This is a genomic window from Campylobacter sp. CFSAN093238 (genome assembly GCF_012898015.1).
Classification (GTDB): Bacteria; Campylobacterota; Campylobacteria; order Campylobacterales; family Campylobacteraceae; genus Campylobacter_D; species Campylobacter_D jejuni.
This window is the reverse complement of sequence record NZ_CP040611.1, coordinates 171,791-228,888: the sequence shown is the minus strand read 5'-3', so window position 1 is coordinate 228,888 and position 57,098 is coordinate 171,791. Positions and strand designations below refer to the sequence as shown.

The window sequence follows — 57,098 nt, the reverse complement described above, 5'->3', positions numbered from 1 at the left end:
GATTGCCGTGATGAGTTTAAGGGGTGGCGATATAGTAGGACGTCATACAGTAGGTTTTTATGAAGATGGAGAATTTTTAGAACTTAATCATACCGCTACTTCAAGGGCGACTTTTGCTAAAGGTGCGATTAAAATCGCTATTTGGCTTAGTAAGCAAGAAGCAAAAATGTATTCAATCAATGATTTTTTAGGAATTTAAAATGTGTGCAGTTGTAGGAGTTATTAATTCAAAAAATGCTAGTACTTATGCGTATTATGCGCTTTTTGCTATGCAACACCGTGGGCAAGAGGCAAGTGGTATTAGTGTGAGTAATGGTAAAAATATTAAGACTATTAAAGCTAAAGGTGAAGTGAGTCAAATTTTTAATCCCGATAATTTAAAAACTTTAGAAGGTGAAATCGCTATAGGGCATAATCGCTATTCTACAGCAGGAAATTCAAGTTTAAACGATGCCCAACCCATAGCAGCCACTTCGGTTTTAGGTGATATTGCTTTAGCGCATAATGGAAATTTAGTCAATAAAGAAGAAGTAAGATCAAGACTTATTCAAGATGGGGCTATTTTTCAAACCAATATGGACACAGAAAATGTTGTTCATCTTATCGCAAGAAGTAAGCAAGAAAGTCTAAAAGATAGATTTATTGAGAGTTTAAAAGAATGTATAGGAGCTTATTGTTTTGTTTTAGCAAGCAAAGATAAACTTTATATTGTAAGAGATCCTCATGGGGTGCGTCCTTTGTCTTTAGGGCGTTTAAAAGATGGAGGCTATATAGTTGCTAGTGAAACTTGTGCTTTTGATCTTATAGAGGCTGAATTTATTCGTGATGTTAAACCAGGGGAAATGCTTATTTTTACTCAGGGAAATGATAAATTTGAAAGCATAGAACTTTTTTCTCAAACTCCTAGAATTTGCGCTTTTGAATACATTTATTTTGCTAGACCTGATAGCATAGTAGAAGGTAAAAGCGTGTATGAAGTGCGTAAAAAAATGGGCGAAGCTTTAGCTAAAAAATTTGCTTATAAAGCAGACTTTGTCGTGCCTGTGCCAGATAGTGGAGTAAGTGCAGCTATAGGTTTTGCTCAATATTTACAAATCCCTCTTGAAATGGCAATAGTAAGAAATCATTATGTAGGAAGAACTTTTATAGAGCCAACTCAAGAGCTTAGAAATTTAAAAGTAAAATTAAAGCTTAATCCTATGCGTAAAGTTTTAGAAGGCAAAGAAATCGTAGTCATTGATGATAGCTTGGTGCGTGGCACTACTTCTAAAAAAATAATTTCCTTACTTCGTGCTGCAGGAGCGAGTAAAATCCATCTTGCCATAGCTTGTCCTGAGATCAAATTTCCTGATACTTATGGTATAGATACTCCAACTTTTGAAGAACTTATCAGCGCAAATAAAAATGCTGAAGAAGTGCGTGAATATGTAGAAGCTGATACGCTAAGTTTTTTAAGCATAGAAGAGCTAACTCAAAGCATAGGCGATGAAAGAAAATATTCTTTAATCAGTTTTGATGGAGATTATTTTATTAAATAATTTTATTTTAAATTAGGATTAGGCAAGGTTGCACTTGCACTTCCTACATTTATATTTTGAGTTGGTAGCAAAGGAGTATTTGGTGCATCAATTTGACTTAAAAGCTCTAAAGTTTGATTAAATTCGAAGCTTTCTTCAGGATTTTGTCCTAAGAATTTTTGCATAAATTCTTTTTTAGAAATAGCTTCATCAAGTTCTTTATCACTTCCTTTCTGATAAGCACCGATGCGAAGCAATACTTCATTTTCTTTTAAAAGCGAGTTTAAACGCTTAAATTTTCTTGCCCAAAGTTTATGTTCAGGACTTATAATGTCACTCATCACCCTTGAAGCAGAGTTTTGTATATTAACAGGAGGATAAATTCCAAAGTCTGTTAATTCACGACTTAAAACAATGTGTCCATCTAAGATAGAACGACTTTGATCGGCGATTGGATCGCTCATATCATCACCATCCACTAAAACGGTAAAAAAGGCTGTTATAGTGCCTTTACCTTCTTCTTTACCGGTTCTTTCCATGAGTTGAGGCAAAAGACTTAAAACACTTGGCGGATAACCTTTGGTTGTAGGAGGCTCTCCAAGAGCTAGTCCAATTTCTCTTTGTGCCATAGCAAAACGCGTTACACTATCCATGATAAAAAGTACATCTTTGCCCTGTTCTTTAAAGTATTCTGCCACACTCATTGCGCAAAAAGCACCGTATTTACGCATCAAAGCACTATCATCACTTGTAGCAACAATAATCACTGTATCATCGAGCTTTCCGCCTAAATTTTTTTGTATAAATTCAGGAATTTCACGCCCCCTTTCTCCTATGAGTGCCACTACTTTTATAGGAGCTTTGGAATTTTTAACTATCATTCCCATAAGAGTGGATTTTCCTACCCCACTTCCTGCAAAAATACCAAGTTTTTGTCCTACACCACAAGTTAAAAGCGCGTCTATGGTTTTAACACCCACGGGAAAAACTTCTTCTATAAGCCCTCTTTTCATGGCATCAATAGGTGCACGCATTATAGGCATATATTTGGTTACTTCTATAGCTCCTTTACCATCTTTTGGGCGCATAAAAGGATCTACTACTCTGCCTAAAAGTTCATCGCTAACGCCTATTTGCATACCTGCATCACTTATGAAAGCACGATCGCCTATTTTGAAACCTTCTATAAAAGAAAAAGGGCTTAAATAGCTAAATTGTTCCTTGATTTCTACGACCATAGCTAGAGTGTTTAAATTTTCATTTTCATTGGAAACTAGCTTCACTATATCTCCAACCCCTGTTTTAAGCCCACGAATTTCTATACTCGTAGCAGAAATTTTTGTAATCTCTCCAAAGATAGCACTTAAATTTTCTTTACCAAGTTTGGAGCGTAGTTTTTCAAGATTCATTAAAATCTTACCTGTTTAGCAGAGTTTATGAGAGAAAAAAATTCCTCTCTGGTTTTTTCATTTTTTAAGAAAATTCCACGTAAAGCTGAAGTTGTAGTGGTGGAATTAGCTTTTTGTATTCCACGCATTTCAACACACATATGTCTTGCTTCTATGACTACACCCACACCTTTTGCATCAACATTTTCCATTAAAGCTTGTGCGATTTGTTCAGTAAGTTGTTCTTGAATTTGAAGTCTTCTTGCAAACACTTCTACAAGGCGTGGAATTTTGCTTAAACCTACTACTTTTTTATTAGGGATATAGGCTACATGAGCACGCCCAAAAAAAGGTAAAAGATGATGTTCGCAAAGACTATAAAATTCTATATCACGCACCAAAACCATTTCATTATTAGAGCTTTCAAATAAAGCATCATTTAAAATGTCTTTGACATTTTGCGTATAACCACTAGTAAGAAATTCATAAGCTTTAAAAACACGATTTGGTGTTTTAATAAGCCCTTCACGATTTGGATTTTCTCCTATAATTTCAAGTATGGTTTTAACACAATCTTCAAATTTTTTTTGCAAATTTTTCTCCAAAAATATTTTTTATATTTTAATAATAATGTAATATTGCAATTTTATCATAAATTACTTTAAAATTTTATGCAAGTAATAAGGAAAAATTTGCTATCATTGAAGGCAAATTTTATTTTATAAGGAAAAAACTATGGAAGTAAAGGCAAAGCAACTAGATTCTGTTAATGCGACTGCTAGTGTAAAAATTCCTTCAGGAATGATCAAAAGTGAAGTAGAAAATTTAGCAAAAAAAGCTTCTAAAAGTGTAAAAATGGATGGGTTTAGACTAGGAAAAGTTCCTGTAAGTGCCGTACTTAAAAGATATGAAAGAGAGCTCACTCAAGATGCAGAACAAAATCTTTTTAAATCCGCTGTAAATAGCGCTTTACAAGAACTTAAAAAAGAAAATAAAGAGCTTGTAGGTGAGCCATATTTTGAAAAATTTGATCGTAAAGATGGAGAAATTATTGCTGAATTAATACTTTCTTTTAAACCTGAAATCAAACTTGAGGGTTATGAAAAACTCATCCCTGAATATCAAACTCCAAAAGTAAGTAAAAAAGAAATTGATGAGAAAAAAGATGAACTTTTAAAGCGTTTTGCTACTCCTGAAGCTATAAAAACAAAAAGAGCTTTAAAAGAAGGTGATTTTGCAAAATTTGATTTTGAAGGTTTTGTAGATGATAAAGCTTTTGAAGGTGGTAAAGCTGAAAATTATGTTTTAGAAATTGGTTCTAAGCAATTTATTCCAGGTTTTGAAGATGGTATGGTGGGAATGAAAATAGGTGAAGAAAAAGATATCAAAGTAACTTTCCCTAAAGAATACGGCGCAGCGCATTTAGCGGGTAAAGATGCAGTATTTAAAGTAAAACTACATGAAATTCAAGAGCTTAAAATTCCAGAACTTGATGATGAAATGCTTAAAAAACTTTTACCAGGAGAAGAAAAAGCTAGTGTTGAAGTTTTAGATGAAAAATTAAAAGAGCAAATCAAAAATGAAAAACTTTTCAAACTTGTAAATGATGAATTAAAAGGCAAATTTGCAGATGCTTTGATTGAAAAATATAATTTTGATTTACCTAAAGGCATAGTAGAACAAGAAACTGATATGCAGATGCGTGCGGCTTTTAATACTTTTAGCGAAAAAGAAATTGAAGAGCTTAAAGCAAGTAAAGAAAAATATCAAGAAAAACGTGATTCTTTTAAAGAAGAAGCACAAAAAAGTGTAAAACTTACTTTTATCATTGATGAACTTGCAAAATTGCGTAAGATTGAAGTAAATGATCAAGAATTGATTCAAGCGATTTATTTTGAAGCATATCGCTATGGTATGAATCCAAAAGAGCATTTAGAAAACTATAAAAAACAAGGAGCTTTGCCTGCTGTGAAAATGGCTTTAATTGAAGAAAAACTTTTTAATGATATTTTTATACCAAAAACAGAAAAATCGGAAAAAGTGAGCAAAAAAGAGAAAGAAGATAAATAATGTTTATTCCTTATGTTATTGAAAAATCTAGTCGTGGTGAAAGAAGTTATGACATTTATTCACGCCTTTTAAAAGATAGAATTATTATGCTAAGTGGTGAAATTCATGATGAACTTGCCGCTTCTATCGTAGCACAACTTCTTTTTTTAGAAGCTGAAGATCCTACAAAAGATATTTATCTTTATATCAATTCTCCAGGTGGTGTAATTACAAGTGGTTTTAGTATTTATGATACTATGAACTATATCAAACCTGATGTTTGTACGATTTGTATAGGACAAGCTGCTTCTATGGGAGCATTTTTGCTTAGTTGTGGCGCAGAAGGAAAACGTTTTGCTTTGCCTAATTCACGTATTATGATTCATCAACCTTTAGGTGGAGCTAGAGGTCAAGCCACAGATATTGAAATTCAAGCCAAAGAAATTTTAAGACTCAAAACTATACTTAATGATATTTTGGCAAAAAATACTAAGCAAAAAGTTGCAAAAATAGCAAAAGATACAGAAAGAGATTTTTTCATGTCAGCACAAGAAGCTAAAGAATATGGGCTGATTGATAAGGTTTTGGAAAAAAGTTTTAAATGATTTCTTTGGAGATCATTTAAAACAAAGGTTTTTTAATGGTTAGAAAAATTATCACCTATCCCAATCCTAGACTTTTTTTAAACTCTGAAATTGTAAATAAATTTGATACAGAACTTCACACCTTGCTTGATGATATGTATGAAACTATGATAGCAAGTAATGGAGTAGGTTTAGCAGCTATTCAAGTGGATATTCCTTTGCGTGTTTTACTTGTAAATATTTTTGATGAAAACGATGAACAAAAAAAAGAAGATTTGCTAGAGATTATCAATCCTGAAATTATTCCTTTAGATGAAGAAATGATCACTTGTACAGAAGGGTGTTTGAGTGTGCCAGATTTTTTTGAAGAAGTGAAACGCTATAATCATATCTTGCTTAAATATCAAGATCGCTTTGGAGAATTTAAAGAACTTGAAGCAAAAGGTTTTTTAGCTGTGGCTATTCAACACGAAAATGATCATTTAAATGGACATTTATTTATAGAAAAAATTTCCTTTACTAAGCGTCAAAAATTCGATAAAGAATTTAAGAAAAAGAAGAAAAATCATAAAAAAGAGAAATGAAAAAACTAAAGTGCATAAGCTTTCATGAAGGCTTAGACATTATAGAGGTAGAATCCACTTTTACAAGAGGTTTGCCAAATTTAAGCATAGTAGGGCTTGCAAGTACAGCGATTAAGGAAAGTGTCGAACGCATCAAAGCCACACTTTTAAGTTGTGATTTTGCTTTTCCTGCTAAAAAAATCACTATCAATCTTAGTCCTTCAGGCATCCCAAAAAAGGGGTCGCATTTTGATTTGGCTATCGCTTTATTAATCCTTTTGCAAAATGAAGAATTAGATGACTTTTTTGTAGTAGGAGAATTAGGACTTGATGGAAGTATTAAAAGCACAAATGAGCTTTTTTCTTTGCTTTTGTTTCTCTCTGCTAAAATTAAAAAAGCTAAGATCGTTGTTCCAAAAAGTATAGCACAAAAAGCTTCCATGATACCAAATTTAGAGGTTTATGGACTTGAAAATTTAAATGAAGCAATAGAGTTTTTTAAAGAAAAAAATTATGAAAATTTTCGTTTTTCTCACAATCATCCTTTATTTGCAAACCCTTTACAAATAGAAAATGAAATTTTTTTACAAAATATGGATTTTAAACTTGATTTTAAAGACATCAAAGGGCAGGAAAAAGCCAAAAGAGCTTGTATGATAGCTGCTTTAGGTATGCATAATATCTTATTTGAAGGAAGTCCAGGAAGTGGTAAAAGTATGTGTGCTAAACGCCTTGTTTATATCATGCCTCCTCAAAGTTTAAATGAAATTTTAATGCAAAATGCTTATATGTCTTTAGATTCAAAAGATTGTGAATTTACTAAAATTCGTGCTTTTCGTCATCCTCATCATACTTCTACAAGAGCAAGTATTTTTGGCGGAGGAACAAAAAATGCTAGAATTGGAGAAGTCGCACTTGCAAATGGTGGAGTATTGTTTTTTGATGAATTTCCACATTTTAACAAGCAAATCATAGAGAGTTTAAGAGAACCTTTAGAGGATCATAAAATTCATATTTCAAGAGTAAATTCTAAAATCACTTATGAAACAAAATTTAGCTTTATAGCTGCCCAAAATCCTTGTCCTTGTGGAAATTTATTCTCCAAAAATCTTTCTTGTGTTTGTAGTGAAAATGAGATTAAAAAATACAAAAATCACATTTCAGCTCCTATTATGGATAGGATTGATCTTTATGTAGCTATGGATGAGATCAGCAAGGATGATAAAACGAGTATAAGTTCTAAAGAAATGAGTGAAAAAATTTTACAAGCTTTTATTTTTAGTAAAAAACGGGGGCAAAAAGAATTTAATGGGAAATTAAAAGATGAAGATTTAAGTCGTTTTTGTGTATTGGAAAAAGATGCCAAAGATACGCTAGATTTAGCAATTTCACGTTATAATCTTTCTTTGCGATCGCTTAATAAAATTTTAAAAGTTTCAAGAAGTATAGCGGATTTAGAACAAAGTCTTAATATTAGCAAAACCCATATTTTAGAAGCTTTAAGCTTTAGAGCAAGGAATTAAAATGGAAAATAAAAGTATAGCTATCTTTATAGATGCAGAAAATATCCCTGCAAAATACGCTAAAAGTATTTTTGATATCGCTTCAGATTACGGAGAGGTTATCATTAAACGCATTTATGGGGATTGGACTCAAAAAAATATACAAGGTTGGAGAGAGCAAATTGCTGAATATTCTTTAATCGCTATGCAACAATTTAATTTTGCAGCCAACAAAAACTCAAGCGATATGTATTTAATCACTGAAATTATGTCCATATTTTATGAAAAAAATATAGATATTTTTGTTATTGTTTCAAGCGATAGTGATTATACTTCACTCATTCAAAAATTAAGAGAAAATAAAAAACAAGTTATAGGAATGGGGCTTGAAAAGTCTATAAAATCTTATGTAAATGCCTTTAGTGAATTTTTTTATTTAGATAAAGATGAGAGTAAAAAAGAAGATATTTTAAGTAAGGATTATTTAAGAGCTTTAATCAATATCACCGAACAACTTATCGATGAAAAAGGGCGTGCCGAATACGCACAAATCCGTACTAATATGAACCGCAAATACTCGGATTTTCATCCGCAAAATTATGGTTTTAAGAATTTTCGTGCTTTGATCCAGAAATTTTTACCCAAAATGAAAAAATTTGAAGAAGAAAGAGAAAAAAATATATATTTTTTGGTGAAAAAAGATTATGAAAGCTATTATTGATAATATAAAAATTTTAGAACAAAATGCTATAAATAAAGGCTTAGATGAGCTTATTTTAATGGAAAATGCGGGATTAAATTTAGCCAAGCTAATTAAAAAAGAAGCTAAAAAAATTCGCATTCAACGCAAGATTAGAAAAGTAAAAATACTTTTTTTATTAGGCGGGGGTAACAACGCTTCAGATGGCTTGGTGGCTTTAAGAAATTTAAAACACGCTAAAGCTTATAAAATAGGCTTTAAAGAAAATACGCTTTTTAAAAAACAAGAGCAAATTTTACAAAATTATGCTTTTAAATTTTGTAAAAAAGAACCCAATTTTAAAAAATTTCATATTATCATTGATTGTATTTTAGGTACAGGTTCAAATCGTTGTTTAGATGAAAAAACAAGTTTAATTATTCAAAAAGTTAATCAAAGTAAGGCTTTAAAAATAGCTTGTGATATACCTACAAATTTGGGATTTTATCCTTGTTTTAAAGCTGATATTACACTTTGTATGGGAGCTTTAAAGGAAATTTTACTTGAAGATTTTGCTAAGGAATTTGTAGGAAGGATTAAAATAGCCAATTTAGGCATTAGATCTAAGAAATTTTACCCTAATTCTCAAGCTTTTTTGCTTGAAAAAAAAGATTTAAAAACTATAGATAGAAAAATCAACGCCAATAAAGGAAATTTTGGCCATATTTATATAGTTGCCAATGCAAGTGCTGGAACTTTAGCAGGACTTGGAGCCTTAAATTTTGGAGCAGGTCTTGTTTCTTTAGTAGCACAAAAAAGTTTCTCGCCTCTTTTGATGTTAAAAGAAAAAATTGAAAATAATGCAAGTGCTATTGCTTTAGGTATGGGGCTTGAAAATTTGGATTTTCTAAAAGATGAAATTTTGCAAAACACTCCTTTGATCTTGGATGCAAACTGCTTTTTAAGTGAAGCTTTGCTTTGGTATTTAAACAGAAAAGATGTTGTTATAACCCCTCATCCAAAAGAATTTATAAAACTTTATAAAATGTGCTTTGATGAGGATTTAGATATAGAAACATTGCAAAAAAATCGCTTTTTCTATGCTAGAAAATTTTCGCAAAATTATGATTGTGTTCTTGTTTTAAAAGGAGCAAATCCTATTATTGTGCAAAAAGAAAAATTATTTGTTGTAAATTTAGGAAATCAAGCCTTAGCTAAAGGTGGGAGTGGAGATGTTTTAAGTGGAATGATTGCTGCACATTTAGGTTTTGGTTTTAGCGCTTTAGAAGCAGCAAAAAATGCTACTTTAGCTCATGGACTTGTTGCAAAAAAATATAAATTTAATAAAAATAGCTTTGACGCTTTAAAACTTATCAAAGGATTAAAATGCTTGTAAAATTAGCTGTACTTTTTAGTGGAAATGGAAGTAATTTAGAAAATATTTTAGAAAAACTTCATAAAAAAACCATAGGGGAAAATACCTATGAAGTAGTACTTTGCATTTGTAATAAAAAAGATGCTTTTGGTGTACAAAGAGCAAAAAAATTTGGTCTTGATACTGTCATTGTTGATCATAAGGCTTATAATACTCGTGAAGAATTTGATACGATTTTGGTACAAAAAATCAAAGAAAGTGGAGCAAATCTTACTGTATTAGCAGGTTTTATGAGAATTTTAAGTCCTGTTTTTACAAAAAATATTAAGGCAATTAACCTTCATCCTTCTTTATTACCCCTTTTTAAAGGAGCACATGCGATTAAAGAAAGTTATGAAAGTGATATGAAAGTGGCTGGAGTCAGTGTGCATTGGGTCAGTGAAGAACTTGATGGTGGAATGATTATAGCTCAAAAAGCTTTTGAAAAAAGAAATTTGAGTTTTGAAGAATTTGAAGAAAAAATTCATAGTCTAGAACATGAAATTTTACCCTTAAGTGTGATTGAAATTTTTTCTTAAAGAATTAAAGGTATTTGCTTTAAAACTATAAAATATCGCTTTAAAAAATTTTAAAATTTTCAAGGAAATTTATGTTTGAATGGATATTTAGTATTGATGCTTGGATTACTTTAGCTACTTTAAGTGCTCTTGAAATTGTACTAGGGATAGATAATATCATTTTTTTAGCTATTTTAGTAAGCAAACTACCCCCTGAACATCGTGATAAAGGACGTATCTTAGGTTTAGCTTTTGCAATGATTACAAGAATTTTACTTCTTTTATCTCTTTTTTGGGTAATGAAACTTGTAACACCTTTGTTTAGTGTATTGGGCAATGAAATTTCAGGAAGAGATCTAGTTCTTTTACTAGGTGGGCTTTTCTTGATTGTAAAGTCTATTAAAGAAATTAAAGAGCAAATTTCTCATCAAGAAGAAAGTCAAAGTCATTTTAAAGCAAGCAATAAACTTTGGATAGTTGTAGCTGAAATTGCTGTGATTGACATAGTGTTTTCGCTTGATAGTGTTATTACCGCAGTAGGAATTGCTCAAGATGTAACCATCATGATTATCGCTGTTATTATCGCAGTAGCTGTGATGCTTTTTGCTTCTAAACCTATAGCAGATTTTGTTGAAAAATATCCAAGCATTAAAATTTTAGCCTTAGCTTTTTTGGTGCTAATAGGCGTAGTTTTAGTTGCTGAAAGTTTTGATATTCATATTGATAAGGCATATATTTATACCGCTATGGCTTTTGCTTTAGTGGTGCAAATTTTAAATATTTTAGATCAAAGAAAGGAAAAAAATGGCTAAAGACACTAATGGAATAGAACTTAACACAGGTGATAGCGTGAGTGTAATAAAAGATCTTAAGGTTAAAGGTGCAAGTACAACTTTAAAACGTGGAACTACTATAAAAAATATTAAGCTCACTTCTAAAGAAGGTGAAATTGAGGCTAGAGTAGATAAATTTGGCGTTATTGTTTTAAAAACTGAATTTTTAAAGAAAATCTAGGCAAAGAATGTGCGAATCTTACTTGTTTTAAGAGGGAATTATTACGCAGGACAAGAAGAATTTATCAAAAATAATAAACTTCAAAATTATACACTTGATTTAAATGCTTTGCGTCTTTTATCAGGAAGCGTTAAAAATATAGTCAGTGAATATAAAATTTTAAATGTTAAAAATGATGAAGATTTGAGTAAAATTTTACTCAAACTTCTAGAAATGCGTATGCAAAAAGGTGAGTTTAGCATCATAAACGCTTACAACGAAACATTAAAAATTTATAAAGACTTAACTAAACAATATCGCTATAAAATATATGTTATTGTTTTTGATAGCTCTTTAAAACAATGTCAAGAAAAAAATCTTTTAGAAGCTAAAAAAAATGGATATATCATTCCTTATGCTCTTTTGGAAAAAACTCAAGATTTGCTCAAAAAAAATCCAAAAAAATACCCAATTTTAGACTCAAGAGACTGGAAAAAATGTCTTTACCAAATGCCAAATTTAAGCAAATACAAAAAAATTCATCATATAGGAGATTTACAAGGTTGCTATAGTGTTTTAAAAGAATACATTAAAACAATCAAAGAAGATGAATTTTATATATTTTTGGGAGATTATATCAACAGAGGTATAGAAAATGGCAAAGTAATAAAATTTCTTTTAAAAATTTGCGAAAAAGAAAACGTATGCTTATTAGAAGGAAATCACGAAAGACATCTTATAAAATGGGCTAATGGAGAATTGTCAAATTCCAAAGAATTTAATGAAAATACTTTAAAGGATTTTAGAAAAGAAAAACTTACTCCAAGAGATGCTAGAAAACTCTATCCTCATCTAAAAGAATGTTTATACTACAAATTCCAAAATAAATTCATATTTTGTTCACATGGAGGAGTAAATTTTATACCCTCCAAACCTGAAAAAATAAGTTTTATACCAAGCCATGACTTTATTTATGGTGTAGGTGGATATGAAGACAGTCAAAAAGTAGCAAATCAATTTTGTAATTTCACCTCGGACAATCTTTATCAAATCTTTGGACACAGAAATAAAGAAAAACTTCCTATGAAAATAGCCAAAAGAGTATTTTTATGCGAGGGTAAAATAGATGATGGTGGATATTTACGCGTAGTTACACTAGATGAAAAAGGTTTTGAGTGTATAGAAATTAAAAACCAAATTTACAAAAAGAAATAAGCCTAAAGAGGCTTATTCTTCATCTTTATTTGTTTTTTTAACCACCTTAACACGCTCTATAGAATTCCCATCCATTTTTTTAACTTCATAGTAACAAAGTTCATCTTCAATGCGATCTCCTACCATAGGCAAGCGTCCTAAAAGATTAAATACATAACCACCTATAGTAACTTGTTCTAAATCCTCATCATAGTTTATTACAAGCATTTCTTCAACAGTTTCTATATCGCATCGTCCTTGAAATTCATAGATATTTTCAGCAAGTTTTTTATAGCTGTCTTCTTCATGCTCGCTTTTAATTTCGCCAATAATTTCTTCCATGATATCTTCCATGGTTAAAATTCCAGCAGTTCCACCATACTCATCAACTACTAATGCAGTATGAGAGCGTTCTTTATTCATCATTACAAGTACTTTTGAAATGCTGATATTTTCAGGAACCAAAATCAAAGGTTTAACAAAAGTATCTAAATTTTGACTTTTATGGTTTAATTCATTTTGTATTATATCTCGTATGTGTATCATACCTAAAATAGTATCTTTAGAGCCATCAATATAAGGAAAGCGAGTATGTTTATGCTCACAAATGATTTGCATATTTTCTTCGTAACTTTTTTGTTTATTTAGACAAATCATATCTTTTCTAGGAGTCATAATCTCTTTAGCAACAGTATCTGAAAAATCAACAGCATTGCGTATGATCTCTGTTTCAAATTCATCTAAAACTCCACCTTTTTGACTCTCACTTGCTATGATTTTAATTTCTTCTTCGCTATGAGTTAGCTCGCTTTCTTTAGCAGGTTTTATTCCAAAAAGTTTCAAACTTATAGCTGCTAAAAAATCGAAAATTTTAATACAAGGCAAAAAGAGCATCCAAAACCAATGAAGCGGTCTAGCTATAAATAAAACCGCTTTATCTGCAACTGCAATAGCTATACTTTTTGGCACAAGTTCTCCTAAAACCACATGTAAAAGAGTAATAATGCTAAAAGCAATAATGAAAGCTATAGTATGGATAATAACAGTGCTAAAACCAAGATTAATAAGCGGAATTTCTAGCATTTTTGCAATAGCAGGCTCACCTATCCAACCAAGAGCTAGAGAACTTAAAGTAATTCCTAATTGACAAGCACTAAGATATGTATCAAGCCTTGAAGTAACCTCCAAAGCTTTCTTGGCACCAGCTTTTTTTTCTTTTACCATCTCTTCAAGCTTGGAACGACGTACTTTAACAATACTAAATTCAGACAAAACAAAAAAACCATTTAAAAACACTAGAGCAAGTGCAACAACAACCATAAGCATAGAATATCCTGCATCAAAAGATGCTGTAGAAGTTTGGTTTAAATCCAAAACCTGACTGGGGTCCAATGAAGCTCCTTAAGAAATAAAATATTATTAAACCTTATTATACACAATTAAAAGTAAATTTAATATTTGAATTTTTTCTTGTATTTTATAAGAAAAAACTAAGACTTATAAGAAATATTTTTCTCAAATTCTTTTAAACGCTTATATATACTTCTAAGTTGAGTGATAGTTGTCCAGTTTGTGATAAAAACACTAAAAGAGCTTCGCACTTGATCAAATGCATTATTAATCTGCATTACAATACCAAGTCCTATAGCTCCAGCAAAAAGCCCTGGTGCCATGATTAAAAATGGCACTATAACTATCATTTGCTCAAATAAAATGAGCCAAATATTAAAATATCCATAATGTAAAAAAAGTCTTTTATAGTTAAATTTAAGCCCTGTAAAAAGCTCTATCATAGTCTCATTTTTAGCGTATTCTTTGCGGTTATCTTCAGCATAAACAAGCTCTTTTCTAAAAGCTGCTTCGGCTTTTTGATTGTTGTATTCAAGTCCTGGAAGTTTAATTCCTACAAACCACGATACGATTAATCCTCCTAAAGAAATCAAAAGTGCAACATAAACAAGCAAACCATCGATGTTTTTTAAAAAATAAAAGCTAGAATTCTCACTTAAATTTGCAAATAAAGCCTTGCTTACAACATCGCTTAAAGTCCATAAAATCGGTATAAAAGCTACAAGAGTCATTAAAGCTCTTATAAAACTAAGTCCTAAGCTTTCTACAATTTTAGAAAAATTATAAGTATCTTCTTGAATTCTTTGCGAACTTCCTTCTATGTTATCATCTTTATTTTTCCAAAATTTCAAATAAGAAAAAGTCATAGCTTCACGCCACTTAAAGGCGTAAACACTAGCAAAATAAATATTAATCGTTGCAATTAAAACATAAGGAATAGCAATAGCTAAAAATACTAAAATCAAAGCATAAAAATCACTCGCAGAATAGCTTTCTTTTTCAATCATAGCCCTAGAATTAAAAAAATATTCCAATAAACTTTGATAATAATAAAGTGCGCCTTTATTGATAAAATTAGCTTTTTGGAAATTTTCTTGTGCTTTTTGATTGGCCTCTTGGATTAAACTTGCATTGTTTTCAAATTTCTCTTCCGCCTTTTGCGTTGTATTAGAATCTAAAAGCTCTATTTTTGGTTTTTGTAAAACATTATAAAAATCACTATACCATGAATTGATCGCAACATTTAAGCTTGTTTGCATATATAAGAAAAATAAAAGCAAAAAAAGCCCCAAATAAGCCCATAAAGCCCATTTTTTACTTGCAAAAAACGAAGAAAACATACCACCGCCTTAATCTCAAAACGAAAATTTTAATCAATTTTATTTAATCAAGAGTTTATTTTTTACCTAAATAGTCTTTAATATTGTAATCAATAGGCATAACAAAACTAATTTTTTCACCATCTTTCAACATTTCTTTAGGCGGTTTTGGCAATGGAGAAGCTCTTTTAAATAAACTTAAAACTTCATCATTGAGCGCTGCATAAGGACAAGATTTTTTAAGCTCTTTGCTTAAGACATTTCCGCTTTCATCAATGCTTACGCGAATTCTTACAACGCCTTCTTGTTTTTGCATTATCGCTTCTTGAGGATATTTTTTAAATTTAGTCAAATGAGCCATAAGCAAAGCTTGATAGCTTTTAACTTGTTCTTTGGCATTGCCACTTACTATAGTTTGTGTTTTATCTTCATTACTTTGTAGCGGAGCACTGAACGATTCATTTTTAAATTTTGAATTTTCACTTGCATTAGCTACTTCTTTTTGAGCTTGGTTTTCATCTTGCTTTTCAATCTTTTTTTGAACTTTTAATACAGCATTTTTATCTTGAGAATTAAGACTTATTCTTTCGTCTTGTTTTTTGTTTTTATCTTGAGAATTACTCTTTTTTTGATCGATCGAAACTTCTTTTAATTCCCCGATAGGAAGCTCTGATACCATCATAATGGAAGTAAATTCTAATCCTTGTTTAAAATCAACACCACTTGATTTTTCTTGAGTATAAAAAGAAAAAAGGAAAAACATTAATACTAAAGCATGTAATATCAAACTTAACACAAACCCAAAAATCACACTAGACTTCATACTAATCCATCTTTTTACTTGAAAGAGCTATTTTTCCATAGCCATTCTCTTTTAATTTTTGCATTACTTGCATAATATCTTCATACTTTACACTTTTATCGATATGAAAATAAATAATTTCTTCTTTATTGCCTTTGGTTTTTATATCTAAAGCACTTGAAAGATTTTCTAGGCTTAATTTATCATCATTAATAGCCAAAGTATTATCAGTATTTAAATAAAGTATGATGGGATTTTTAAGCTTATCCTCTGCTTGCTGCGAACTCTTGGGTAATTCTATTTTGATAGAACTTGTGATAAGAGGAGTAACAGCCATAAAAACAATCAATAATACAAGCATAATATCTATAAAAGGAGTTATATTGATCTCACTTAACTCCTCTTCTTTGTGAGCCATTTCAGTTTTTATCATTAAAATAACTCCTATGAAAAAGTATATAGACAAAATTTGCAAGCTCATCTAAATGGTGCATAAGTTTTAAATTTTTTCTTGTAAGATAATTATAAAAAAGCACCGCAGGGATAGCAGCTATCAAGCCAAAAGCTGTAGCAAACAAGGCTTCAGCTATACCAGGCGCAACGACTGCCAAAGAAGCATTGCCAAGATTTGCTATACCTATAAATGCATTCATAATTCCCCAAACTGTTCCAAAAAGCCCTATAAAAGGTGCGCTAGCACCTATACTCGCAAGCAAGCTCAAGCCATTTTTGCTTGCTGTGATTTGCTTTGAGATGGTATTTTGCAAACGCAATTCTATACGCTCTTTTATGTGATCATTTTTATATTCACTTTTTTCAAGCTCATCTTGAATTTCTAAAGATAAAACACCTGCAAAATCCTTTGTCTGATCTAATTCATTGAGATTTTTTAATTCTTTTATCTTGTGTATAGAGAAGTCTAAATTTTTCTTCATAAAATAAAATTGCATAAGCTTAGAAATAAAAACCGCCCATGCTAAAACAGAAAATAAAACCAATATATAAATAACACCTTTTACCACCTCATCAGCGTTTTGATAAAGACTAGAAAGAGAAAGCTCTATTTTTGGTACTTCGGCTTCTATTTTAGGAGAATCAAAAGATAAATTTGTATCTGTTACATTCACTTCAGCATTTAAATTTAACAATAAAAAACAAAATAAAAATATTTTTTTTAGCATTTATATATTTCCTTAATATTTATATTCAAAACTTACTATAAAGGTGCGACCGCGAGCAGAATTGCTAAAAAGATAGATAGGATCACCTGCTCCATTATATTGAAGCTGATTATCTAAGGAATTATAAGCATTTAAGGCATCCATGTAGTTTTTATCAAATAAATTTTGCACCTCTGCTCTCATTGTGAGGTTTTTAAACCATTCTATATTCCAATATAAATCTACTATAATAGGAATTTTTGGTAAGTCTTGTGTGGTTGGTTTAGGATAATAAGGATTGTTTGGATCCTTATTCCAATCATCTGTATTTGGATTTACCCTTTTTGCTTTGCCTGTGTATTTTGCTATACCACCAAAGCTTATTTTGTCATTTAGCCTAAAGCCAAGCTCTACATTTGCATAATCTTTTGGAAGCTCCATGATTTTACTTGCCGAAAAAGAGCCAAGAAGAGGTCCTGAAGTTTGAGAAATAGTCGAACTTGTATCTTGTCTTGAATACATAGCTTTAGCATAAGCAAAACCCAAGTCATAGCTTAATTCTAACTCCACACCCTTAAATATAGTATCATCAGCTGAATTTAAGTGCATATAAAATTGCGAGCTTGGAGGAATTTTACTTGGATCTTCAAGATAAAATTGTTCATTATAAATATAATCTTTTATTTTTGTATGATAATACACGGCTTTAAAACCAAAGCGATCATCATCTTTTAAAAGTCCATGTTTAAAAGAATTAAAACCTATTTGCCAAGTATTGGCTTGTTCTGGTTTTAAGAAAGGATTGATACCATTGCCTTCGTTATTTGAGAAAAACATTTCTTGCACATTAGGGGCTCTATTTGTTCTCGCAAAACTTACAAAGGGTGTAAAAAGCTCGTGTATGGCAGCTGAAAGCATGACAGAAGCATTCAAGCGAAGTCCATTTTTATCTATATCTGTCGCCGCTTTTGGAAAACACATAAAATTTACTTCATCGCAAGCAGGTCTGTGTCCTTTGATATTCCAATCTAAAAGATTCACATTAGTATCAAGTGTAAAGATACCATAATTTAGACTATTATCAAGATAATAAGTAAAAAGATTTTGTTTTCCACGAGGCTGAAAAGGTATAGAATTTACTCCTTGAATTGATGTATTTAAGGTATTTTTATAATCATTAAGCAAAATATTTGCTCCAAAGCGTGTGTTTAGATTAAATCCATGCCATTCACCCTCTAAAGTATCACTTATATCAAAAGTAGTGGCAGTATTTTTTGCCTTTGTGTTAGCTATGGCATCGTTTGCCGCAAAAGTAGATTTTGATCCATAGGTTTGTATGCCTTGATTGTAGGCAATAAGCGTATTTACATTAAGCCACTCATTAGGGTTGTGCCAAAAATCAAGTTGATAATTGTCATTGTGTATTTTTCTACCGGCAAGTTCGTTTTGATATCTACGATAAGAAAATATAGTGTTTGTAAAAGAATTTGGGACATATTCGAGTTTAAAAAGTTGAGAGTTTGGTTTTTGGGTTAAAAAATCTGGATCAAAAGGAGCGATATTGGTATCAGCTATACCATCTCCATCAGTATCAACCATACTACTACCTATCTTGCCACCCCCGCCTACAGTGTAATTTTGAGTAATTCTCTTTGCGCTATAACCAAAAAGCGCGCCCACATATCCATTATTTTCAAGTTCAGTCTTTCCAGCCACTGCACTCATATAACTTGGTCCGATTCCATTGCTTCCATAAGAAAATCGTCCTAAAAATCCAAAGATATTGCCATCATGTACAATATCATTTATACCTATGGTCTTAAAATTTGCTGATCCCATCAAGGCATTTGCTCCACCTACTCCTTCAAAAGTTCCCCTTGTAACATCAACTCCGATTAAGAAATTTGTATCAATAACAGCTCCAAAAGCTGAAGTTCCCGTTTGTGAATGAAATCTAGCTGGATCATCTGATGCACTACCATAAAAAGTTTGAGTAACACCGTCAATCATGGTATTAACACGCCCAAAACCACTCATACCACGAATATTTACTTGAACTGTACCTTGAGCTTGATCTGTGTTTGTGTAGGTTCCAGGTATACTACGCACTATAGAATCTATACTTTGCGTATCTGAACCTATACCCTCTCTTGTGCTTGTTGCTCCAGGAGTTACAAAAGGTTTTTCATCGTTTTTGATTTTTGAACCTGAAATTTCAAGACTATCAAATTCTAATTCTTCAGAAAAAGCAAAACTAGCAAAACATAAACCTACAGCACAAAATAAACTTAATTTTTTCATTCCTCCCCCTTATAAATCAAAACATAATCACTGTCTTTTAAATCTATTTCTCCATAGCTTAAATTCACTACAACTATTTTTTTACTGCTTTTAAAATCTTGTATATGTAAAGGAATTCCTATTTTTTTACTTGTATGATAGCTTCCAGCTAGCAATAAAACTTTATTTACATGATGAACCAATACATCAGCCATACGCCTGTCTTTGAATTGTTGAATTTCCACCAATTTATCTAGTAATTCTTTATTTTCTTCAGGATTTAGCTTATGGCTTAAGGATATAATGTCAAAAAGTTGTTTTTTTACTTCATTTGTGGTTGAAACATAACCCTTTAAGGGCTGAGCCCCATTATAAATACTTGTAATTTCTGAGCGTGAAAGATTTGCACCTAATATTTTTGACTTTGAATAAAAAACCACATTGACAAATTGCTCATAATCTTTCCATTTCCAGACCTTATCCCAATTTAATGCATTAGTAAGTTCATTGGCTTTAATGGTTTTTTTATTTTTAAAAGCTTTATCTAAGTGATTTTGCTCTGTGCTTGCTAACATTTCTAAAGCTACATCAAAGTTTATATTTTGAGAACTTAAATTTCCTTCTAAGGCATTAAAAATCATAACTTGACTTATCTTATGTTTAACCTCATCGTGTTTTTCGCCAAGCAGTATCACATCTGCTTTTAGCAATTCTAAAATCATATCTTCAAAAGAAATCTTTTTTTGAGTATGCGTATCAAGTATATAAAAATCTTTATTTTCTTGAAGTGGAGATGATTTTTGCAAAACAGCACAAGCGCTCAACATAAAGCTTATAAATAGAATGCTTAAAATAGTATAAAATTTCATTATTATTGTTACTTTCTTAGTGGTTTATTTTTGATATTGAATATTAATATTTTATATATAAAAATACTATTAAATATTTATATTAAAATTTAATTATTTATAATTATTATCAAAATTTATTATAATAAAATGAAAATATTTATCAGTTATAAAATTATTAAGTTACTTTATATTTACTTTTTAATATTAATATTTCTTATCAAAATATATAAAAAGGAATTAATGCCTATGAAAAAAATAATTTTATTTTTACTATGCGTTGGCTTTGCTTTTGCTTGCTCTGAACATTCTCATACCGATTTTAAAGATCTTAATAAAACCGAGTATAATTCTCAATTAAAGGATAAAATATGAAAAAAATCTTCTTTATGTTTTTAACGGCTGTTTCATTTTTAGGTGCTAGTGAGCTTAATATTTACTCAGCAAGACATTATAATGCTGATTTTGAAATCATAAAAAAATTCGAAGAAAAAACAGGTATTAAGGTCAATCATACTCAAGCTAAAGCTTCAGAACTTATTAAAAGACTTTCTCTTGAAGGAAGTAATTCTCCTGCTGATATTTTCATCACAGCTGATATTTCAAATCTTACAGAAGCTAAAAATTTAGGACTTTTATCCCCTGTTTCATCAAAATATTTAGAAGAATTTATACCTGCTCATTTAAGAGATAAGGATAAAGAATGGTTTGCGATTACAAAAAGAGCAAGAATTATTGCTTACAACAAAAACGCAAATATCGATATTAGCAAAATGAAAAATTATGAAGATTTAGCAAAAGCTGAATTTAAAGGAGAAATTGTTATGAGAAGTGCTACAGCTCCTTATAGTAAAACTCTTTTAGCATCTATTATAGCTAATGACGGAAATAAAGAGGCTAAAGCATGGGCTAAAGGTGTGCTTGAAAATCTTGCGACAAATCCAAAGGGTGGAGATAGAGATCAAGCTAGACAAGTATTTGCAGGCGAAGCTAAATTTGCAGTTATGAATACTTATTATATAGGGCTTTTAAAGAATTCTAAAAATCCAAAAGATGTAGAAGTGGGGAATTCTTTGGGTATTATTTTTCCTAATCAAGACAATAGAGGAACGCATATTAACATTAGCGGTATTGCTATGACAAAATCAAGTAAAAATCAAGATGCGGCTAAAAAATTTATGGAATTTATGTTAAGTCCTGAAATTCAAAAAATTCTTACTGATAGTAATTATGAATTTCCTATAAGAAATGATGTAGAATTAAGCCAAACTGTAAAAGATTTTGGAACTTTCAAAGAAGATCAAATCCCTGTGAGTAAGATAGCAGAAAATATTAAAGAAGCTGTTAAAATTTACGATGAAGTCGGTTTTAGATAATGTATAAAACCCTACAATACTATAAACTCGGGGCAATTTTACTTGCCCTTTTTCTTGCTTTGCCTATTTTTGGTATTTTTGCTGAACTTTTTTATATTTTATTTCAAAATTTTAATACAAGTAATTTAACCCAATTTTCATCTATTAAAGAAAATTTGAGTCATTTTTTTGATTATTTATTTTTAAAATTCATCAAAGATACTTTTATAATTAGCGTGGGAGTATTGTGTTTAAGCTTGATTTTGGGTGTAAGTTCTGCTTATTTGATCGCAAATTATGATTTTTATTTCTGTAAAATTTTAGAAAAATTACTCATTTTACCCTTGGCCATACCTGCTTATATTTTAGCCTTTGTTTATGTTGGAATTATGGATTTTCAAGGATTTTTTCATGAAAATTTTGGCTTTAGGATGGATTTTTTCAATCATTATGGTGTTATTTTTGTTTTGGCTATTTCTTTATATCCTTATATTTATTTATTTGCTAAAACAGCTTTTAAAAGTGAAGCCAAAGAGGCTTATGAAGTAGCTAAAATCATGAAATATTCTGAATTTAGAATTTTTACACGCGTGGCACTTTTGAGCGCAAGGCCTGCCATTTTTTCTGGAGCTTTATTGGTTTTAATGGAAACTTTAAGTGATTATGGCGCAAGTGCTTATTTGGGAGTGGATACTTTTTCGGCTGGAATTTTTAAACTCTGGTATGATTTGAATGATTCTTATTCTTCTAGTGTTTTATCGGGTATTTTAATGCTTTTTGTATTTTTGATTATGTATGTGGATTATTATTATAAAAATAAACATCATTATAGTTTTAATCAAAATTTAGCTCTTTTTATCAAAAAAAGAAAATTAAATCCTATTAAACAAATTCTATCCTGTATTTATTGTTTTATGATTGCTTTTGTAGGTTTTATTTTACCTTTTATTTGGCTAGTTTATTGGGGGCTAAAAGATCATAAGCTTTTTGAATCGCAATTTTATATTATCAGTTTTCAAACTATAATCTTAGCTTTAATCACTGCTTTAATTACCACTTTTTTAGCTTATTTTTTGATGTTTAGCTCTAGGATAGTTAAAAATCATTTTTTTAATTTATTTATTTTAAAAATAAGTTCTTTGGGTTATTCTATACCTGCTGCTGCTTTAGGGATTAGCATTATAGTGCTTTTTGTATTTTTGGATAAATTTTTTCACATGAGTTTATTGGGAAATTCTTTACTTGTTCTTGTTTTTGCTTATATAATTCGTTTTTTAGCGAGTGCAATTTATTCTTTAGAAGGAGGATATAGTAAAATTCATCTAAATATTGATGAGGCAAGTTTAAATTTAAGAGCGAGTTATTTTATTTTATTTTTTAAAATTCACACACCTTTAATGAAACATTTTTTATTTTTGGCTTTTATTATTGTTTTTATTGATACGATTAAAGAACTTCCTTTAAGTAGAATTTTAGCGCCTTTTGGCTTTGAAACTTTAAGTGTTAAAGCTTTCTGGTTTGCAAGTGATGAAAGAATTTATGATGCAGCTTTGCCTTCCTTGTTTATCGTTTTTCTTTCTTTAATGGTTGTTGTTTGGATGGATAAAATCACAAGGAAAGATGATGTTAGAAATTAAAAATTTATCTAAAAATTTTGAAAAAATACAAGCTTTAGAAAATATCAATCTTCATGTCAAAGAAGGAGAATTTTTAAGCATTTTAGGAGGTAGTGGAAGTGGAAAAAGCACGCTTTTAAGGATTATTGCTAAGCTTGAACAAGCTAGTTCTTATGATTTGTTTTCTTGCAAAGGTGAAGTGGCTTTGATGTTTCAAAATTATGCTTTATTTCCTCATTTAAATGTTGAGAAAAACATACTTTTTGCACTTTACGATAAAAAAGATAAAAATCAAATTTTAAATCATTTGCTTAAAACTTTTGAAATTGAAGATTTAAGATATAAAAAAATCGATGAAATTTCAGGAGGGCAAGCGCAAAGAGTGGCTTTTGCTAGAGCTATAGCAAGAGGATGTCAGCTTTTGCTTTTAGATGAACCTTTTTCTAATTTGGATCAAAATTTAAAACAGGATTTAAGAAGAGAATTGAAAAAAATGATAGAAAATCAAGGCATTACGGCTATTATGGTAACTCATGATATTGAAGATGCTTATTGTATGTCTGATCAAATCGCTTTTTTAGAAAAAGGAAAAATTTTAGCTCATGCAAATCCTAAAGAGCTTTATTTTAAGCCCGATTTTAAAAGTGCGCAAATTTTACCTGATTTAAATATCATAGAAGAAAAACTTGATTTAGAAGATGAATTTTTTGCTTGGATAGCTTCAAAAAATTATATTTTTGGTTATGCAGAACTTAAAATAGGAAATCGCTTTGAGGCTAAAATTTTACAAAAAGAATTTTTAGGGGCTTTTTATAGACTTAAGTTAAGATATAAAAATATAGAATTTTTTATGTTATTAAGCTCAAATTATAACTTAGAAGAAAAAATAAATTTTGATATTATCAATTTTTAGTTAAAATTCCTAAAAATCTTTTAAGGACAAATTTCATGAAAAATCTTTTAATCATAGGCGCAGGTGGAGTAAGTCGTGTGGCTACTGTAAAATGCGCAATGAATTCTGATACTTTTAGCAAAATCACTTTAGCTAGTAGAACAAAAAGCAAATGTGATGAAATCGCTACTTTTATCAAAGAGCGTTTAGGGGTTCAAATTGAAACAGCGCAAATTGATGCTGATGATAGCAATGCGGTTGTAGAACTTATCAAGAAAACAGGAGCGCAAATTTTACTCAATGTTGCTTTGCCTTATCAAGATTTGAGTTTAATGGATGCTTGTATAAAAGCAGGGATTGATTATATAGATACGGCAAATTATGAACATCCTGATTTAGCTAAATTTGAATACAAAGAGCAATGGGCGAGAAATGATAAGTTTAAACAAGCAGGAATTTTAGGACTTTTAGGAAGTGGATTTGATCCTGGTGTAACTAATGTTTTTTGTGCTTATGCACAGCAAAATTTATTTGATGAAATTTCTTATATAGATATTTTAGATTGCAATGCAGGTGATCATGGCTATGCTTTTGCGACGAATTTTAACCCTGAAATCAATCTGCGTGAGGTTTCTGCTAAAGGGCGTTATTGGGAAAATGGCAAGTGGATAGAAACGCAGCCTATGGAAATAAAAATGGAGTGGGATTATCCAGAAGTAGGAGTGAAAGATAGCTATTTGCTTTATCATGAAGAACTTGAAAGCTTGGTAAAAAATATCAAAGGTTTAAAAAGAATACGCTTTTTTATGACTTTTGGACAAAGTTATTTAACTCACATGAAATGTCTTGAAAATGTTGGAATGCTAGGGATTAAACCTGTGATACACCAAGGTAAAGAAATCATTCCTATAGAATTTTTAAAAACCTTGCTTCCTGATCCTGCAAGTTTAGGACCACGCACTAAAGGTTATACCAATATAGGTTGTGTGATTCGTGGTAAAAAAGATGGAAAAGACAAACAAGTTTATATTTATAATGTTTGCAATCATGAAGAATGTTACAAAGAAACTGGCGCGCAAGCTGTGAGCTATACTACAGGTGTTCCTGCTATGATAGGTACGAAATTAATCGCTAAAGGAATTTGGCAAGGAAAAGGCGTGTTTAATATGGAAGAATTTGACGCTAAGCCTTTTATGGAAGAGCTGAATTCTCAAGGACTTCCTTGGAAGATTATCGAAATGACTCCAAGCTTAGGAGAGTAAGTGCTAGAGCACTTACTTTTGTCCTATATAAATAAAGTGCTCCACACTGCCTTCAAAATTATACAGATTAATTAATTCATAATCTCCCCAAAATAAAGGTTTAAAAGGTTTAAAATCTTCTTTTAATTCTTCTATGTCTTTAGTAAAGCGTATATATGAAGAACCACTCAATCTACCACTTGGACATCCTTTTACTTCACGCAAGCTATTATCCATAAGTTCTCCTCTTTCATACATACTATAGCCTTTATCGCTCATCATGGTTGCAAATATAATAGCTCCTTCATTGCATAGTTCATAAAATTCTTGCACAGCTTCTTTAAAAGCTTGTTTTGTAAGATAATATAAGCTTTGATTTGCAAATATAAAATCCATTTTTGTATTGAAGAGTTTTTTAAAGCTAGAATTAGGAGATATGATGTGAAAATTTTTAGAATCTAAGCAAGGATCTTTTTCCCAAACTTTTTTTAAACTAGGAACTATATCAATGCCATAAGGCTCTATACCCCCCCCCCGGTTATATTTTTAAAATACTTAGAATGCACTCCATTTCCACAACCAAAATCAAGTAATTTTCCACTTGTTTTGCTTAGTTTGTATTTTAAGATTCTCTCGTAAAATCTTATAACATGACCATCAGGATATTGAAGTCCATAACCTTCTTTGTCATATTTTTGAGTATATGCAGATAAAGAATTATCCATTTTTGCCCCTTTTTGTGTAGAATGTTGACTTAATGTCAAAATCCATTCTAGCACAAAAAGGATTAAAGTTATTTTACAGGGTGAAGTTCATTTGCATAAAAGCTAACTGATCCCATGCCTTCTTTTAAAGCCCATTCGTAAGCTTTTGCAACAAATTCCCAGTTAATATGAGCATAGAATTTTTCTAAATAAGCAGGGCGTGCATTACGATGATCTACATAATAAGCATGTTCCCAAACATCTACAACAAGTAAAGGAACTTTATCTTCAGTAATTGGTGTAGCTGCGTTTGAAGTACCTACAAATTCTAGTTTTTGATTTTTAGTATTATAAACTAACCAAAACCATCCTGAACCAAAAACTCCTGTAGCGCCTTTGATAAATTCAGCTTTGAAATTTTCTAAAGATCCAAATTCTTTTTCTAGTGCCGCTTGTAAATTAGCATCTATACTTTGACATGAACCGCCACAGCCACAGCCTGTACTTGGCTTAATGCAATCAAAATAAAAATCATGATTATAAACTTGAGCTGCGTTATTAAATACGCCCCCATTTGAAGTTTTGATAATACTTACAAGATCTTTACCTGCAAATTCAGTATCTTTAATAAGATTATTTAGATTTGTAACATAAGTATTGTGATGTTTTCCATGATGATAGCTAAAAGTTTCAGCACTCAAAAAATCACCAAAAGCATTGGTATCATAAGGTAATTTTCTTAATTCAAACATAATTTCTCCTTTATTTTTAGTTTGATATTGAAAATATTACCATAATAATATTAAAAAGAGTAAAAATATCTTAAAAGCTTAGTGGGTAAAATTTCTATTTATTTAACCTAAAATAAGATACATTTATAATATATTTTAATAATAATTTAAATATATATAAAAATTATATTTTTTTGAAATATTTTTACAAAAAATATCTATTTGTTGATTTTTAATAATTACAATTAATTTGCAACTAAAAATTATTCATAAGGAGGAAAATATGAAAAAAGTTGTACTAATCTCAGCATTACTAGGTGCTTTCGCAGCTAATGTTTTTGCAGCTAATACTCCAAGCGATGTGAATCAAACACATACAAAAGCTCATCATTCAAAAGCTAAAGCTGATAAAAAACATGAAGCTAAAACTCACAAAAAAACAAAAGAGCAAACACCAGCTCAATAATGCCCAGCCTTGATATAAGTCTATAATAGACTTATATCAAAAGCTATTCGTATTCTACAAAATAAATTATTAATATTTATTAAATTTCAATAGAAAAAATGAAAAAATTGTTATTTTAAAAGAAAAATTAAAAAGTGGTGACCCATACGAGACTCGAACTCGTGTTACCGCCGTGAAAGGGCGATGTCCTAACCGCTAGACGAATGGGCCACTTTTAAGGAGTAAAAAATAAAAATGAAATTGAATTATATATATTTATTTCTTAAAATTTAATTAAATATATCAAAATTATGTGATTTTTATCTTTGTTTAATTATAATTTCATCTTCAATTTTTTATAAAATTTTAGGATTTATTATGGATTTTTATAGTCTTATTTTTTTATCCTGTGCTTTAGGAATGGATGCTTTTGCTGTATCACTATGCAAAGGTTTTAGTGTTAAAAAACTACATTTAAAACATTATCTTATTGTTGGAATTTATTTTGGTGGATTTCAAGCTTTGATGCCAACTATTGGTTATTTTATAGGCATAACTTTTGCATCTTTTATTGCGAGTATTGATCATTGGATAGCTTTTATTTTACTTTCTTTAATAGGATTAAAAATGATCAAAGAGTCATTGGAAAATGAAAATTGCGATAGTAATGCCAATCAATTTGGCTTTAAAACCATGCTAGCTTTAGCAATTGCTACGAGTATCGATGCACTAGCAGTTGGTGTGAGTTTTGCATTTTTAAATATAAATTTATTATTAGCTATATTTTTAATAGGTATTATCACCTTCATTTTATGTATCATTGCTCTAAAAATAGGGAATAAATTTGGAATTTATCTTAAAAATAAAGCTGAACTTTTAGGCGGATTGGTTTTAATTATACTAGGAGTAAAAATTCTAATAGAACATTTATTTTTCGATTGAAAATTTCATTCTTAAAGTAGCTAAAGCTTTATCAAATTCCAAGGCTTTACTTTGAAATTTTTTATTAAAAGTTCTTTGTCTTTTGGCAAGTTGTGTAGTATGTATCGTGATTAAATTTTCAAGCTCTTTAAAGGAAATTTCTCCATCTAAATATTCTTTACACTCTTTCAAACCTATAGAATTTAATGCTTTAAGTTTATGATCAAATTTAGAAAAAAGAATTTTTGCTTCATCTAAAAGTCCATTATCAAGCATTTCTTTTGTTCTAGTTTTAATACGTTTTTTTAAAATTTCTTTATCCCACGCAAGCTCATAAATTTCTATATCTTTAAGCACCCCAGTTTTTTGTGTTCTTTTTAAAAATTCACTAGGAATTTCTCTTGTTTGTTCATAAATACCCAGCCATTTTTTTAATCTATAAGTATCATTTTTTTCTATTTTATAGTTTGGATCAATATTTAATAAAAGAGCATAAATTTCATCGTTATTTAAAGAACTCTTTGACTCTAAGGTTTTTTCACTTAAACCATCTATCATAGTTTTTAAATAAAATCCAGTTCCACCTACTATAATTAGAGGTAAATTTCTAGCTAAAGCAAATTCTTTTGCTTTTTGATATTCTCTTATGAATAACTCAACATTAAAATGTTCATTCACACTCAATAAATTTACCCCAAAGTATTTTATACTCGCAAGATCATCTTGTGAAGGCTTGGCACTTGCTATATTAATCTCTTTATAAACACAAAGACTATCAAGACTTAAAACAACAGCATTAAATTCTCTTGCTAAAGTATTGGCTATGTATGTTTTTCCACTCGCGGTTGTTCCTATTAATGCTATTTCAAAAAACATTTTAATATTTATCCTAAAATTTATAAAAATTTTAGTAAAATCATAGCAAAAAATATTTTAAAGTAGAAAAATGAACACATTCTGGATAAAATTTAAAGATATTTTAGAACTTGTAGTATTTAAGCATTCTATTTTTGCTTTGCCTTTTTTATTTTCCTCTATGATTGTAGCATCAAAACTTGCAAATGACACTGCTTGGTTTGGTTTTAAGGCGTTGATTTTAGGCATTATTTGTGCGGTAAGTGCAAGAAATTTTGCCATGGCTACAAATCGTTTAATGGATGAAGATATAGATAAGGATAATCCTCGTTGTGCAAATCGCCCTAATGTCAGTGGAAAAATAGGTAGAAAAAGCGTATGGATTTTTATCATTATTAATGCACTTATTTTTATATCATGTTCTTATTTTATTAATACTTTGGCCTTTTATTTGTCTTTTCCTGTGCTTTTGGTATTGGCTATTTATTCAGCTTTTAAGCGCTTTAGTTCTTTAGCACATTTAGTTTTAGGATTTTGTTTAGGACTTGCGCCTATTGCAGGAAGTGTTATAATTATGGGTGAAATTCACATTTATAGCGTTATTTTATGTTTAGGTGTAACTTTTTGGACAGCTGGGTTTGATCTGCTTTATTCTTTACAAGATATGGAGTATGATAAAAAAATAGGACTTCACTCTATTCCTGCTAAATTTGGTTCAAAGGCTACTTTATTTATATCAGCTTTTTGCCATATTTTAGCGGTATTATTTTGGCTTCTTTTTGTGTGGGAAGTTTGGGGTGTAGCACTTGGAAAAATAGCACTTATTGGGGTAATTATAAGCGGTATTATTTTAGCCTTGGAACATAAAATTGTTCACAAGAATTTTGCTCATATTGATAGAGCATTTTTTACTCTAAATGGTTATTTAAGTATTATCTTTTTTATTTTTATTTGGATTGATTTATTATGGAATTAGCACTTTTTAAAGCAGGATTTGAAGCTCATTTAGAATGTTGTGAAATAGAAAATAACCGTTTTCTTGGAGAATACCTAAAACTTGGAGCAATTTCTCAAATTTTAAAATGGAAAAAACTTGCTTTACGCATTGATTTTGACGAGGGTGAAAAAATTATTTTTGATCTTCTTTTAAGTCTAAAAGAAGATATTTTAAGGCTTGAAAATTCTTTAGATAAAAATAAAGAACTTATACCACTTAAGCAAAAAGGGGTAATAGAATCTTTAAATTTTGAGTATCTAAATTTTTTGGATACTATTTTAGAAGAAGATAAAGAATATTATTTAAGATTTGATTTAAATAATCAAAAAATAGCTATTTTTATCAAAGCTCAAAGTCAAACATTGGCAAAAATTATCAAAATTAAGCCTGAAGACAAAATGGCTTTTGATGCTTTTGTTGTTGAAATCCAAAGAAATATGATAAGAAATAAGAAAGGCCAAGAATGAGTGATGATGTACTTTATTTAGTTTTTATAATTGTGCTTTTAATTGCAATGCTAGCCTACATGAATATCAAAGAAAGAGAAAATAATGCAAAAATAGCAAAACTTCAAAATGTGATAGAAGATATTACCAAAGAACTTCATTATTTTCGTAAAGAATTAGGAGTTAAAGATGATAGCGAAGAGGATGAAGACTATAAAACCTCTCTTTTAAAAGAAGAAATTATGATTGAACTTGATAAACAAATCAGTTCAAAAATCACTCCTGTTTTAAGAACACTAAAAACTATGGAACATATCATAGAAGATTTTCAAAATGAACAACAAAATCGTCTTTTAAATTTGGAACAAAAAGCACAAAGCATGGCTAAACTTACACCAAATTACGATACAGAAGAACAAAAAATAGAAAATCTTTTCAAAGAAGGAAAAAGCATAGAACAAATCGCTAAAGATTTACGCATTGGCACTGGAAATGTAGAACTTGTCTTAAAATTTAAGAAATTAATAAAATAGAATGGAAAATAAATGCTTATAGATCAATTCGGTAGAAAGATAAATTATCTTAGAATTTCAGTTACACAAAGATGTAACTTTCGCTGCCTTTATTGTATGCCAAAAATTCCTTTCGATTATCAGCCAAAAGAAAATTTATTAAGCTTCGAAGAACTTTTTTTATTTGTTAAAGCAGCTATAGACGAAGGAATTGAAAAAATCCGTATAACAGGTGGGGAACCTTTATTAAGAAAAGATTTAAGTATTTTTATAAAAATGATTAACGATTATAAAAGCGATATTGACCTTGCTATAACTACAAATGGATTTTTACTAAAAGACTTTGCTAAAGACCTAAAAAATGCTGGACTTAAACGACTTAATATTTCACTTGATACCCTAGATCACAAAAAAGCAAAAACTCTTGCGCAAAAAGATATATTAGATAGTGTTTTATCTGGAATTGATGAAGCTTTAAATCTAGATTTGAAAGTAAAACTTAATACTGTAGCTCTTAAAAATTTAAACGATGATGAACTGATATCTCTTTTGGAATTTGCAAAATCAAAAAAAGCTCAAATTCGCTTTATAGAATTTATGGAAAATACTCATGCTTATGGTAAATTACAAGGATTAAAAAGAGATGAAATTATACAAATTTTGAGTCAAAAATATCAAATTCAACTTATAAAAAAAGATGAAAAAGCACCTGTGAGTATTTACAAGGCAGATGATTATGAATTTGGAATTATAGATCCTCATAGCCATGAATTTTGCGATTCTTGCAATCGCATACGCTTAAGTGCTGAAGGCTTGTTAATACCTTGTCTTTATTTTGATGAAGCATTAAGCATAAAAGAAGCGGTTCGAAAAGGTGATATTAAAGCCGCTGTAGAAATATTACAAGAAGTATTAAGAAATAAACCAGAAAAAAATAAATGGAGTGTTGTTGATAATGAAACCTCATCTCGTGCTTTTTATCAAACTGGAGGTTAATTTTGCAACTTGTTGAAAGTTTCTTAAGCATTCAAGGAGAAGGTAAATATAATGGAAAATTAGCTATTTTTATGCGTTTTGCTGGTTGTAATTTCAACTGTTTAGGTTTTAATGTAAAAATATCAAAAAACGATAAAACTCTCATTGGATGTGACACGATAAGAGCTGTTTTCACAAAAGATTTTAAAGAAAGTTATGAAACTTTAAATGCTAATGAACTTTTAAAAAGAGTGATAAAATTAAAACAAGACTTTGATCCTATAGTTGTTATCACAGGTGGAGAGCCATTAATCCATTATGAAAATCCTGAATTTATAGAATTTATCCAAATGTTATTAAAAAATAAATTCGAAATACACTTTGAAAGCAATGGAAGCATAGAAATTGATTTTGATAGATATCCTTTTTACAAAGAATGTATTTTTGCTTTAAGCGTTAAACTCCAAAATAGTGGGATAAAAAAAGATAAACGATTAAATTTTAAAGCTTTAAAAGCATTTAAAAATTACGCAAAAGATAGTTTTTATAAATTTGTTTTAGATGCCAATACTCTTGATAATTCATTTTTAGAAATCAATGAAATTCTAAAAGAAGCTCCAAATCAAATTTTTTGTATGCCTATGGGTGAAAATGAGCAAAACCTTACAAAAAATGCTCAAAAAATTGCTGAATTTTGTATTAAGAATGGTTATAATTATTCTGATAGAATTCATATTCGTCTTTGGAACGATAAAGAGGGTGTATGATTATAAGAAAATTATTTGAATTTGAAAACGCACACATTGTTAGATTTTGTTCTTCTAAGCGTTGCAAAAGTAGCATTCATGGACATTCTTACAAAGTTGAAGTTTTACTTGAAAGCAAATATTTAGATAATGCTGGAATGGTCTATGATTTTGGACTTTTAAAAACCTATATACGCCAAATTATTGATAGTTTTGATCATGCTATCACTCTTTTTAAATATGATGACGCAAAATATTTAGAAGAAATGAAAAAATATTCAAGTCGTTGGATTTGCCTGCCTGTTAATGTAAGTGCTGAAAATTTTTGTCGTGTATTTTTCATACTTATAGATGCTTTATTAAAACAAACAAAAATGGTAAATGGAGAACAAGGAGTGACTTTACAAAGCATCATTGTTCATGAAACAAGAACAGGTTATGCACAAGGTTTTAGAGAAGATGCCTATAGTGAGCTAATGCCAAAAATTTCACTTCAAGACATAGAATTTTCCAATGGCATTAAAGCAGAATGGAATGATATAGATTTTTATAACAAATTAAAAAATGAAGAAATTTTTATAAATCCAAAGGAGATTTAATGCAAAAAGCTAAAATTTTAATTGCCTTAAGTTTTTTTTTATTAGTTTTATCTGCCTGTTCTAATGATGAAAAAAATATTTCCAAGACTCAAAATACAGATCAAGAAGTAGTCCAAATAGAACAAAACGATGAAAAAACAGAATTAAGTGACTCCAACCTGCCTTTACCTGTAGATGATGAAGCACAAAGTTCAGATGATGAACATGAAGTCAATCCTAGTATTATCAACTCTTTATATAAACAAAAATGCGCCACTTGTCATGGAGAAAAAGGGGAATTAAAACCTAAAAACAGCACGGCCATTAAAACCTTGAGCAATAAAATTTTTATACAAAAAATAAAAACGATAAAAGATAAAAACCATAGTTTTTTAAGTGATGAACAAATTCAAAATTTAGCTGATTTTATAAACAAAGGAAAATAATGGATCAAAGTTACGAATTCTTTTTAGCTTTACATCTTTATAGTCTTTATGCGAGCGGTTTTTTAATGCTTTTTTATCTTATACTAACACAAGGAAATTTTAAAACCGAATTCATTTTTATTCGCAGAATACGATTATTTTTACCAATTTATTATTTATTTTTAGCTTTGATTATTTTTACAGGTTGTTTGTTATCAGCAATGAAACAATTTCAAATGAATGTCAATATCTGGGTAATGATTTTTTCTTGGATCTTAATTTTTGCCTTAGCAATTTTTCACTTTGTTTGTTTTAAAAAAGCAAGAAGATTTAGAAAATATGCCACTTTTAGATGGATTAGTTGTTTGATTTTACCTTTTGAAATTTTTTTATTGTTTTTGCCTTTTTTAATAGAAAGATATCTATAAAATGCAATTTTTGTATAACAAGCAAGCTGGAGAAGAGTTTATACAACTTCAAGGTGAAAACTTTAACCATTTAAAAGTAAGAAGAGTAAAGGAAAATTCGGAGCTAAATCTTAGAAATTTACAAGATAATTTTCTTTACAACTATACAATCACAAATTTAACAAGAAATTCTTGCACTTTAAAATTTTTAAACAAAAAATCACAAAATATAAAACAAAGTGAATTAAACTTAGCCTTAGCCATTATAGATATTAAAATTTTAGAAAAAACTCTACCTTTCTTAAATGAACTTGGAGTAAAAAAGTTACATTTGGTTTTTACAAATTTTTCACAAAGAAATTTTAAAATCGATTTAGAAAGATTTGAAAAAATCATTATTTCTTCTTGTGAACAATGCGGTAGAAATACTAAAATGGATTTAATTATCCACCAAAGCACTCAAGAATTTGTTCAAAAATTTCCAAATGCAATTATGGTTGATTTTCAAGGAGAACAACAAAGTCATTTCGATGAAAAAGAATTATATTTTATAGGTCCTGAAGGTGGATTTAACAATGATGAGAGATTATTGTTTAACCGGAAAATCTCTCTTAAAAGCTCTAATATTCTAAAAAGTCAAACAGCTATTATAGCTATAGCTTCAAAAATTTTGCTTTAACTTTTCTTAAATTAATCTCTTTTTTATGTTAAATAATTTATAATCACGGCTTATTGTTTTAATTTTTAAGGAAAACTAATGAAAAAAGAAATTCACCCAGAATATGTAGAATGCAAAGTAAGTTGTGCTTGTGGAAATACTTTTACAACAAAGTCAAACAAAGCAGAATTAAGAGTAGATATTTGTTCAAATTGCCATCCTTTTTTTACAGGCAGTGAAAAAATTGTAGATGCTGCAGGTCGTGTAGAGAAATTTAAGAAAAAATACGCAATGCAATAATTATGCTTTATTTTATTCCTACTCCCATAGGAAATTTAAGCGATATTTCTTTTAGAGCCTTAGAACTTTTAAAGACTTGCGATCTTGTGTTTTGCGAAGATACAAGAGTAAGTAAGTCTTTGATTTCGTTATTAAATACCAAATTTCACACTGATATACATATTTCTAAATTTATAGCCTTACACTCCCATAATGAAAAAGAAGTTTTAGCAAGTATTGATTTAAAGATATTTGAAAAAAATGTAGCTTATTTAAGCGATGCAGGAATGCCAGGGATTAGTGATCCTGGCAAGGCTTTGGTAGAATTTGCACAAGAAAATAATATCACCTATGAAATTTTACCAGGTGCAAATGCAGCCTTAGTTGCTCTTGTAAGCTCAGCATTTTGTCAAAAAGAATTTATCTTTATTGGTTTTTTAGCAAATAAAGGCAAAGAAAGACAAAAAGATATAGAAAAAATTTTAAACTTTCCTTATCCAAGTATTATTTACGAATCCCCCAAGCGTATTTTATCTTTAGTAGAACAGATTATGATTCTAGACAGCCAAAGAGAAATTTTTTTGATTAAAGAAATCAGTAAAAAATTTGAAAAAAAATTTAAAGGCAATGCTAAAGAGCTTTCTGAAATTTTAAAAAAGTCTAATTTAAACGGTGAATGGGTTGTAGTACTGCAATCAAAAGAGCAAAATTTTTTGCAAAATACTCTTTGTGAAAAAGATATTATGGATTTAGAGCTGTCTTTAAAAGCAAAAGCAAAATTATTATCAAAGATCAATGGAAAAAATGCAAAAGAAATTTATCAAAAACTGCTTTTAAGTCAAGATTGGGTAAAATTTTAATATGATAGTTTATGGGAAGCAAATATTTTTTTATATTTTAGAATATCATAAAGACTGTATCAATGAGCTTTATTTAGCAAAAGAATGTGATAAAATTACTTTTTCCAAAATCGCAAAATCAGGTTTTAAAATCAAAAAACTTGATTTTAAAACTGCTCAAGCTTATGCGAAAGGTGGAAATCATCAAGGTTTTTTGCTAGATATTAAAGAAAGTTCTTTTGCGAATTTAAATGAGATCAAAAAAAATGATTTTATTGTTATGCTTTATGGAATTAGCGATGTAGGAAATATAGGGGCTATCACGCGTACAGCTTATGCTTTAGGGGTTGGGGCTTTAATTTTTATTGGTGAAAAATTAGCCATGGAAGGAGTAATTCGCACAAGCAGCGGAGCGGCTCTTGATTTACCTATTGCAATAAGCAACGATGCTTTAAGTGTAATAAACGAACTAAAACAAGTAGGTTTTTATTTTTATGCGAGCGATGGCTCGGGAAAAGAAATTCACAGTGTAAAAATAAGCAATGGTAAAAAAGTTTTAGTTTTGGGTAGTGAGGGTTTTGGTTTAAGCTCTAAAATTATAAAAAAGTGCGATGAATGTGTGGGCATTGCGATGAAAAATAATTTTGATAGTCTTAATGTCAGCGCTGCTTTTGCAATACTTTGTGATAGGATGTTAAATGCTTAATTGGAAAAAAATACAAGAATTAAATTTAAAAGAAGTTGCAGCAAAAACGCAAATTGAACTTGATTTTCTTGAAGCTTTAGTAGAAAAGAATTTTGCTGTTTTAAGTCGTTTTAATGTTAAAGGTTTTGTTAAAATTTTAAGCAGAGAATACGAACTCGACTTTAGTGATTTTAACGAAGAGTATGAAGCTTATCTTAACGAAAACAATCCTACTCCACAAACAAAATCAAAAATGATAACCCCAAAACTAGATGCTTATAGTCAAAAATCCTCTAACGCTTGGCCTTTTTTGATTGTTCTTATTGTTTTAGTGATTATAGGAAGTGGAATTTATTATTTTGATACACTTAAAACTTTTTTCAAAGATGAACAAAATAATACTAGTGCAACAGTTATAGACATAATAGGACAAGCACAAGAAAATTTAAAATCTTTAAGTGGAAACAATGTTGTTGTTATAGACAACAATAAAGCACAAGAAACAAATCAAACAGAGAGCGTTTTACCAAGCCAAAACACCTCATTACAAGAAAATGATAAAAACATAAGCATAGAAAATAATATCAGTGAAAATAACACAACTCTACTCGATGAAGAAAAAAATACCCAAATCCAAGAAGACACAAATACACTAAAAACTGATTCTTTAAAAGAAGCACATTTTAAAACCTCTACCAAGATTTGGATAGGTTTGATAGATTTAAAAAGCCTTAAAAAAACAAGCTTTGTTAAAGAAAAAGATTTTAATATTTCTTTAGATAAAGATCAGTTAATTTTAACAGGGGCTGCAGCTTTAACAATGTTTGATCAAGAAAATAAAGAACAAAAATTTCCTGTAGGAATTTCAAAACGTTTCTTGATTAAAGATGGAAAAATTACCAGTATTTCAGCTGCTGAATTTGTAAAATTAAATAAAGGTAAAGAATGGTAAAAAAAATTATTATTCTTACTTTTTGGGTTAATATATCTTTTGCAATCTCAAGTCTTGAATTAGCAAAAAATTTAGTAAACAATCCTAGTAAAAATTCTCAACTAGAATTATTATTCTCAAATAATTCTTACATAGATAATAATGGAAATTGTGATATTGCAAAAATATCTCAAATATTAAAAACCAATTCTTTAATTGCCTTAACACTATCAAATCCTCAAAGTCTAAAACTAAATTTTAAAGCAAAAGCTGATGAAGTTATGTTTTTTAAAATTTTATCCGATGTTTTAACAGATGCCGGATATATATATTTTATCCCTACAGATTTGATTTTAAGAGAAGGAAATATTGACTATACCATACAAGTAGAATCTCAATATGTTTTAGATCCTGGAACGCTTTACAATCTCTTAAAAGAAAATTCTGTCTATATAGATAATATTAAGCGCATTGGAGCATATGACTATGAATATGATTTAAATTTTTCCAATGCTGTATTAAAAACCAATACAAATGTTAATTTAAATACTCCAAAATCATTAGAAAAACCCCTTAAAGACTATGTGTTTGATTTAAAAAATGCTACAAATTTGATTATTGATGCAAATGATTTAGACAATTGGTTTCCTAAAATCTTCTTTTTAGATAAAAATCTGAATCTAATTAAAGCAGTAAAAAGCGAAAATAAAAATAATCATTTTTCAGAACTTATTCCAAATGGTGCTATATATGCTATTGTAAGCGATATGTATAGTTTAGATAATATACGCAGGGGTTTAAAAATCACACTTAAAAAATAAAGGATTAAGAAATGTTTGATGAAATCCGTTTTAATACCATAGAAAGACTTCCAAATTATGTTTTCGCAGAAGTAAATGCGATAAAAATGGCAGCAAGACGTGCTGGAGAGGATATCATCGACTTTTCAATGGGAAATCCCGATGGTAAAACTCCACAACACATTATAGATAAACTTTGTGAAAGTGCTAACAAAGATAAAACCTCGGGATATTCTACATCCATGGGGATTTATAAACTTCGCTTAGCAATTTGTAATTGGTATAAAAGAAAATATAATGTCAACCTAGATCCTGAAAATGAAGTTGTAGCTACTATGGGTTCAAAAGAGGGTTTTGTAAATCTTGCAAGAGCGATTATAAATCCTGGAGATGTTGCTATTGTGCCAACTCCTGCTTATCCTATACATACTCAAGCTTTTATTATAGCAGGAGGTAATGTAGCAAAAATGCCTTTAGCTTATAATGAAAAATTTGAGCTTGATGAAAATCAATTTTTTGAAAATTTACATAAAACTTTAAATGAAAGCATCCCGCGTCCAAAATATGTCGTTGTTAATTTCCCGCATAATCCAACAACAGTAACTTGTGAGAAAAGTTTTTATGAAAGATTGATAGCAACGGCAAAAAAAGAAAGATTTTATATTATTTCAGATATTGCTTATGCAGATTTAACTTATGATAACTATAAAACTCCTTCTATTTTGGAAATTGAAGGTGCAAAAGATGTAGCGGTAGAAACTTACACTCTTTCAAAATCTTACAATATGGCAGGCTGGCGCGTGGGTTTTGTAGTAGGAAATAAACGCTTAGTCAGTGCGCTTAAAAAAATAAAATCTTGGTTTGATTATGGTATGTACACACCTATTCAAGTAGCAGCTACCATAGCTTTAGATGGAGATCAAACTTGTGTAGATGAAATCCGTGCAACTTATGATAAAAGAATGCACATTTTACTTGAAGCTTTTGAAAATGCAGGCTGGAAACTTCAAAAACCAAGAGCAAGTATGTTTGTTTGGGCAAAACTCCCTGAAAGCAAAAGACATTTAAAAAGTTTAGAATTTTCAAAGCAACTTTTACAGCGTGCTAGTGTTGCAGTAAGTCCTGGGGTAGGTTTTGGCGAAGCAGGTGATGAGTATGTAAGAATTGCTTTAATTGAAAATGAAAATCGCATACGCCAAGCTGCACGTAATATCAAAAAATATTTAAAAGAGTAAGTTATGAAAGTAGCGATTCTTGGTTATGGCACTGTTGGAAGTGCGGTGGTTAAATTTCTTTTAGAAAATGATAAACTTATTCGTGCAAGATGTGGGCAAAGCATAACTCCTGTGATCGCTCTTGCTAGAAGTCCTAAAAAAAATGCTTTAATTCCAATTACTCATAGCGTTGCAGAAATTTTAAATGCTGATGTAGATGTTTTTGTAGAATTAATGGGTGGGGTGGATGAAGCTTTTAAAATAGTGAGTGAAATTTTAAAAAAGAAAAAAGCTGTTGTTACTGCAAATAAAGCTATGCTTGCTTATCATCGTTATGAACTTGAAAATTTGGCTAAAAATTTAGCTTTTGGTTATGAAGCAAGTGTGGCTGGAGGAATTCCTATTATCAAGGTTTTAAAAGAAGGTTTAAGTGCAAATAATATTTTGGCTATAAAAGGGATTTTAAATGGTACGAGTAATTATATTTTAAGTTCTATGAGTCAAAAAAATATGAGTTTTAAACAAGCTTTGCAAATAGCTCAAAATTTAGGTTATGCAGAGGCTGATCCAACTTTTGACATAGAAGGGCAAGATGCAGCACATAAACTGCTTGTTTTATCAAGTATCGCTTATAATCTTAAAGCTAAACCTGAAGATATTTTGATCGAGGGTATTAGTGAAATTGCACCTGAAGATATGTATTTTGCTAATGAGTTTGAATTTACCATAAAACTTTTAGGTATAGCTAAGGTGCGTGAAAATAAAGTAGAATTAAGGGTGCATCCTACTATGATAGATAAAGAAAAAATGCTTGCAAAAGTTGATGGAGTGATGAATGCTATAAGCATTAATGGAGATTTGTTGGGTGAAAGTTTGTATTATGGAGCAGGAGCAGGAGGAGAGGCCACTGCAAGTGCTGTGATTTCAGATCTTATGGATATAGCAAGAGATCAGGTAAAAGCACCAATGCTTGGTTTTGTGAATACTTTAGAATACAAGCTTTTAAGCAAAGATGAAATTTATACAAAATATTATTTAAGGGTGAAAGTTGAAGATAAAATAGGGATTTTATCTAAAATCACACAATTGATGAGTGAAAATAATATTTCTATCGATAGTTTTTTACAAAAACCTAAAAAAAATGATGAAAATTACAGCACTTTGTTTTTTACTACACATTTAACTTATGAAAAAAGCATACAAAATTTGCTTGAAATTTTACGCAAACAAGATTTTATAAAAACCAAGCCTTTTATGATGCGTATAGAATAATGGGTGTAAAAGCTTATTTAGATGGAATTTTAGGGGAAGATAAGGCTTGTAAATTTTTAAAAAAACAAGGCTTTGAAATTTTAAAAAGAAATTTCCATTCTAAATTTGGAGAAATCGATATAATAGCCAAAAAAGATGAAATTTTACATTTTATAGAGGTTAAATTTACTCAAAATGATTATGAAGTTTCCGAGCGTTTGGATAGAAAAAAACTTGAAAAAATTTTAAAAACTATAGAATTTTATCATCTTAAAAATGGAATTTCATCGGATTTTCAGATTGATCTGATTTGCATTAAAAATGATGTGATACAATTTTGCGAAAATATAAGTTTTTAAGCTGATATTTAAAAAAATAAAATACAATTAGACAAAAATTAAAGAAAGGAAAAATTATGGGAAAATATATTGAATTAACAAGTGATAATTTTGCTCAAGCAAAAGAAGGTGTAGCTTTAGTTGATTTTTGGGCTCCATGGTGCGGACCTTGTAGAATGCTTGCTCCAGTTATTGATGAACTTGCAAATGACTTCGATGGTAAAGCTAAAATTTGCAAAGTAAATACAGATGAACAAGGTGATTTAGCAGCTGAATTTGGTGTTCGCTCTATTCCTACGCTTATTTTCTTTAAAAATGGTGAAGTTGTAGATCAACTCGTTGGTGCACAATCTAAACAAGCAATTAGTGATAAACTAAACTCTTTACTATAAACTAAAGGCTAGTATAACTAGCCTTCTTCTTAAAAATTTCAAATTTATACTAAATAATAATTTTTATTAACTACTATTAAGAATAATTTTTATATCATTATTAATAATAAAATTCAATATAAAGGAAATATAAATGTTAGATGTAGCAATCATAGGTGGAGGTCCTGCTGGACTTAGTGCTGGACTTTATGCAACTAGAGGTGGTCTTAAGAATGTAGTAATGTTTGAAAAAGGTATGCCTGGTGGACAAATTACCTCAAGTTCTGAAATAGAAAATTATCCAGGTGTAGCCCAAGTTATGGATGGAATTTCTTTTATGACTCCTTGGAATGAACAATGTATGCGTTTTGGTTTAAAACATGAAATGGTTGGAGTAGAACAAATTTTAAAAAATAGTGATGGAAGTTTTACCATCAAATTAGAAGGTGGTAAAACAGAACTTGCTAAAGCTGTGATAGTTTGTACAGGCTCAGCTCCAAAAAAAGCAGGTTTTAAGGGCGAAGATGAATTTTTTGGAAAAGGTGTAAGCACTTGTGCAACTTGTGATGGATTTTTTTATAAAAATAAAGAAGTTGCAGTTTTAGGTGGTGGAGATACGGCTTTAGAAGAAGCTTTATATCTAGCAAATATTTGTTCTAAGGTTTATCTTATCCACCGCAGAGATGAGTTTAGAGCAGCTCCATCTACAGTAGAAAAAGTTAAGAAAAACGAAAAAATAGAACTCATTACTAGCGCAAGTGTAGATGAAGTATATGGTGATAAAATGGGTGTTACTGGGGTAAAAGTAAAATTAAAAGATGGTAGTATTAGAGATTTAAATGTTCCAGGAATTTTTACTTTTGTTGGTCTTAATGTAAGAAATGAAATTTTAAAACAAGACGATGGTAAGTTTTTATGCAATATGGAAGAAGGTGGGCAAGTAAGTGTTGATCTTAAAATGCAAACTAGCGTTGCTGGACTTTTTGCCGCAGGGGACCTTAGAAAAGATGCGCCTAAGCAAGTTATTTGTGCTGCAGGTGATGGAGCTGTAGCTGCATTAAGTGCTATGGCTTATATAGAAAGCTTGCATTAAGATTTTATAAAGTTGCTAAAAGCAACTTTATTTTTATTTAGCTTCCTATCACTCCACCATCAAGTTTTCTTATCATCATTACACTTGATCTTGGCGTTTTTCCATAAGGAAAAGTACTACCTTTCAAACCTTCTCCTGGATGTTGTATGCCTACAAACATTGTAGTATAATCCTCACTAAAAGCAATCCCTGTTAATTCACAAGCAATAGGTCCTGTTAAAAAGCGTCTGATTTCCCCTGTTTTTGGATTTGCTGCTAGCATGCAGTTATTTCCCATGCCTTCGTATTCATCTTTATTAGAATAAGATCCATCTGTTTGTATCCAAAGTCTTCCATCTCTATCAAATTTAAGTCCATCAGGAGAATTGAATTTATTTTCACTTGTAATATTATTTGAGCCTTTATATAAGCCTTGTTGGTTATCAGGATTTCCAGCAAGAGCAAAAATTTCCCAAGTAAAATCATCGTCTTTATGAGAATTTTTTGGCATCCATTTTAAAATTTGTCCATAAACATTTTTAGTTCTTAGATTTGCTGCATTAGGTTCTTGGCGATTTTTGTTGTTCGTTAGTGTTGCAAATACTTCTTTAGAACCACTTTGTTTATGGCTTGCTATCCATTCACATCTATCCATAGGAGTTGCACCTACAATGCTTGCAGCAAGACGCGTATTGATGAGTACTTGAGCTTGAGACTTAAAACCATTTTTTTCATCTAGGCCGTTTTTGCCATATTCTAAGGCTATCCATTTTCCCTGTCCTTTAAAATCTCCCACATTGCCGTTAAACTGTCCTACATACAAAGTGCCTTCATCTAAAATTTTACTTGTATCAACACCTTTTTTGTATTTGTGTTTGCTAATAAATTTATAAATAAATTCATTCATCTCATCATCACCCATATAAACTATAACAGAACCATCTTTTTCTACGATAATTTCTGCATTTTCATGTTTAAAACGCCCTAAAGAAGTTCTTTTAACAGGTGTGCTTTTTGCATCAAAAGGATTGATTTCCACTATCCAACCAAAACGATTGGCTTCATTGATATTTTTAGCTAAATCAAATCTTTCATCAAATTTTTCCCATCCATAAAGACTAGTTTTGTTAAATCCATAGCGTTTAAGAGAGTCATTAAATTCTAGATTTTCGTCTGAACTTCCAAAAAAATCGTCAAAATTTTCTTCACAGGTGATATAAGTTCCCCAAGGTGTTTGTCCATTTGCACAATTTGCAAAAGTTCCATGAACAAATTTTTCATTTTTTAAAACTTCTTTTTTAGCTGCTCCACTTACTTGCATTTTAGTGTTTGCATCGATTCTGCGGTTATACTTAGAGTCTAAAACCACAGTCCAATCATCACCCTTTTTTTCGATTTCTAAGATACTCACACCCACACTGGCTTGCTCATATAAAATATCTTCTTTGCTTAAATTTTTACCATGATGATTAAACATGATTTCAGGATTTATATATTCATTATTAACGGCTAAAATTCCTCTGTTTTTTGAAAGTGGAAAAAAACTCATACCATCATCGTTATCTCCAAAAACCAAATGAGCATTTTTAACTGCATTCATATCGATGATTTTATTTTCATCATAAGGTTTTGCTTTACTAAAAAGTGGATCACCCCAAGAAATTAAAACCTTTGCTTCATAACCTTGCGGTACTATAACTTTATCTTGTGTGCTTGCACTAACAGCTTTAAAACCTAACAAATCCTTATCCTTAAGCACAACAGCACTTAAATTTGAACTTGCAAAAAAAGCCACCATAGAACCTAAAGCTGAACCTTTTAAAAACAATCTTCTTTCCATTTGTTTTTACCCCATATTAAAATTTAAAACAATGGAAGTATAAAAATATTTGGAAACTTTTTAGAAACTTTGATGAAAAATTTAAATTGAAGAAAAAATTTATACCTAGTTTTTCACTAGGTATAAATGATTAATTAAAACCTTTTCTTCTTAACATCTTCTAAGATATTATTAGCTATATCACTTACTGTACTAGAAATAATAGCTGATTCATTAGCAATTTCAACATTATCTTTAGTAGTTTGATCAATTTGAGCTACGCTATCATTGATTTGAGTGATACCTGCAGTTTGTTCTTTAATACTTTCTGCCATATCATTGATAGATTGAACAAGTAAATTAGTATTAGCTTCAATTTCTGATAAAGACTTTTGAGTTCTTTCAGCTAACTTTCTAACTTCATCAGCTACCACTGCAAAGCCTCTACCATGTTCTCCAGCACGAGCTGCTTCAATAGCTGCATTTAAAGCTAAAAGATTGATTTGATCTGCAATATCACCTATAATACCTGTAACATTTTTAATCTCTTCAGATTGAGTGATAACATCACTAGTTTTAACTGAAACATTTTGCATAGAAGAAGTGATCTCTTCTAAAGCTGCTGCAGTTTCTTCTAAAGATTGAGCTTGAGAATTTGAAGAAGTGGTTAAGCTTTGAACAGCAGTTTGTAATTTTCCACTTTCATTAGCTAAAGCATTAGCAAAGTCTGAGCTTTGTTTTAGCATTTTAACTATTTCATCACCTAAAGCATTAGTAGTTAATTCTACACTACCGCTAGCATTTTCTAATTTATTTCTAAAGTCTAAGCTTTTGTATTCTTCAAAAATTTTATGAATAGCATTCATATCAGAACCTACTCTAGCTTGTAAAACATCAAGAAGTTTATTTAGAACATTTTTAAGTTCAATAAGTTGTGGGTTTCTTGGATTAGCAGTAATTCTTGCTGTTAAATTACCACCTTCTACAACTGATACGGTTTGAACTGATTCTTTAACGGCTTGATTGTCTTGTTCTAAGCCTCTTTTAGTAGCAAGAATGTTTTCGTTGATAGCATTTGAGATTTGTCCAAATTCATCATTGCTTTTTACTTCTATAGTAGAAACATTTTTTGTTTTATAGTTGATAAAATCAAAGAATGAAGTTAAACCTGTTTGGATAGCTGCAAGTGGGGAGAGGTATTTTGATACGATGAAATAAAGGAGGATGACGCTAATAGATATCATAACAATTAAGGCTATAACTTGTATATATGCTGCTTTAAATATAGGTTTATTTATAATATCAGCGCTTTCGGTAATACAAGCTGTATAAGCAAAGACTTTAGTACAAGCTCCAAGTCTTTCTTCATTATTTAACTTATAAGAGAAGAAGTTGTTATCACCATGAGCTTTATATGCATTTAGAACAGGAGAATGGTCTACCGAAGGATCTAATAAAGCTTCGTTGGTGGCTGCAAAAATTTTATCTTTATTATCAAAAACAAAGGTATTGCCTGGAGTTCTAGCGATTTGATCTTGTAAACTAGTTAATAAAATATCAATTCCTAAAACACCAATAAATTTACCATCCTTATAAAGAGCTTTAGAGTAAGTAATGCAGTATTCATTACTAATAGCATCAATATAAGCTGGGGTTATATAGATTTGATTACTATTTCTAGCTTCTTTATACCATTCCCTAGTAGTTGCATTATAGTTGTTGGCTTTTCCATTTATAGTTATATTAGTATTTTTTTTCTCGCTTAGATCACTACTCATGATATTTTCACCATTATCTAAACCAATATAAACAGCAAGCAAATTTCCACTATTGCGGTAGTATTTTAATATGGCCCCTACATTATTAACTATGTTATCTTGAGAATTTAGTGCTTCATAGGGTAATTTTAATATATCTTTTTCAAGAGTATTAAGCAAAGATATATTTCTGGATCTAAAATCCTCTATAGAAATTTGTGTTGCTTTAAGAAGTTCTGTTTCAGTATAAAGCGTACTTTGATACAAAGAATCTTTTGTAAAGTAAAAGCTAATGATGCTCAAAATACTTAAAGCAAAAATTGCAATTGAATTTGCAATAACAGAAAGTTTTATTTTAATACTATTCATTATTTTCCTTTTAAATTTAATTAATTTTTGTAAAAGAACTTTTAACATTAATTTTATAAAATATAAAATAATGCTAAATTTTCTTAAGAATTATAAATTAAAAAATCTAAATTTTTACTTAAATATAAAAGTGATAAAAAATTTCATTTAATAAATATTAAATTAATTTATATTTATTATTTTTATTTAAATAAATATCGCTTCGAAAATTCTATGTATTAAGCTTAATATCGTTATAATTTAAAAAATTTATATCGAAGGAAATATTTTGAAAAAAATTCTATTATTTATTTTATCTTTAGGGATATTTTATACTTTCATACAAGCTAAAAATTTAGAGCAAGAACAAAATACTAGTAGCAATTTAGTTAGTGTCAGTATAGCACCTCAAGCATTTTTTGTTAAAAAAATAGCTGCAAATACTCTAGATGTCAATGTTATTTTGCCCCCAAATAGCAATGAGCATAATTTTGAATTTAAACCAAGTACTATGAAAAAACTTGAAAAAAGTGATATTTATTTCACTATAGGCTTAGAATTTGAAAAAGTTTTTACGGATAAATTTAAACAAAATTTTTCAAAACTTCAAGTTGTAAATATGCAAAAAAACATAGCTTTGATTCAAACTCATGATACACACGAACACTCTCATGAGCATGAACACCACGAACATGAGCATTTTGATCCTCATACTTGGCTAGATCCTATTTTAGTCCAAACTATGGCTTTAAATATTTATGACACCTTGATTCAAAAATATCCACAAAATGAAAATTTATATAAAGAAAATTTAGATAAATTTTTAGCAGAATTAGATAGTTTAAATTTACAAATTGCCTCAAAATTAGAAAAATTAAAAAATAGAGAATTTGTAGTTTATCATCCTTCTTGGACATATTTTGCAAAACGCTATAATCTTACGCAAATTCCTGTAGAAATTTTAGGTAAGGAACCAAAAAGCAAAGATTTGCAAAAACTTATCACTCTAATGAAAGATAAAAATTTAAAAGTCATTTTTGTTCAAAATGGTTTCCCTGAAAATGCAGCAAAAACACTTGCTAAAGAATGTGATGCAAAAATTTACAAAATAGATCATTTATCTTATGATTGGGAAAATGAGCTTTTAAAAACTGCTGATGCCTTTTCTCATAATTTATAATCAGGTTTTTTGATGCTTTTTTTTGAAATTTCTAATCTAAACTACGCTTATAATAATGAAATCATCTTAAAAAACATCAATCTTAGCTATGACAATAAAGACTTTCTCTCTATCATAGGTCCAAATGGCGCAGGAAAATCAACACTCGTAAAACTTATCTTAGGACTTTTAAAATCCAAAAATGAAATCCATTTCAAAGCTCTTCAAAAAAAAGAAATAGGCTATGTTCCTCAACACACTCTAGCCAATCCTAATTTTTGTCCAAGAGTACTTGAAATCATTCTTATGGGACTTGTAAGTAAAAAAATTTTTGGTTTTTATGGGAAAAAAGATAAAGAAAAAGCTATGCAAGCTTTAAAAAGTGTAGGAATGGAAAAATTTTGGAACAAAACCATTGATTCTTTAAGCGGAGGACAAAGACAACGTGTTTTTATCGCAAGAGCCTTAGCTAGTGAATGCAAAATGCTTATTTTAGATGAACCTACCGCAAGCGTTGATAACAAGTCTGCTATACAAATTTTTGAACTTCTAAGCTCTTTGCACCAAAAAGGCATGGGAATTTTACTCATTTGTCACGATATCAACCTTGTATTAGCTTATAGCGATAAAATTGCACATTTAAACAAAGAACTTTTCTTGCATACCAATACTAAAGAAAAAGAAAAAAGTTCATTTTTAAAACACTTATACGAAAACCACTCTCATTTTTGTGATGTAGAAATGAGTTTAAATACTTGTTTTTGCGATGAAGAAAATTGCGATAGTAAAAAACTATGCGAACAAGAATTTACAAGAAGAAATTTGAAAAAAACAGAATTTAAAAAAGAAAATTTTTGTTTAAAATTTTCAAAGGAAAATAATGCTTGAAATTTTAAATTTCACCTTTTTTCAAAACGCTTTACTAGGAGCGATTTTAGTCAGTATAGCTTGTGGGATCATAGGTACTTTGGTGATGATAAATCGCCTTTTTTCTATGGCTGGAGGTATAACACATGGGGCTTTTGGTGGTATAGGTATAGCTTTTTATTTCTCTTTACCTATTTTATTAAGCACGGGAATATTTACTTTATTTTTGGCTTTTTTAGTAGCTTTTTTAGCTAAACACTATGAACACAGAAGTGATAGTATTATCGCTGTAATCTGGGCTTTTGGAATGGCTGTTGGGATTATTTTAATCGATTTAAGCCCTAGTTATAACACAGATTTAATGGCTTATCTTTTTGGGAGCATTTTGGCTGTAGGAACACAAGATTTATGGCTTATGGCTTTGGTTGATAGCGTGGTGGTACTTTTGATCTTTTTATTTTATAGACAATTTGAAGCATTAAGCTTTGATGCGGAATTTGCAAAAGTTCGTGGTATCAATACAAGTTTTTTTCATTATCTTTTAATCGCCCTTATGGCTTTTTGTATAGTTATTTCTATACGCCTTGTAGGGCTTATTTTAGTTATGGCTTTACTTAGTATCCCAAGCTTTATTGCTGAAAATTTTACTAAAAGACTTGGCTTTATCATGATTTTGGCAAGTTTTTTAAGTATGATTTTTTGTGTTTTAGGACTTATACTTAGCTATTATCTTAACCTCTCAAGCGGTGCTTGTATCATAGCTGTAGCTTGTTTTGGTTTTTTAATGCATTTGATAGGCAAATTTTTAAAAAGGTAAAGGTGCAAAACACACTTGCACTTTTATATCTTTTTGCCCTTGTTCTTTAAAATACAAATGTTCGCTTGCCTTAAAAACAAAAAATTTTTCTGCGATTTTTCTTTGTAAATCTTGAGTTTTTTCACATAAAGGATACACAAGTTTAATATCATAAATTTTAAATTTGCAAGCATAAGCAAACATTTGATACAAATCGCTTTGTTCTATACCCTGTTTTTTCTCATCTTCACTATCATTTGGAATTTTCCATTTGGTATCTAGGATCATTTTATTTTCTATATATAAATCAGGCTTTAACATGAAACAATTTTCATCATTTTTTGAGATTAAATACTTTCCATTGTTTTGAACTTTAATATCTTGAGCTGGATTTACTTTTTTTAGCATATAAGCTACATAATCTTCAAAAATTTTCTCCATAGGAAAAAGCAAAGCAAAAGCTTCATTTTTACCATGATAAGGCATAAAACTTTCATTTTTTAAGAAAATTTTACACCACAAAAGCAAGTTTTCATAATAATCAAAATGTCTTGAAATTTTATAACTAAAATCTTTTTCATAATTTTTAGAAAATTCTACCTCATCGAGAATTTGCATAGATTTTATAAGTCTAAATTTATTCAAACTTGTTTTTGATTTTAAAAAATTTAGCGTTGATTTTATCAAACGATTGGGTGCTATATCTAAAACAAACTCATCATTGCTTGTAAAAAATCTTTCTTTGTGTATCAAATTTCGCTTGATATGCTCGTTAAATAGTAATTTTCCCTTTAAAAAAGCCCTATTTTCTTCGCAACTTAGATAAGATCTCATCAAGCCTTTTTTATATACGCTATCAAATTCATCTAAAAACATAGTGATAAACACTTCAAATAAAGGAATTTTAGAACTTTGCAAAGATGAAATTTGTGATTTTTTAAAGGGGAAGTTTTTTAAGGTTTTTAGCATATTTATCAAAAGATTTTTAGGATTAAATTTAAAATCTTGTTCATAAAAATCATTATTTTTAGAAATATTGTCTAATTCATAGTATCTTTTTAGTTTTTCTTTATCGTGATTTGAAGAGCTATCTTCTTTTTTATAGCTATCTAAATTCGTGCATTTTGGCAAAATCTCCAAAACCCCACTTTTAGTCTGTATAATGCCGACATAATTTTTAGCTTTTAAGGTATTTTTATTTTTAAAGCCTAGAAGATTTTCATTATTTTTTGCAAAGTCTTCTAGCTCTTTATAAAACCCTTCGGCCTTTTCTTTGAAAATTTCTTTTAAATCTTCTTTAGAAAAAGCTTGGTGTTCGATGATAGAAAAAGTATTACTTGTTTTCATTATTTATATATTTTTATAAAAGTATCTTTATTCCAATTATTACTATCACTAAATTTATAAACAATCTTATCGCTTTCTATAAATTCTGTCATATTTTTTAAATAATCTTTATTTTCAACACTAATTTCCAACATACCATTTTTATTTAAAACCGCATCAATCAAAGCATAGTCATTGTAAAAATACTCTTGCAAAAGTGGGATGATTCTATTTTTAAAAACCTTTTTTAAACTTTCTAAATTTTCAACACTTATAAAAAATGCGTGTCCTATGGTTTTTTCTCTATCTAGTAAATATTCTATACGAGTGTTTATAGCTTTTAATAATTCTTGTAAATTAATACCTTCACAATCTATAGATAATTTGCTCACATCAGGCATCATCTCAATAAATTCAAAGCGTCTTCGCAAAGCTGTATCAAGAGAAGTTATGCTTCTATCGGCTGTATTCATAGTGCCTATAATATAAACATTTTTAGGCACTCCAAATTCTTTGCCACTATAAGGCAAAGTCACTTTTAACTCTTCTTTTTCACCTATCCTTTTGCTAGGTTCTATCAAGGTTATAAGTTCACCAAAAATCTTACTTACATTACCGCGATTGATCTCATCTATGATAATTATGTAAGATTTTAAAATTTCTTTTTTTATTTTAAATTTTTCATTTTGTATATTTTCAAATTCTTTTAATTTATTATAAAACATAAAATAGTAAATTGCATTACCATGATAATCACTTTGACTATCATATTTTGGTTTAATATCTTTAAAAGATAGAATTTTTTTATTTTTAAAATTTAGATAATCTCTTTTTATAATATCTATAGTTAAGCTTTGAGGACTTTTAATTGAACCACCCAATGAAAAAGAACGATATTCATCTTTAAAGTTTAAAAGAATTTTTTTAATACTAACTTTATTTTCTAAAGGAAATTCATTTCCTTTATTTAAAAAATCTTGATTAATATAATTAGCAAATTCAAAAATTAATTTATCTAAATCAATTTCATTTTCATTTTGCATTGATAAAATATAATTTTTCAAAGATTTATCACATAATTCTTTAAAAATTCCATCTTTTACATCATATTTTACTTCTTGAGAATTTTCATCATTGTCTATTATAGGCTTTATACCTTCTACAAATTCTTCATATCCATAGCTTTGATGAAAAGTAGTAAATACTATTTGTCCATTTTTTACATACTCATCAAATATTTTTTTTCTATTTATTCTATCATCTTCACTTGGAATTTGTATTTTTTCTTCTTTTGATATAATCTCTAAAGCTTTATCTATAGTATGATAAGTTTTTCCTGTCCCTGGAGACCCATAAAGAATTTGATTTAAGGGTATAATTTTCATATTTGATTCCTCAGATTGCACTCTTTCAGTTATAAAAATATCTTGTTCATAATAATCAATCAAAAAAGCTTTATAATAATTCAATGCACTAGAATACATATTGTGTCCATTGCTATTTTTTAACTTAAATTCTTCATTTTTATTTAATTTATTTATATTTTGATCAAAACTAAATAAATCACAACTATATAGATTTTCTTTTAAAAATTCTTTTGATATATTTTCTATAACTTGAATATATTTATTTATAGTATTTTTATCTAATTTCTTTTTATTTAAATATTCACTAAATAAATTTTTCATTTTATCTATATAATTTTGACTATCCATGCCATATTTATTCCATAAAGGAATAGCTATATTTTCTATCATTTTAACTAATGATAAATTTTTATTCTCTAATAATTTTTTATGTATTTGATATATTTTTAATTTTTCTTTAAATTCATTTAAAGATATTAAATCTAAAACATTTTTAGAAAAAATATTAACTATTTTTATATTCTTTACATCTTGATAATGAAAAGCTATTTTCCATTTAATTGCATCCCCAAAATCTATTTTTTCTATAGTTTTTAAATTATTATCTTGACTTGCTTGTATTATTTGTATGATTTTTTCTTTGATATTATTAAATGCTTCATTTTCATTATTGCCATATTTAGCAATCCAAGCATAATTTTGACTATATAATCTACCGCTAGAAGATTCTTTCTGACTTTCATCATTTCTTCTATATATACCAAATTTAAAAGCTGAGCCACCCCAAATACTTCCTAGATTATCCAATTTACTTTCTATCCAAAAAGTAAAATCATCTCTATTTGGATTATCTTTTTTAATGTTAGTATATTCTTCAAGAGTCATATTTTTAACTTTTTCTAAAGTCCATACTTCTTGAAAATTTAAAAAGCCATCAAGCATTTCTTGTAATTTTTTTTCATCTAAATTCCACATTACCAAATCCTTAAATTATGCTATTTTTAAATCATATTTAGATTTCTTACCACTCCACAAAGGTTCTAGCTTTTTTTATATCATTAAAATTTATAGTAGTTTTTTCTTTATTTTCTAAATTTTCTAAAGTGATATTTTCATCATCTACAGCAATGATTTTTGCTTCGAATTTTTCTTTTTCATTGGTTGTGATCTTCACAAGTTCACCTATACTTTTAGCAAAGTGTTCTATCTTGCTAAGTTTTCTTTCAAGTCCTGGTGAAGATACTTCTAAAAAATACTCCCCATTTACAGGTGGCTCTACATCAAAAATAGGCGATAAAATTTCACTAAGCCTTGCACAATCATCAAGATTTACCCCACCTTCTTTTTGCACATAAATTCTATAAATTTTTCTGCCATTTTCACTTACTAGCTCATCATCATAAAAGCTAAGCTCTGCTTCTTTGCAAAGGGCTTCAAGATTCATTTTTATCCTTTTTTATTTTTTCAAAAAGTGCATCCATATGGTTTTGATACTCAAGCCTATCATCAAATTTAAAATGAAAATTCGGACACCTATACCAACCCTGCTCACTCATGCAGTAATTTTGCAAAGCTCTACTTGCCTTTTTTAAAGAAGATAAAATTTTTTCTTGCTCATGAACATTAAAAAACATCTTATCAAGATACACAAAAGCATCATATCTGCCTTTTTTACACTCTACATCCACTACACACAAATTTTTCAAATTTTCATCATCTAAATTTGCTAAAGCTTCAGGGATTAGCTCTTTTAAGATACTTTCAGTGCGTAGTTTTTTAATCTCACTTGGGTTCATAGGCTTGCTTGTTCCTCTACTTCTTTATAGCTTTCTATATAATCACCCACTCTCATATCATCACACCCTTCTATACCTACGCCACACTCATAGCCTTTTGCCACTTCTTTAGCATCATCTTTAAAACGTTTAAGCGAGCTTACATTTCCTTCATAAACCACAACTCCATCACGGATAAGGCGAATTTTAGCTCCACGGTTAATCACCCCTTCAGTTACCATACAACCTGCGATTTGTCCGATTTTTGGCACATTGATCACTTGTCTAATCTCTGCTTGTCCTAATTGCTCTTCAGAAATAATCGGACTCATCATACCACCAAGCAAGGCTTTTACATCATCTAAAAGATTATAAATCACATTATAGGTTTTAATTTCTACGCCTTTATCCTTAGCACGCTCTTTAACTTCCCCTGTTGGGCGTATGTTAAAACCTAGTACTATAGAGTTTTCACTCGCACTTGCAAGCTCTATATCACTTTGTGTGATCCCTCCTACCCCGCTATGAATGATATTCACTTTAATCTCATCATTTCTAAGTTTTTCTAAACTTGCTTTTAAGGCTTCTAAAGATCCTTGTACATCAGCTTTTAAAATAACAGGCAAGGCTTTTAGATTGCCTTCTTTGATCTTAGCTCCAAGCTCATCAATGCTAACTTTAGTGGATTTGCTAAGTTCTTTTTGGCGGTTGTATTCGTGGCGTTTATTAGCGTATTCTCTTGCTTCTTTATCTGTTTTTACTGCGATTAAAATTTCACCTGCATCTGCTACTTCACTAAGTCCTACGATAACCCCACATTCACCTGGTTTGATTTCTTTTAAGGCTTTACCTTGATCATCGCTCATCGCACGCACTTTTCCATAAGCCTCGCCTGCAACCACAGTACTTCCTACAGTAAGTGTTCCATTTTGCACGATGATAGTAGCCACCGCACCACGCCCTTTTTGCACAGAACTTTCTATAATGCTTGCTTTAGCAAAACTTTTTGGATTGGCTTTAAGTTCTAAAATATCAGCTTGTAAAAGCACGATCTCAAGTAAATCTTCAATCCCCATTCCTGTTTTAGCCGAAACTCCTACAAATTCATAAGATCCGCCCCATTCTACTGGCATGATTTCCATTTCTGCAAGTTGAGTTTTTACCATATCGGGATTTGCCGCTTCTTTATCCATTTTGTTAATAGCGATAATAATAGGCACACCTGCTGCTTTAGCATGATTTATCGCTTCTTTGGTTTGTGGTTTTACCCCATCATCTGCGGCTACAACGATGATTACAATATCAGTGATACTTGCACCCCTTGCACGCATAGCAGTAAAAGCTTCGTGACCTGGAGTATCGATAAAAGTAATTTTACGCCCGTTTTTTTCTACCATATAAGCACCCACGTGTTGGGTAATACCCCCTGCTTCTCCACTTGCAACGCGTGATTTTCTGATATAATCTAACAAAGAAGTTTTACCATGATCAACATGCCCCATGATGGTAATCACAGGCGCTCTAGTCACTAAATCTTTTTCATCAGTCTCTTCTTCATAGTCTTTTACATAATCAAACTCATCAGCCTCGTTAATGATATTGATCTCTATACCAAATTCAGCAGCCAAAATTTCAATCGCATCTTCATCTAAGAAATCATTTTTTGTTGTCATCATTCCAAGCATGAAAAGTTTTGAAATCACTTCACTAGTGCTTTTTCCTATCTTATCAGCGAATTCATACACACGAATTTCTTTAGAAATAGCAACGCTACCTACTTCTTCTACTTCCTTTTTTTCAATCTTTTTAGATGGTTTTTTACGACTTCTTCTTTGAATTCCACCTTCAAGCCCAAAACCCGCAGAATTTCCAACAGCTTGTCTTATAAAATTAGGTTGTTTTTTATTGATATTTTGTGGTTTTTCTTGTTCTTTTACACTAAAATCAGGTAATACTACCTCATCTTCATCATCTAAAGAAATATCACCAAAATCATGTTCATCTAAAAAATTCATTTTTTCGGTACTTTCTTTTTTACTCGCAACAAAAGATTTTTTTTCTTTTTTCTTTTTCTTTAAACTCTCATCAGCATTTGAAAACATAGTTTTTAAACTTAAGCGCTCTTCATTATTGATAGATATATCATTTGAATTTTTTACTTCTTCTTTTTTAACTTGAATTTCTTCTTCGTCTTTTTTCTTTTTAACAATAACAAGTCCGCGTCTTTTGGCTAAAGTTGCACTAGCAAGGCTTTGTGGCTTATGAGCATCAATAATTTCTTGTTTTTCTTCCTCTTTTGCATTTTCTTTTTCAATTTTTAATTCTTCTTTTTTAGGTTCTTTTTTTTCAGATTCATTTAGCTTTTCTTGTTCTTTTATATTTTCTTTTTTAGGCTTTTTTGCTGTAGGAGTTTTGATATTTTTCTTAAAAGCTTCTGGAATTTCTCTTGTTTGTATATACTCATAAATAGCTGCCGCAATCTCAGGTTCTACAGCATTTGATGCTGTTTTAATTCCAAGTCCTAATTCATTTGCCTTTTCAATAATTTCCTTACTATCATAACCTAATTCTTTTGCGATTTCATGAATTCTAATCTTTGCCATTTAAAAATATCTCCTTAAGTCCTTGCTGAGTAATTTTAGTATTTAAATTTTTACATATTTTAGAAAATGCTTTTTGTAAGACTTTATCTTCTCTCTCAATACAATTTTGACATAAATATCCGCTTCTTCCATGTTCTGCTTTAGGCACAATATCTCCTAAAACAACTTTAAATCTAAATAACATATTTTGCTCAAAGCGGTTTTTACACACTATGCACATTCTAATTGGTATATGTTTTTTCAAAATTATATCTTTTTTTTATATTTTTTAGCAAATTTCAAAGCCATTATCATCAAATTCTAAATATTGCACACGAAAATCTTTAAATTTTGTTTGTATTTTCTTTGCTAAAGCTAAAGCATCATCTTTAAAAGCTAAAGAAAAAAAGCTCGATCCCGAACCTGAAAGTGTGCTCATTAAAGCTTTATTTTCTAAGGCAAATTTTTGCACTTCAAAAAGCTCGGGTAAGTTTTTCATACGATTGATTTCATGGAGCTTATCTTGACTTGCAAATTTTAAAAATTCATATTTTTTCTCCAAAAAACAAGCGGTTAAAAATGAAGCATGAGAAAGGTTGAAAACCGCATCATTAAAACTTAAATTTTTGGCCAAAGCTTGGCGTGATTGTTCCGTGCTCATTGCCAAATTTGGGATCACAACCACAGCAGCTAAATCTTTATCAATCTCTTTTTTGATACTATAAACTTTATTTTTTTCAACCAAAGAACACACAAAACCACCAAGAGTAGCTGGAGCGATATTATCTGGATGGTTTTCATAAATTAAAGCTTCATCTAAAATACGTTCTTTTTCTACCTTAAATCCACTCATATAAT

At 29.7% G+C, this 57,098-nt stretch carries 63 protein-coding genes and 1 tRNA gene (2 of these 64 running past the window's edge); 41 read left to right on the top strand and 23 right to left on the bottom strand.

Translation table 11 applies throughout. The features are described 5' to 3' along the window. Positions 1 to 199: the 3' end of a 4-hydroxy-tetrahydrodipicolinate reductase gene (gene dapB, locus FBF21_RS01240; protein ID WP_002860637.1), read on the top strand. Its footprint begins 530 nt before the window's first position; only the last 199 of its 729 coding nucleotides appear in the window; its start codon lies beyond the left edge, outside the window; it ends in the stop codon at positions 197 to 199. 1 nt (position 200) lies between these two features. Beyond that, on the top strand, positions 201 to 1,538 hold the full coding sequence (gene purF / locus FBF21_RS01235) for an amidophosphoribosyltransferase (RefSeq protein WP_002857257.1): 1,338 nt from the start codon (positions 201 to 203) through the stop codon (positions 1,536 to 1,538). Between the two features lie 2 nt (positions 1,539 to 1,540). On the opposite strand, the gene fliI is transcribed toward purF, so the two are convergent. Continuing rightward, entirely contained in the window at positions 1,541 to 2,926 is a 1,386-nt protein-coding gene (gene fliI, locus FBF21_RS01230) for a flagellar protein export ATPase FliI (RefSeq protein ID WP_002875915.1), read from the bottom strand. Continuing rightward, the gene (folE, locus tag FBF21_RS01225; RefSeq protein ID WP_002869503.1) at positions 2,926 to 3,498 is read right to left on the bottom strand and encodes a GTP cyclohydrolase I FolE; all 573 of its coding nucleotides are present in this window, start codon (positions 3,496 to 3,498) and stop codon (positions 2,926 to 2,928) included. The genes fliI and folE overlap by 1 nt, the downstream gene beginning before the upstream one ends. A 142-nt stretch (positions 3,499 to 3,640) precedes the next feature. Between folE and tig the strand changes: the two genes are divergently transcribed. From tig to FBF21_RS01175, 10 genes are all read left to right on the top strand, one after another. Beyond that, positions 3,641 to 4,975 carry a trigger factor gene (gene tig, locus FBF21_RS01220; RefSeq protein WP_002869504.1) on the top strand — a complete coding sequence of 445 codons (1,335 nt, stop codon included), beginning with the start codon at positions 3,641 to 3,643 and terminating at the stop codon, positions 4,973 to 4,975. Continuing rightward, a complete protein-coding gene (clpP, locus tag FBF21_RS01215) occupies positions 4,975 to 5,559 on the top strand; it encodes an ATP-dependent Clp endopeptidase proteolytic subunit ClpP (protein WP_002806309.1) in 585 nt (194 codons plus the stop codon). The genes tig and clpP overlap by 1 nt, the downstream gene beginning before the upstream one ends. Before the next feature lie 35 nt (positions 5,560 to 5,594). Continuing rightward, positions 5,595 to 6,122, top strand: a complete 528-nt coding sequence (gene def / locus FBF21_RS01210) for a peptide deformylase (protein ID WP_002917788.1) — start codon at positions 5,595 to 5,597, stop codon at positions 6,120 to 6,122. Continuing rightward, positions 6,119 to 7,624 (top strand): YifB family Mg chelatase-like AAA ATPase, encoded by a 1,506-nt coding sequence (locus FBF21_RS01205; protein ID WP_002869505.1) that lies wholly within the window; start codon positions 6,119 to 6,121, stop codon positions 7,622 to 7,624. Before def ends, FBF21_RS01205 begins: the two co-directional genes overlap by 4 nt. 1 nt (position 7,625) lies before the next feature. Beyond that, positions 7,626 to 8,324, top strand: a complete 699-nt coding sequence (locus FBF21_RS01200; protein WP_002826913.1) for an NYN domain-containing protein — start codon at positions 7,626 to 7,628, stop codon at positions 8,322 to 8,324. After that, positions 8,308 to 9,678, top strand: coding sequence for a bifunctional ADP-dependent NAD(P)H-hydrate dehydratase/NAD(P)H-hydrate epimerase (locus tag FBF21_RS01195; protein ID WP_002869506.1), 1,371 nt, complete (start codon positions 8,308 to 8,310; stop codon positions 9,676 to 9,678). The genes FBF21_RS01200 and FBF21_RS01195 overlap by 17 nt, the downstream gene beginning before the upstream one ends. Continuing rightward, on the top strand, positions 9,669 to 10,235 hold the full coding sequence (gene purN, locus FBF21_RS01190; RefSeq protein ID WP_002851620.1) for a phosphoribosylglycinamide formyltransferase: 567 nt from the start codon (positions 9,669 to 9,671) through the stop codon (positions 10,233 to 10,235). The genes FBF21_RS01195 and purN overlap by 10 nt, the downstream gene beginning before the upstream one ends. 71 nt (positions 10,236 to 10,306) lie before the next feature. Further along, positions 10,307 to 11,026, top strand: a complete 720-nt coding sequence (locus FBF21_RS01185) for a TerC family protein (protein WP_002851673.1) — start codon at positions 10,307 to 10,309, stop codon at positions 11,024 to 11,026. Continuing rightward, positions 11,019 to 11,228 carry an alkylphosphonate utilization protein gene (locus FBF21_RS01180; protein ID WP_002859380.1) on the top strand — a complete coding sequence of 70 codons (210 nt, stop codon included), beginning with the start codon at positions 11,019 to 11,021 and terminating at the stop codon, positions 11,226 to 11,228. Before FBF21_RS01185 ends, FBF21_RS01180 begins: the two co-directional genes overlap by 8 nt. 9 nt (positions 11,229 to 11,237) lie before the next feature. Then, positions 11,238 to 12,422, top strand: a complete 1,185-nt coding sequence (locus tag FBF21_RS01175; protein ID WP_168985422.1) for a metallophosphoesterase — start codon at positions 11,238 to 11,240, stop codon at positions 12,420 to 12,422. A gap of 12 nt (positions 12,423 to 12,434) precedes the next feature. On the opposite strand, the gene FBF21_RS01170 is transcribed toward FBF21_RS01175, so the two are convergent. The 7 genes from FBF21_RS01170 to FBF21_RS01140 form a co-directional block, all read right to left on the bottom strand. Beyond that, positions 12,435 to 13,793, bottom strand: coding sequence for a hemolysin family protein (locus FBF21_RS01170; RefSeq protein ID WP_002869507.1), 1,359 nt, complete (start codon positions 13,791 to 13,793; stop codon positions 12,435 to 12,437). 98 nt (positions 13,794 to 13,891) lie between these two features. Further along, positions 13,892 to 15,091, bottom strand: coding sequence for a putative transporter (locus tag FBF21_RS01165; protein ID WP_002869508.1), 1,200 nt, complete (start codon positions 15,089 to 15,091; stop codon positions 13,892 to 13,894). Between the two features lie 55 nt (positions 15,092 to 15,146). Then, a complete protein-coding gene (locus tag FBF21_RS01160) occupies positions 15,147 to 15,893 on the bottom strand; it encodes an energy transducer TonB (RefSeq protein ID WP_002869509.1) in 747 nt (248 codons plus the stop codon). Between the two features lies 1 nt (position 15,894). Next, the gene (locus FBF21_RS01155; protein ID WP_002851714.1) at positions 15,895 to 16,305 is read right to left on the bottom strand and encodes a biopolymer transporter ExbD; all 411 of its coding nucleotides are present in this window, start codon (positions 16,303 to 16,305) and stop codon (positions 15,895 to 15,897) included. Next, a complete protein-coding gene (locus FBF21_RS01150; protein WP_002846032.1) occupies positions 16,292 to 17,053 on the bottom strand; it encodes a MotA/TolQ/ExbB proton channel family protein in 762 nt (253 codons plus the stop codon). The genes FBF21_RS01155 and FBF21_RS01150 overlap by 14 nt, the downstream gene beginning before the upstream one ends. Before the next feature lie 12 nt (positions 17,054 to 17,065). After that, positions 17,066 to 19,333: a TonB-dependent receptor gene (locus FBF21_RS01145; RefSeq protein WP_002875919.1), complete on the bottom strand. Its 2,268-nt coding sequence runs from the start codon at positions 19,331 to 19,333 to the stop codon at positions 17,066 to 17,068. Beyond that, entirely contained in the window at positions 19,330 to 20,181 is an 852-nt protein-coding gene (locus FBF21_RS01140) for a ChaN family lipoprotein (protein WP_002851704.1), read from the bottom strand. The genes FBF21_RS01145 and FBF21_RS01140 overlap by 4 nt, the downstream gene beginning before the upstream one ends. A 222-nt stretch (positions 20,182 to 20,403) precedes the next feature. On the opposite strand from FBF21_RS01140, the gene FBF21_RS01135 reads away from it, so the two are divergent. The 5 genes from FBF21_RS01135 to FBF21_RS01115 are packed head-to-tail and all read left to right on the top strand — an operon-like array spanning position 20,404 to position 25,285. Then, entirely contained in the window at positions 20,404 to 20,535 is a 132-nt protein-coding gene (locus tag FBF21_RS01135) for a hypothetical protein (protein WP_079264985.1), read from the top strand. After that, positions 20,532 to 21,536 (top strand): Fe(3+) ABC transporter substrate-binding protein, encoded by a 1,005-nt coding sequence (locus FBF21_RS01130; RefSeq protein WP_002854235.1) that lies wholly within the window; start codon positions 20,532 to 20,534, stop codon positions 21,534 to 21,536. The genes FBF21_RS01135 and FBF21_RS01130 overlap by 4 nt, the downstream gene beginning before the upstream one ends. After that, entirely contained in the window at positions 21,536 to 23,152 is a 1,617-nt protein-coding gene (locus tag FBF21_RS01125) for an iron ABC transporter permease (protein WP_002867833.1), read from the top strand. The genes FBF21_RS01130 and FBF21_RS01125 overlap by 1 nt, the downstream gene beginning before the upstream one ends. Beyond that, entirely contained in the window at positions 23,136 to 24,044 is a 909-nt protein-coding gene (locus tag FBF21_RS01120) for an ABC transporter ATP-binding protein (RefSeq protein WP_072227273.1), read from the top strand. The genes FBF21_RS01125 and FBF21_RS01120 overlap by 17 nt, the downstream gene beginning before the upstream one ends. A gap of 35 nt (positions 24,045 to 24,079) precedes the next feature. Then, entirely contained in the window at positions 24,080 to 25,285 is a 1,206-nt protein-coding gene (locus FBF21_RS01115) for a saccharopine dehydrogenase family protein (RefSeq protein ID WP_002854443.1), read from the top strand. 12 nt (positions 25,286 to 25,297) lie between these two features. Here FBF21_RS01115 and FBF21_RS09100 read toward each other — a convergent pair whose 3' ends face one another. The 3 genes from FBF21_RS09100 to sodB form a co-directional block, all read right to left on the bottom strand. After that, on the bottom strand, positions 25,298 to 25,660 hold the full coding sequence (locus tag FBF21_RS09100; RefSeq protein WP_002851711.1) for a hypothetical protein: 363 nt from the start codon (positions 25,658 to 25,660) through the stop codon (positions 25,298 to 25,300). A 125-nt stretch (positions 25,661 to 25,785) separates the two neighbouring features. Continuing rightward, entirely contained in the window at positions 25,786 to 25,989 is a 204-nt protein-coding gene (locus tag FBF21_RS09095; protein WP_002851823.1) for a hypothetical protein, read from the bottom strand. Positions 25,990 to 26,057: 68 nt separating this feature from the next. Next, entirely contained in the window at positions 26,058 to 26,720 is a 663-nt protein-coding gene (sodB, locus tag FBF21_RS01105; RefSeq protein WP_002851662.1) for a superoxide dismutase [Fe], read from the bottom strand. A 262-nt stretch (positions 26,721 to 26,982) separates the two neighbouring features. On the opposite strand from sodB, the gene FBF21_RS01100 reads away from it, so the two are divergent. Then, positions 26,983 to 27,165, top strand: a complete 183-nt coding sequence (locus FBF21_RS01100) for a hypothetical protein (protein ID WP_002851904.1) — start codon at positions 26,983 to 26,985, stop codon at positions 27,163 to 27,165. A 135-nt stretch (positions 27,166 to 27,300) separates the two neighbouring features. Here FBF21_RS01100 and FBF21_RS01095 read toward each other — a convergent pair. Beyond that, positions 27,301 to 27,375: transfer RNA gene (locus FBF21_RS01095), tRNA-Glu, on the bottom strand. 147 nt (positions 27,376 to 27,522) lie between these two features. Between FBF21_RS01095 and FBF21_RS01090 the strand changes: the two genes are divergently transcribed. Next, positions 27,523 to 28,086, top strand: a complete 564-nt coding sequence (locus FBF21_RS01090; protein ID WP_002867928.1) for a manganese efflux pump MntP family protein — start codon at positions 27,523 to 27,525, stop codon at positions 28,084 to 28,086. Here FBF21_RS01090 and miaA read toward each other — a convergent pair. Continuing rightward, positions 28,072 to 28,941 (bottom strand): tRNA (adenosine(37)-N6)-dimethylallyltransferase MiaA, encoded by an 870-nt coding sequence (gene miaA, locus FBF21_RS01085; protein WP_002851982.1) that lies wholly within the window; start codon positions 28,939 to 28,941, stop codon positions 28,072 to 28,074. The two genes, FBF21_RS01090 and miaA, sit on opposite strands and share 15 nt — an antisense overlap. A gap of 70 nt (positions 28,942 to 29,011) precedes the next feature. Between miaA and mqnP the strand changes: the two genes are divergently transcribed. The 19 genes from mqnP to trxB all read left to right on the top strand — a co-directional run bounded on the left by mqnP (position 29,012) and on the right by trxB (position 42,465). After that, a complete protein-coding gene (gene mqnP / locus FBF21_RS01080) occupies positions 29,012 to 29,896 on the top strand; it encodes a menaquinone biosynthesis prenyltransferase MqnP (protein ID WP_002859371.1) in 885 nt (294 codons plus the stop codon). Continuing rightward, positions 29,887 to 30,384 (top strand): hypothetical protein, encoded by a 498-nt coding sequence (locus FBF21_RS01075; RefSeq protein ID WP_002851641.1) that lies wholly within the window; start codon positions 29,887 to 29,889, stop codon positions 30,382 to 30,384. The genes mqnP and FBF21_RS01075 overlap by 10 nt, the downstream gene beginning before the upstream one ends. Continuing rightward, on the top strand, positions 30,381 to 30,896 hold the full coding sequence (locus FBF21_RS01070; protein WP_002851715.1) for a hypothetical protein: 516 nt from the start codon (positions 30,381 to 30,383) through the stop codon (positions 30,894 to 30,896). Before FBF21_RS01075 ends, FBF21_RS01070 begins: the two co-directional genes overlap by 4 nt. Before the next feature lie 12 nt (positions 30,897 to 30,908). Further along, entirely contained in the window at positions 30,909 to 31,871 is a 963-nt protein-coding gene (moaA, locus tag FBF21_RS01065; RefSeq protein ID WP_002860653.1) for a GTP 3',8-cyclase MoaA, read from the top strand. 2 nt (positions 31,872 to 31,873) lie between these two features. Beyond that, positions 31,874 to 32,617 carry a 7-carboxy-7-deazaguanine synthase QueE gene (locus FBF21_RS01060; RefSeq protein ID WP_002867929.1) on the top strand — a complete coding sequence of 248 codons (744 nt, stop codon included), beginning with the start codon at positions 31,874 to 31,876 and terminating at the stop codon, positions 32,615 to 32,617. Next, entirely contained in the window at positions 32,614 to 33,195 is a 582-nt protein-coding gene (locus tag FBF21_RS01055; RefSeq protein ID WP_002858675.1) for a 6-carboxytetrahydropterin synthase, read from the top strand. Before FBF21_RS01060 ends, FBF21_RS01055 begins: the two co-directional genes overlap by 4 nt. Continuing rightward, positions 33,195 to 33,620 (top strand): cytochrome c, encoded by a 426-nt coding sequence (locus tag FBF21_RS01050; protein ID WP_002867930.1) that lies wholly within the window; start codon positions 33,195 to 33,197, stop codon positions 33,618 to 33,620. The genes FBF21_RS01055 and FBF21_RS01050 overlap by 1 nt, the downstream gene beginning before the upstream one ends. Further along, a complete protein-coding gene (locus FBF21_RS01045) occupies positions 33,620 to 34,027 on the top strand; it encodes a membrane protein (protein WP_002851635.1) in 408 nt (135 codons plus the stop codon). The genes FBF21_RS01050 and FBF21_RS01045 overlap by 1 nt, the downstream gene beginning before the upstream one ends. Position 34,028: 1 nt before the next feature. Further along, complete coding sequence (locus tag FBF21_RS01040; RefSeq protein WP_002851903.1) at positions 34,029 to 34,685, top strand: 16S rRNA (uracil(1498)-N(3))-methyltransferase; 657 nt, start codon at positions 34,029 to 34,031, stop codon at positions 34,683 to 34,685. A gap of 78 nt (positions 34,686 to 34,763) precedes the next feature. Then, a complete protein-coding gene (gene rpmE / locus FBF21_RS01035; RefSeq protein ID WP_002851603.1) occupies positions 34,764 to 34,964 on the top strand; it encodes a 50S ribosomal protein L31 in 201 nt (66 codons plus the stop codon). A 2-nt stretch (positions 34,965 to 34,966) separates the two neighbouring features. After that, positions 34,967 to 35,803, top strand: coding sequence for a 16S rRNA (cytidine(1402)-2'-O)-methyltransferase (gene rsmI, locus FBF21_RS01030; protein ID WP_002854625.1), 837 nt, complete (start codon positions 34,967 to 34,969; stop codon positions 35,801 to 35,803). A 1-nt stretch (position 35,804) separates the two neighbouring features. Further along, a complete protein-coding gene (gene rlmB / locus FBF21_RS01025) occupies positions 35,805 to 36,488 on the top strand; it encodes a 23S rRNA (guanosine(2251)-2'-O)-methyltransferase RlmB (RefSeq protein ID WP_002854186.1) in 684 nt (227 codons plus the stop codon). After that, complete coding sequence (locus tag FBF21_RS01020; protein ID WP_002854357.1) at positions 36,481 to 37,419, top strand: membrane protein; 939 nt, start codon at positions 36,481 to 36,483, stop codon at positions 37,417 to 37,419. The genes rlmB and FBF21_RS01020 overlap by 8 nt, the downstream gene beginning before the upstream one ends. Next, a complete protein-coding gene (locus FBF21_RS01015; protein WP_002876178.1) occupies positions 37,413 to 38,219 on the top strand; it encodes a hypothetical protein in 807 nt (268 codons plus the stop codon). The genes FBF21_RS01020 and FBF21_RS01015 overlap by 7 nt, the downstream gene beginning before the upstream one ends. 11 nt (positions 38,220 to 38,230) lie before the next feature. After that, positions 38,231 to 39,433 (top strand): LL-diaminopimelate aminotransferase, encoded by a 1,203-nt coding sequence (locus tag FBF21_RS01010; protein ID WP_002867932.1) that lies wholly within the window; start codon positions 38,231 to 38,233, stop codon positions 39,431 to 39,433. 3 nt (positions 39,434 to 39,436) lie between these two features. Continuing rightward, entirely contained in the window at positions 39,437 to 40,684 is a 1,248-nt protein-coding gene (locus FBF21_RS01005) for a homoserine dehydrogenase (RefSeq protein WP_002851705.1), read from the top strand. Then, positions 40,684 to 41,022 carry a YraN family protein gene (locus tag FBF21_RS01000; protein ID WP_002851874.1) on the top strand — a complete coding sequence of 113 codons (339 nt, stop codon included), beginning with the start codon at positions 40,684 to 40,686 and terminating at the stop codon, positions 41,020 to 41,022. The genes FBF21_RS01005 and FBF21_RS01000 overlap by 1 nt, the downstream gene beginning before the upstream one ends. Before the next feature lie 56 nt (positions 41,023 to 41,078). After that, a complete protein-coding gene (gene trxA, locus FBF21_RS00995; protein ID WP_002778629.1) occupies positions 41,079 to 41,393 on the top strand; it encodes a thioredoxin in 315 nt (104 codons plus the stop codon). 133 nt (positions 41,394 to 41,526) lie between these two features. Beyond that, positions 41,527 to 42,465: a thioredoxin-disulfide reductase gene (trxB, locus tag FBF21_RS00990; protein WP_002867934.1), complete on the top strand. Its 939-nt coding sequence runs from the start codon at positions 41,527 to 41,529 to the stop codon at positions 42,463 to 42,465. 37 nt (positions 42,466 to 42,502) lie between these two features. Here the strand turns inward: trxB and FBF21_RS00985 are convergent, their stop codons facing one another. Beyond that, positions 42,503 to 44,284 (bottom strand): PhoX family phosphatase, encoded by a 1,782-nt coding sequence (locus FBF21_RS00985; RefSeq protein WP_002867935.1) that lies wholly within the window; start codon positions 44,282 to 44,284, stop codon positions 42,503 to 42,505. A 134-nt stretch (positions 44,285 to 44,418) separates the two neighbouring features. After that, positions 44,419 to 46,437, bottom strand: coding sequence for a methyl-accepting chemotaxis protein (locus FBF21_RS00980; RefSeq protein WP_168985421.1), 2,019 nt, complete (start codon positions 46,435 to 46,437; stop codon positions 44,419 to 44,421). A 220-nt stretch (positions 46,438 to 46,657) separates the two neighbouring features. Here FBF21_RS00980 and FBF21_RS00975 point away from each other — a divergent pair, with 220 nt between their 5' ends. The 3 genes from FBF21_RS00975 to FBF21_RS00965 are packed head-to-tail and all read left to right on the top strand — an operon-like array spanning position 46,658 to position 49,211. Further along, the gene (locus FBF21_RS00975; RefSeq protein ID WP_002874274.1) at positions 46,658 to 47,548 is read left to right on the top strand and encodes a zinc ABC transporter substrate-binding protein; all 891 of its coding nucleotides are present in this window, start codon (positions 46,658 to 46,660) and stop codon (positions 47,546 to 47,548) included. 12 nt (positions 47,549 to 47,560) lie between these two features. Beyond that, on the top strand, positions 47,561 to 48,415 hold the full coding sequence (locus FBF21_RS00970; RefSeq protein ID WP_002869855.1) for a metal ABC transporter ATP-binding protein: 855 nt from the start codon (positions 47,561 to 47,563) through the stop codon (positions 48,413 to 48,415). Then, positions 48,408 to 49,211, top strand: a complete 804-nt coding sequence (locus tag FBF21_RS00965) for a metal ABC transporter permease (RefSeq protein WP_002874273.1) — start codon at positions 48,408 to 48,410, stop codon at positions 49,209 to 49,211. The genes FBF21_RS00970 and FBF21_RS00965 overlap by 8 nt, the downstream gene beginning before the upstream one ends. Here FBF21_RS00965 and FBF21_RS00960 read toward each other — a convergent pair. The 7 genes in view from FBF21_RS00960 to thrB are tightly spaced (at most 46 nt apart) and all read right to left on the bottom strand, a layout consistent with a single transcriptional unit that may run on beyond the window. Then, a complete protein-coding gene (locus tag FBF21_RS00960) occupies positions 49,200 to 50,537 on the bottom strand; it encodes an McrC family protein (RefSeq protein WP_002857309.1) in 1,338 nt (445 codons plus the stop codon). The two genes, FBF21_RS00965 and FBF21_RS00960, sit on opposite strands and share 12 nt — an antisense overlap. Then, on the bottom strand, positions 50,537 to 52,858 hold the full coding sequence (locus FBF21_RS00955; protein ID WP_002857512.1) for an McrB family protein: 2,322 nt from the start codon (positions 52,856 to 52,858) through the stop codon (positions 50,537 to 50,539). Before FBF21_RS00955 ends, FBF21_RS00960 begins: the two co-directional genes overlap by 1 nt. Before the next feature lie 46 nt (positions 52,859 to 52,904). Beyond that, positions 52,905 to 53,327, bottom strand: a complete 423-nt coding sequence (rimP, locus tag FBF21_RS00950; protein WP_002857456.1) for a ribosome maturation factor RimP — start codon at positions 53,325 to 53,327, stop codon at positions 52,905 to 52,907. Then, positions 53,317 to 53,679: a 30S ribosome-binding factor RbfA gene (rbfA, locus tag FBF21_RS00945; protein WP_002778650.1), complete on the bottom strand. Its 363-nt coding sequence runs from the start codon at positions 53,677 to 53,679 to the stop codon at positions 53,317 to 53,319. Before rbfA ends, rimP begins: the two co-directional genes overlap by 11 nt. Continuing rightward, complete coding sequence (infB, locus tag FBF21_RS00940) at positions 53,676 to 56,261, bottom strand: translation initiation factor IF-2 (protein ID WP_002913050.1); 2,586 nt, start codon at positions 56,259 to 56,261, stop codon at positions 53,676 to 53,678. The genes rbfA and infB overlap by 4 nt, the downstream gene beginning before the upstream one ends. Next, positions 56,248 to 56,505 carry a YlxR family protein gene (locus tag FBF21_RS00935; protein ID WP_002859353.1) on the bottom strand — a complete coding sequence of 86 codons (258 nt, stop codon included), beginning with the start codon at positions 56,503 to 56,505 and terminating at the stop codon, positions 56,248 to 56,250. The genes infB and FBF21_RS00935 overlap by 14 nt, the downstream gene beginning before the upstream one ends. A 24-nt stretch (positions 56,506 to 56,529) precedes the next feature. After that, positions 56,530 to 57,098, bottom strand: the 3' portion of a protein-coding gene (thrB, locus tag FBF21_RS00930) for a homoserine kinase (RefSeq protein ID WP_002851909.1). 310 nt of this gene lie beyond the right edge of the window; 569 of the gene's 879 nt are visible here — the last part of the coding sequence; its start codon lies off the right edge, out of view; the stop codon is at positions 56,530 to 56,532.

Bases quoted from the DNA above. Each gene is read 5' to 3' on its own strand.
- FBF21_RS00960 (WP_002857309.1), bottom strand. From the start codon at position 50,537: ATGAAAACAAGTAATACTTTTTCTATCATCGAACACCAAGCTTTTTCT.
- trxB (WP_002867934.1), top strand. From the start codon at position 41,527: ATGTTAGATGTAGCAATCATAGGTGGAGGTCCTGCTGGACTTAGTGCT.
- FBF21_RS01005 (WP_002851705.1), top strand. From the start codon at position 39,437: ATGAAAGTAGCGATTCTTGGTTATGGCACTGTTGGAAGTGCGGTGGTT.
- FBF21_RS00955 (WP_002857512.1), bottom strand. From the start codon at position 52,858: ATGTGGAATTTAGATGAAAAAAAATTACAAGAAATGCTTGATGGCTTT.
- tig (WP_002869504.1), top strand. From the start codon at position 3,641: ATGGAAGTAAAGGCAAAGCAACTAGATTCTGTTAATGCGACTGCTAGT.
- fliI (WP_002875915.1), bottom strand. From the start codon at position 2,926: ATGAATCTTGAAAAACTACGCTCCAAACTTGGTAAAGAAAATTTAAGT.
- moaA (WP_002860653.1), top strand. From the start codon at position 30,909: ATGCTTATAGATCAATTCGGTAGAAAGATAAATTATCTTAGAATTTCA.
- FBF21_RS01195 (WP_002869506.1), top strand. From the start codon at position 8,308: ATGAAAGCTATTATTGATAATATAAAAATTTTAGAACAAAATGCTATA.
- FBF21_RS01100 (WP_002851904.1), top strand. From the start codon at position 26,983: ATGAAAAAAGTTGTACTAATCTCAGCATTACTAGGTGCTTTCGCAGCT.
- FBF21_RS09095 (WP_002851823.1), bottom strand. From the start codon at position 25,989: ATGGATAATTCTTTATCTGCATATACTCAAAAATATGACAAAGAAGGT.
- rbfA (WP_002778650.1), bottom strand. From the start codon at position 53,679: ATGAACCCAAGTGAGATTAAAAAACTACGCACTGAAAGTATCTTAAAA.
- def (WP_002917788.1), top strand. From the start codon at position 5,595: ATGGTTAGAAAAATTATCACCTATCCCAATCCTAGACTTTTTTTAAAC.
- FBF21_RS01045 (WP_002851635.1), top strand. From the start codon at position 33,620: ATGGATCAAAGTTACGAATTCTTTTTAGCTTTACATCTTTATAGTCTT.
- FBF21_RS01185 (WP_002851673.1), top strand. From the start codon at position 10,307: ATGTTTGAATGGATATTTAGTATTGATGCTTGGATTACTTTAGCTACT.
- FBF21_RS00985 (WP_002867935.1), bottom strand. From the start codon at position 44,284: ATGGAAAGAAGATTGTTTTTAAAAGGTTCAGCTTTAGGTTCTATGGTG.
- rsmI (WP_002854625.1), top strand. From the start codon at position 34,967: ATGCTTTATTTTATTCCTACTCCCATAGGAAATTTAAGCGATATTTCT.
- purN (WP_002851620.1), top strand. From the start codon at position 9,669: ATGCTTGTAAAATTAGCTGTACTTTTTAGTGGAAATGGAAGTAATTTA.
- mqnP (WP_002859371.1), top strand. From the start codon at position 29,012: ATGAACACATTCTGGATAAAATTTAAAGATATTTTAGAACTTGTAGTA.
- rlmB (WP_002854186.1), top strand. From the start codon at position 35,805: ATGATAGTTTATGGGAAGCAAATATTTTTTTATATTTTAGAATATCAT.
- FBF21_RS01145 (WP_002875919.1), bottom strand. From the start codon at position 19,333: ATGAAAAAATTAAGTTTATTTTGTGCTGTAGGTTTATGTTTTGCTAGT.
- FBF21_RS01000 (WP_002851874.1), top strand. From the start codon at position 40,684: ATGGGTGTAAAAGCTTATTTAGATGGAATTTTAGGGGAAGATAAGGCT.
- FBF21_RS01160 (WP_002869509.1), bottom strand. From the start codon at position 15,893: ATGAAGTCTAGTGTGATTTTTGGGTTTGTGTTAAGTTTGATATTACAT.
- FBF21_RS01150 (WP_002846032.1), bottom strand. From the start codon at position 17,053: ATGCTAAAAAAAATATTTTTATTTTGTTTTTTATTGTTAAATTTAAAT.
- FBF21_RS01055 (WP_002858675.1), top strand. From the start codon at position 32,614: ATGATTATAAGAAAATTATTTGAATTTGAAAACGCACACATTGTTAGA.
- rimP (WP_002857456.1), bottom strand. From the start codon at position 53,327: ATGAATCTTGAAGCCCTTTGCAAAGAAGCAGAGCTTAGCTTTTATGAT.
- FBF21_RS09100 (WP_002851711.1), bottom strand. From the start codon at position 25,660: ATGGATTTTATATTTGCAAATCAAAGCTTATATTATCTTACAAAACAA.
- miaA (WP_002851982.1), bottom strand. From the start codon at position 28,941: ATGTTTTTTGAAATAGCATTAATAGGAACAACCGCGAGTGGAAAAACA.
- rpmE (WP_002851603.1), top strand. From the start codon at position 34,764: ATGAAAAAAGAAATTCACCCAGAATATGTAGAATGCAAAGTAAGTTGT.
- trxA (WP_002778629.1), top strand. From the start codon at position 41,079: ATGGGAAAATATATTGAATTAACAAGTGATAATTTTGCTCAAGCAAAA.
- FBF21_RS01015 (WP_002876178.1), top strand. From the start codon at position 37,413: ATGGTAAAAAAAATTATTATTCTTACTTTTTGGGTTAATATATCTTTT.
- FBF21_RS00970 (WP_002869855.1), top strand. From the start codon at position 47,561: ATGCTTTTTTTTGAAATTTCTAATCTAAACTACGCTTATAATAATGAA.
- FBF21_RS01040 (WP_002851903.1), top strand. From the start codon at position 34,029: ATGCAATTTTTGTATAACAAGCAAGCTGGAGAAGAGTTTATACAACTT.
- FBF21_RS01070 (WP_002851715.1), top strand. From the start codon at position 30,381: ATGAGTGATGATGTACTTTATTTAGTTTTTATAATTGTGCTTTTAATT.
- FBF21_RS01155 (WP_002851714.1), bottom strand. From the start codon at position 16,305: ATGATAAAAACTGAAATGGCTCACAAAGAAGAGGAGTTAAGTGAGATC.
- FBF21_RS01115 (WP_002854443.1), top strand. From the start codon at position 24,080: ATGAAAAATCTTTTAATCATAGGCGCAGGTGGAGTAAGTCGTGTGGCT.
- FBF21_RS01180 (WP_002859380.1), top strand. From the start codon at position 11,019: ATGGCTAAAGACACTAATGGAATAGAACTTAACACAGGTGATAGCGTG.
- FBF21_RS01125 (WP_002867833.1), top strand. From the start codon at position 21,536: ATGTATAAAACCCTACAATACTATAAACTCGGGGCAATTTTACTTGCC.
- FBF21_RS01165 (WP_002869508.1), bottom strand. From the start codon at position 15,091: ATGTTTTCTTCGTTTTTTGCAAGTAAAAAATGGGCTTTATGGGCTTAT.
- FBF21_RS00980 (WP_168985421.1), bottom strand. From the start codon at position 46,437: ATGTTAAAAGTTCTTTTACAAAAATTAATTAAATTTAAAAGGAAAATA.
- infB (WP_002913050.1), bottom strand. From the start codon at position 56,261: ATGGCAAAGATTAGAATTCATGAAATCGCAAAAGAATTAGGTTATGAT.
- FBF21_RS01090 (WP_002867928.1), top strand. From the start codon at position 27,523: ATGGATTTTTATAGTCTTATTTTTTTATCCTGTGCTTTAGGAATGGAT.
- FBF21_RS01140 (WP_002851704.1), bottom strand. From the start codon at position 20,181: ATGAAATTTTATACTATTTTAAGCATTCTATTTATAAGCTTTATGTTG.
- FBF21_RS01050 (WP_002867930.1), top strand. From the start codon at position 33,195: ATGCAAAAAGCTAAAATTTTAATTGCCTTAAGTTTTTTTTTATTAGTT.
- FBF21_RS01200 (WP_002826913.1), top strand. From the start codon at position 7,626: ATGGAAAATAAAAGTATAGCTATCTTTATAGATGCAGAAAATATCCCT.
- FBF21_RS00965 (WP_002874273.1), top strand. From the start codon at position 48,408: ATGCTTGAAATTTTAAATTTCACCTTTTTTCAAAACGCTTTACTAGGA.
- FBF21_RS01020 (WP_002854357.1), top strand. From the start codon at position 36,481: ATGCTTAATTGGAAAAAAATACAAGAATTAAATTTAAAAGAAGTTGCA.
- FBF21_RS01075 (WP_002851641.1), top strand. From the start codon at position 29,887: ATGGAATTAGCACTTTTTAAAGCAGGATTTGAAGCTCATTTAGAATGT.
- clpP (WP_002806309.1), top strand. From the start codon at position 4,975: ATGTTTATTCCTTATGTTATTGAAAAATCTAGTCGTGGTGAAAGAAGT.
- FBF21_RS01010 (WP_002867932.1), top strand. From the start codon at position 38,231: ATGTTTGATGAAATCCGTTTTAATACCATAGAAAGACTTCCAAATTAT.
- purF (WP_002857257.1), top strand. From the start codon at position 201: ATGTGTGCAGTTGTAGGAGTTATTAATTCAAAAAATGCTAGTACTTAT.
- FBF21_RS01205 (WP_002869505.1), top strand. From the start codon at position 6,119: ATGAAAAAACTAAAGTGCATAAGCTTTCATGAAGGCTTAGACATTATA.
- FBF21_RS01130 (WP_002854235.1), top strand. From the start codon at position 20,532: ATGAAAAAAATCTTCTTTATGTTTTTAACGGCTGTTTCATTTTTAGGT.
- FBF21_RS01135 (WP_079264985.1), top strand. From the start codon at position 20,404: ATGCCTATGAAAAAAATAATTTTATTTTTACTATGCGTTGGCTTTGCT.
- sodB (WP_002851662.1), bottom strand. From the start codon at position 26,720: ATGTTTGAATTAAGAAAATTACCTTATGATACCAATGCTTTTGGTGAT.
- FBF21_RS01120 (WP_072227273.1), top strand. From the start codon at position 23,136: ATGATGTTAGAAATTAAAAATTTATCTAAAAATTTTGAAAAAATACAA.